The following is a 57,671-nucleotide window of genomic DNA, read 5'->3' as shown; positions in this document are numbered from 1 at the left end:
GGCTGGCTCGGCCATGTCCAGCGAGCGCATTTCCTGGCGCGCCTGCTGGATATGCCCGTCCACCACCCGGCCGTTGCTCTTGGCCAGGCGGCCAAGCAACACAAACAGCAATTCGTCATTGCGCAGCGCTGCCCGACCACCAAGGCGTTCGCGCAGTTGCGCCCAGCTTTGCAGCTCCAGGCGCCGGTCCAGCGCCTGCCCCAGCAGTGCGCCCAATATGGCCCCCGGAATGCTGGCAATGGCAAAGCCCGCCCCGGCTCCAATCAGAGTCCCTGGCCACAACATCCTAGTGCCCCGCTGTCAGCAGGGTTTCGACTTGCGCCAGGCGCTCCAGCGTCCCGACATCGATCCAGCGTCCACTCATGTGCTCCCCCGTCACCAACCCTTTGGCCATGGCGTCACGCAACAGCGGCGCCAGCTTGAAGGCACCCGCGCTGCAACCCGCGAACAACTTCGGGTCAAGCACGGAAATGCCACTGAAGGTCAGGTTATCGGCACCAGGAGCGGCATCATGAAGCGCACCGTCCTTTAGGTAGAAGTCACCGCCGGACGGGTGATGCGCCGGGTTGTCGACCATCACCAGGTGGGCCAGCCCGCCCAGCGGCCGGTCGAGGCTGGCGAAATCGTAGTCGGTCCAGATATCGCCATTGACCACCAGGAACGGTTCGTCCCCCAGCAACGGCAACGCCTTGAAAATCCCGCCGCCGGTTTCCAGCGGCTCGCCTTCGGCCGAGTACTGGATGCGTACACCGAACTGCGAACCGTCACCCAGGTAGCCTTCAATCTGCTGGCCGAGCCAGGCATGGTTGATGACGATATCGCTGAAGCCGGCTTTCGCCAGTGCCTCAAGGTGGTACTCGATCAGGCGCTTGCCGCCCGCCTGGATCAGCGGCTTGGGCGTGTGCAAGGTGAGTGGACGCATCCGCTCACCTTTGCCAGCGGCCAGGATCATGGCCTTCATACGGTCGCCTCGGGGCGCAGGCTCGTCAGCAATTCACCCAGTTCGCGCAACTCTGGCCGGTCTGCGAGTACCGCCTCTATATAAGCAAAGAAGCGCGGCACGTCGGCCAGGTAGCGTGGCTTGCCGTCGCGATGGCAGATGCGCGCGAAAATACCGATCACCTTCAGGTGACGCTGCACGCCCATCAGGTCGCTGGCCCGCAGGAATTCCTCGAAGTCCGCCTGCACCGGGATGCCCAACGCGCCGGCACGCTCCCAATAGCCGCGCTGCCATTCCCGCACACGCGCCTTCGGCCAACTGAGGAACGCATCCTTGAACAAGCAGGTGATGTCGTAGGTCACCGGGCCGTAGACCGCATCCTGAAAGTCCAGCACGCCGGGGTTCGGCTCGCTGATCATCAGGTTGCGCGGCATGTAGTCGCGGTGCACCAATACCTTGGGCTGGGCCAGGGCGCTGTCGATCAGGTGTTCGCTGACGCGCTGCCACAGGGCAAGTTGCCGGGTGTCGAACTCGATGCCCAACTCACGGCGAACGTACCATTCAGGAAACAATTCCAGCTCGCGACGTAACAGCGCGACGTCATAGCTGGGCAACGGCGCCTCCATCGGCAACTGTTGAAAAGCCAGCAACGCGTCGATGGCGTCGGCGAACAATTGATCGGCATTTTGCTCGTCAATCACGTCCAGATAGGTTTTTTTCCCCAGGTCGCTAAGCAAAAGAAAGCCGCGAAGCAGATCTTGCGCATAAATTTTCGGAACATTTATTCCCGATTGATCGAGTAAATGAGCGATATCGACGAAAGGTTTGCAGTTTTCCTGGGGTGGCGGAGCGTCCATTACGACAAAACTGCGACCTCCTCCGTCCCACCGAAAGTAACGCCTGAAACTCGCGTCACTGCTGGCCGCGGTCAACGTGGCCGGGGGTACGACACCCCAGCCCTGGTCGGTAAAAAGGCTGGGCAATTGTTCATCAAGCCAGACTTTCAGCTGTTGCAAACGTAGATCTTGGTCGGGCATTACAAGGGTCTCCGACGGCGCTAGCCGTCAAGCGGGTCATGCTTTATTATCACGCATCTTTTTCAGACCATCGAGAGGCGTGCGGCCCACACCGCGGGCAGATGGCACGCAGGAAGCCCGGACTAATAAGATGGCATTGAAATCCCCCGCGTTTCGTAGAAAATTTCCGTTGCTGGTAACCGGCAGTCTGCTGGCCATGCAACCTTTCGCCACCTCATTCGTGGTCGCCGCGGAACAGTATGACTGCTCAGTCTCTGCTTCGGGTGCCTGGGATTGCGCGCCGAAGACGGCCGCAGCCCCGCTGCCACCGCGCCCGGTGCATGACGGCAGTGCTGTCAGCTCCGCCAGTGGCACGCCGCAAGGCGAGTCTGCCGGCAGTGCCGAGGCCGCGCCGCAGACCGCACTGGTCACCGAAGCCAAGGGCCGGGGCCTGCGTTCGCGCAGCGCCGACTACAGCCACCTGGACTGGGTCCCTCGCGAGAAGCTCACCGCCGCACAACTGGCCGAAACCGGCCCGTATTGCTCCGGCGCGTACATCGAGCCGATCCGTCCTGGCATGAACGACAAGACGAACAAGAGCGACGCGCCGACCTTCATCGGTGCCAAGGCCTCTCGTTACGAGCAGGAACAACAAGTCGCGTCCCTGGCCGGTGACGTCGTCATGCGCCAGGGCAGCATGCAAGTCGAGGCCGACGAGGCCAACCTGTACCAGGCCGAGAACCGTGGCGAGCTGAACGGCAACGTTCGTCTGCGCGACAACGGTGCGCTGCTGGTGGGCGACCACGCTGAAGTCCAACTGGACACCGGCGCCGCCAAGGTCGACAACGCCGAATACGTGATCCACAAATCGCGCATCCGCGGCAACGCGCTGTACGCCAAGCGTGCCGAGAACGCGATCATCCGTCTCAAGGACGGTACGTACACCACCTGTGAGCCGAACAGCAACGCCTGGCAGCTCAAGGGCAACAACATCACGCTCAACCCGGCCACCGGTTTCGGTACCGCGACCAACGTGACGTTGCGAGTGAAGGACATTCCGATCCTTTACACCCCGTACATCTATTTCCCGATCGACAACCGTCGTCAATCCGGCTTCCTGCCGCCGAGCTTCAGCACCGGTGGCGAAACCGGCTTCACCCTGGTTACGCCGTACTACTTCAACCTGGCGCCGAACTACGATGCCACGTTGTACCCGCAATACATGACCAAGCGCGGCATGTTGATGGAAGGCGAATTCCGCTACCTCACCAAGTCCAGCGAAGGCCAGTTTGGCGGCGCGTATCTGAACGACGACAGCAGCGAGCGCAAGCTCCAGACCGATTACGAAAAAACCCGCTACATGCTCAACTGGCAGCACAAGGGCGGCCTGGATTCGCGTGTACTGACCCAGGTCGACTACACCACGATCAGCGATCCTTACTACTTCCAGGACTTGAAGTCCTATCAGGAAGGCGTGAAGAGCAACGACTACGTGAACCAGCAAGGTTCCGTGACGTATCGCGGCGATAGCTACCAGGCGCGGTTGAACCTGCAGGCATACCAGCTGGCGACGATCTCCCAGATCACGCCGTATGACCGTCTGCCGCAGATCACCTTCAATGGTCAGCTGCCGTACCATCCGGGCGGGTTGAATTTCTCTTATGAGACTGAAGCCGTGCGCTTTGATCGGGACTTGGAGAACGGCAACTTCACCGATGAGAACGGTCTGGTATCGCCTCGTCTCGACACCTACGTAACCGGCCTGACCCGTGCCAACGGTACTCGCCTGAACGCCGCGCCAGCCGTCGAATATCCGATGAACTGGACCTACGGCTTCGTTACGCCGAAGTTGAAGTACGTCTATACCAAGTACGATCTTGATTTGGACAGCACCGGCAAGAATCAGATTATCGCAGCGCAAGCAGCGGCAACTGCAGCCAACCCTTATGCCGGTGGCACCTTCAAAAGCTCACAAGACCGCGCAATACCGGTCGCCAGCGTAGACAGCGGCCTGTACTTCGACCGCAACACCAACTTGTTCGGCAAAGACTACCGTCAAACGCTGGAACCTCGTGCCTACTACCTGTATGTGCCGAACAAGGACCAGAGCGATATCCCGGTATTCGACACCAGTGAGTACTCGTTCAGCTATGCGTCGCTGTTCCGCGACAACCGCTTCAGCGGCTCCGACCGTATCGGCGACGAGAACAAACTTTCCCTGGGCGTGACCAGCCGCTGGATCGAAGAAAACGGCTTCGAACGTCAACGCATCAGCGTCGGTGAGGCCGTGTACTTCAAGAATCGCGAAGTTCAACTGCCAGGTATCCTGGCCTCCGACCGTGCTGACGCACAGTCGGATGTTTCGCCGATCGCCCTGGACTACGAGTTCCGCTTCAACCGCGACTGGCGCGCCACTGCCGACTACAACTGGGACCCGGAAAGCCACAGCCCACGCTCCGGCAGCGCGATGTTCCACTACCAGCCGGAAGACAACCCGAACAAGGTTATCAACGTCGGCTACCGCTATCGCAACGACCAGGTGGTCTACAACCAGCTAACCGGCAAATGGCAGTTCGGTGGCGACTATGGCACGCCGGGCACCGACAACTTCGTGAAGGATTACTACAAAATCCAGCAACACGACTTCTCGATGATGTGGCCGATCGTTCCGCAGTGGAACCTGATCACCCGCTGGCAGTATGACTATGCCCGCAACCGTACCCTGGAAGCCTTTGGTGGTTTCGAGTACGACAACTGCTGCTGGAAACTGCGCGTCATCAACCGTTACTGGGTTTCCAACGACGAATACAGCCAGATCGCCCCGCTGAACGAAAAGGGTGACCACGGGCTCTTCCTCCAGATCGTCCTTAAAGGACTCGGCGGCCTGACCGGCGCCAAGGTAGAGAGCTTCCTCGACAAAGGCATTGAAGGTTATCGTGAACGTGAAGACCAAGCTTTCTGATTGTCTGCGCCCGCTGATGCTGGGCGCGCTGTTCCTGGGTACTGCCGCAGCTCACGCTGCGGTTCAACCGCTGGACAAGGTAGTGGCCATCGTCGATAACGACGTGATCATGCAGAGCCAACTGGACCAACGGGTCAAGGAAGTTCAGCAAACCATCGCCAAGCGTGGCGGTGGCGTACCGCCTACCAGCGTGCTGGACCAGCAGGTGCTTGAACGCCTGATCGTTGAAAACCTGCAATTGCAGATCGGCGATCGTTCCGGCATCCGTATCAGCGACGAAGAATTGAACCAGGCTGTCGGCACCATTGCCCAGCGCAACAACATGAGTGTTGATCAGTTCCGCGCCGCCCTGGCTCACGACGGCCTGTCCTATGAGGACGCCCGTGACCAGATTCGCCGTGAAATGATCATCAGCCGTGTGCGCCAGCGCCGTGTGGCCGAGCGGGTTCAGGTGTCCGAGCAGGAAGTGAAGAACTTCCTCGCCTCCGACCTTGGCAAGATGCAGCTTTCCGAAGAACTGCACCTGGCCAATATCCTGATTCCTACGCCAGACAGCGCCAACGCTGAACAGCTCAACGCTGCCGCAGCGAAAACCCAGGCTGTGTATGACCGGCTCAAGCAAGGCGCTGACTTTGCTCAGATGGCCATTGCCCAGTCCGGCAGCGACAACGCCCTCGAAGGTGGTGACATGGGCTGGCGTAAAGCCGCCCAACTGCCACCACCGTTCGACCGCGAGCTGAGCGCCATGGAAGTGGGCGGCATCACCCAGCCGGCCCGTACTCCAGGCGGTTTCATCATTCTCAAGTTGCTCGGCAAGCGCGGCGGCGAAGAAGCTCAGATGAAGGACGAAGTTCACGTTCGTCACATTCTGGTCAAGCCTAGCGAGATCCGTACCGAAGCCCAAACCAAGGAACTGGCGCAGAAGCTCTATGACCGCATCGAGGCGGGCGAAGACTTTGGCGAACTGGCGAAGAGCTATTCCGAAGACCCGGGTTCGGCGCTTAACGGCGGCGATCTGAACTGGATCGACCCGAAAGCACTGGTTCCAGAGTTCCAGGACGTCATGGCCAAGACCCCGCAAGGCGTACTGTCCAAGCCGTTCAAGACCCAATACGGCTGGCATGTGCTGGAAGTCCTTGGCCGTCGTGCCACTGACAACACTGCCCAGGCCCGTGAGCAACAAGCCCTGACCGTACTGCGTAACCGTAAATACGACGAAGAGCTGCAAACCTGGTTGCGTCAGATCCGTGACGAAGCCTACGTAGAGAACAAGCTTCCTGGCGCCGACCAAACAGGCACCGACCAGGCAGCCCAGTGAAACCCAAGCGTTTCGCATTGACACCCGGCGAGCCGGCCGGCATTGGTCCTGACCTGTGCCTGCTACTCGCCTCGCAACCCCAGCCACACCCCCTGATTGCCATTACCAGCCGCGACCTGCTCCTTGAGCGGGCCGCGCAACTGGGTGTGGTTGTCGATCTGCTGTCGGTGGGCCCGGGCAACTGGCCTGATCTGCCAGCACCGGCCAACAGCCTGTACGTGTGGGACACCCCACTGCCGGCCAAGGTCGTTGCAGGGCAACTGAACAAGGCCAATGCAGCCTTCGTCCTGGAAACACTGACGCGGGCCGGCCAAGGCTGCATCGACGGGCATTTCGCCGGGATGATCACCGCGCCCGTGCACAAGGGCGTGATCAACGAATCGGGAATTGCCTTTTCCGGCCATACCGAATTCCTCGCCGAGCTGACCCACACCGCACAAGTGGTCATGATGCTGGCGACAGGTGACCTGCGGGTGGCGCTGGTGACCACTCACCTGCCCCTGCGCGAGATTGCCGACGCCATTACCCCCGAGCGCCTGGAACGTGTAACACGCATCCTGCACGCCGACCTGCAGCAGAAATTCGGCATCGCCCAACCACGCATCCTGGTCTGCGGGCTCAACCCCCACGCCGGTGAAGGTGGCCATTTGGGCCATGAAGAAATCGACATCATCGAACCAACCCTGGAGCGTCTGCGCCTTGAAGGCATGGACCTGCGCGGCCCATTGCCCGCCGACACTCTGTTTACCCCCAAATATCTGGAGCACTGCGACGCAGTGCTGGCGATGTACCATGACCAGGGGCTGCCCGTGCTGAAGTACAAAGGCTTCGGCGCCGCAGTCAACGTGACACTGGGCCTGCCGATCATCCGCACCTCCGTCGACCATGGCACCGCCCTGGACCTCGCCGGCAGCGGCAAGATTGATACCGGCAGCCTGCACGTGGCCCTGGAAACCGCCTATCAGATGGCCGAGACCCGTATATGACTGAGCATTACCAACACCGGGCGCGCAAGCGCTTCGGGCAAAACTTCCTGCACGACGCTGGCGTGATCGATCGCATCCTGCGCTCCATCCATGCCAAATCTTCCGACCGCCTGCTGGAAATCGGCCCGGGCCAGGGCGCACTGACCCAAGGCCTGCTGAACAGCGGCGGCCAACTGGACGTGGTTGAGTTGGACAAGGACCTGATCCCGATCCTCAACCAGCAGTTCGCCGGCATGCCCAACTTCAACCTGCACCAGGGCGATGCGCTGAAGTTCGACTTCACCAGCCTCAATGCAGCGCCCAACAGCCTGCGCGTGGTCGGCAACTTGCCGTACAACATCTCCACGCCGCTGATTTTTCACCTGCTGAACAACGCCGGCATCATCCGCGACATGCACTTCATGCTGCAAAAGGAAGTGGTCGAGCGCCTGGCAGCGGGTCCTGGCGGCGGTGACTGGGGTCGCCTGTCGATCATGGTTCAGTACCATTGCCGGGTTGAGCACCTGTTTAACGTCGGCCCTGGTGCGTTCAACCCACCGCCGAAGGTCGACTCGGCCATCGTGCGCCTGGTGCCGCATGCAGTGTTGCCGCACCCGGCCAAAGATCACAAATTGCTGGAGCGCGTGGTACGCGAAGCGTTCAACCAACGCCGCAAGACCCTGCGAAATACGCTGAAGGCGTTGCTCAGCAATGCTGAAATCGAAGCTGCCGGCGTCGACGGCAGCCTGCGCCCCGAGCAGCTGGACCTGGCTGCCTTTGTGCGCCTGGCTGATCAGCTCGCCATTCAGCCAACGCCTGCGGCCGAATAAAGCGGAGTCGGGCACAGCCAGACAGCATGTCTGGCCTAGTGCCCACCACTTGGCCTAGACTGACCGGCATCCGCTGTTCCCCCGCTTTTGCTTTTAAGGCCTCTTGCATGTCCGATCCTCGTTATCAGATCGACGTCAGCGTCGTCACCCGCTTTCTGGCGGAACAATCGCAACCCGAGCAGAACCGTTTTGCGTTCGCCTACACCATCACTGTGCAAAACAACGGTGAACTGCCTGCCAAGCTGCTGTCGCGCCACTGGGTCATCACCGACGGTGACGGCCAGGTCGAGGAAGTACGTGGCGCCGGCGTGGTCGGCCAACAGCCGCTGATCGCCCCCGGCAAGAGCCACACCTACAGCAGCGGTACCGTCATGACCTCCCGCGTCGGCAACATGCAAGGCAGCTACCAGATGCTCGCCGACGACGGCAAACACTTCGACGCCATCATCGCTCCCTTCCGCCTCGCGGTACCCGGAGCCCTGCACTGATGGCGACGTACGCCGTCGGCGACCTGCAAGGCTGCCTGGAACCGCTCAAGTGCCTGCTCGACCGCGTGGCCTTCGACCCGGTCAAGGATCGCCTGTGGCTGGTAGGCGATCTGGTCAACCGTGGCCCGCAATCCCTGAAAACCCTGCGCTTCCTTTATGGCATGCGCGACTCCCTGGTGTGCGTGCTGGGCAACCATGACCTGCACCTGCTGGCGGCCGGCAATAACATCGAGCGTCTGAAAAAGGGCGATACCCTACGGGAAATCCTCGAGGCGCCAGACCGTGCTGAGCTGCTTGACTGGCTGCGCCGGCAAAAAATCATGCACTACGACGAGAGCCGCGACATCGCGCTGGTGCATGCCGGCATTCCACCCCAGTGGACGCTGAAGAAAGCCCTCAAGTGTGCAAGCGAAGTCGAAGCCGCCCTGGCCGATGACACCCTGTATACCGCCTACCTGGATGGCATGTACGGCAACGAGCCCGTGAAATGGGACAACGAACTCACCGGCGTCGCCCGCTTGCGGGTGATCACCAACTACTTCACCCGCATGCGCTTCTGCACCGCCGAAGGCAAGCTGGACCTCAAGAGCAAGGAAGGCGCCGACACCGCGCTGCCCGGCTACAAGCCCTGGTTCGCCCACAAGGAGCGCAAGACCCGTGAAACGAAGATCATCTTCGGTCACTGGGCAGCCCTGGAAGGCAAATGTGATGAACCGGGTGTGTTCGCCCTCGACACCGGTTGCGTGTGGGGCGGCGCCATGACCCTGATGAACATCGACACCGGCGAGCGCTCGAGCTGCCAGTGCGAGTCGCCCATTCCCGAACAACTGCAGGCCACGGCAAAGCGCTGAGCCGCGCTTTCATACAGGCCAAAGGAGCCCGCCATGACTGAATTCAAACGTATCCCTCCCGAACAAGCCCAGGCCCTGCGCGAGCAAGGCGCCGTGGTTGTCGACATCCGTGACCAGCCGACCTACATCGCCGGCCACATCAGTGGTGCCCAGCATCTGGACAACCACAACATCGCCGATTTCATCCGCGCCGCCGACCTCGACGCACCGGTGATTGTGGCTTGCTACCACGGCAACTCGAGCCAAAGCGCGGCGGCCTATCTGGTGAGCCAGGGCTTCAGCGATGTCTATAGCCTCGACGGTGGCTTTGAGCTATGGCGTACGACGTATCCTGCAGAAATTGCCGCAGGCGACGCGCAATAATTTTTTTCAAACCCCGCTATCCCGCGTGACGCTTGGCCTCGCGCCGTTTCTGACGAACGGCGCAGCCAAACTAATTACGTATCGCGCCTTGACCTCCCTAATTCCGAACTATCCTTAAGCGCAGGCCATCCAAAACAGGGGAGAGCCGGTACACCGGCGTGCGGGTCATCGGTAGCGTTTCAGGGTGTTCTGGGGGGAAAACGGCCATTGGTGTCCACCAATGACTGCCAGCATCGACTGATTGATCCGGCGTCGGCTCCACGTATCGAGCGAGGTGACGACGTCATGAGTATTTTTAGCCACTTCCAACAACGCTTCGAGTCCACCCGCCAGGAAGAGCTCTCGCTTCAGGAGTATCTCGAACTGTGCAAAAAGGACCGCAGCGCCTACGCGTCTGCCGCTGAACGCCTGCTACTGGCGATCGGCGAGCCGGAGCTGGTGGACACTGCAGCCAATTCGCGCTTGTCGCGAATTTTCTCGAACAAGGTGATCCGCCGCTACCCGGCCTTTGAAGACTTCCACGGCATGGAAGAATGCATTGACCAGATCGTCTCGTATTTCCGCCATGCCGCCCAAGGCCTGGAAGAGAAGAAACAAATCCTCTACCTGCTCGGCCCTGTCGGCGGCGGTAAGTCGTCCCTGGCCGAGAAGCTCAAACAGCTGATCGAGAAGGTGCCGTTCTACGCCATCAAGGGCTCGCCGGTGTTCGAGTCGCCCTTGGGGCTGTTCAACGCCACGGAAGATGGCGCGATCCTCGAAGAAGACTTCGGCATTCCACGGCGCTACCTCAACACCATCATGTCGCCTTGGGCGACCAAGCGCCTGGCCGAATTCGGCGGCGACATCAGCCAATTCCGGGTGGTGAAGCTCTATCCGTCGATCCTCAACCAGATCGCCGTGGCCAAGACCGAACCGGGTGACGAGAACAACCAGGACATCTCGGCGTTGGTGGGCAAGGTCGATATCCGCAAACTAGAAGAATTCCCGCAGAACGACGCCGACGCCTACAGCTACTCGGGCGCACTGTGCCGGGCCAACCAGGGCCTGATGGAGTTCGTGGAGATGTTCAAGGCGCCGATCAAGGTGCTGCACCCACTGCTCACTGCGACCCAGGAAGGTAACTACAACAGCACCGAGGGCCTGGGGGCGATTCCGTTCACCGGGATCCTGCTGGCCCACTCCAACGAATCGGAATGGCACACCTTCCGCAACAACAAGAACAATGAAGCCTTCATCGACCGGATCTACATCGTCAAGGTGCCGTACTGCCTGCGGGTCAGCGATGAAATCAAGATTTACGACAAGCTGCTGTTCAACAGCTCCCTGGCCAAGGCCCATTGCGCGCCTGACACCCTGAAGATGCTGGCCCAGTTCACCGTACTGTCGCGTCTCAAGGAGCCGGAGAACTCCAACATCTACTCGAAAATGCGGGTGTATGACGGTGAGAACCTCAAGGACACCGATCCGAAGGCCAAGTCGATCCAGGAGTACCGCGACACGGCGGGCGTGGACGAGGGCATGAACGGCCTGTCGACACGCTTTGCGTTCAAGATCCTGTCCAAAGTCTTCAACTTCGACCCGCACGAAATCGCCGCCAACCCGGTGCACCTGCTCTACGTGCTGGAACAGCAGATCGAACAGGAACAATTCCAGGCCGAAACCCGCGAACGCTACCTGCGCTTCCTCAAGGAATACCTGGCACCGCGCTACATCGAGTTCATCGGCAAGGAAATCCAGACCGCGTACCTGGAGTCCTACAGCGAATACGGCCAGAACATCTTCGACCGCTACGTGCTGTATGCGGACTTCTGGATTCAGGACCAGGAATACCGCGACCCGGAAACCGGCGAGATTCTCAACCGCGTGGCCCTCAACGAGGAACTGGAAAAGATCGAAAAACCCGCCGGCATCAGCAATCCGAAGGATTTCCGCAACGAAATCGTCAACTTCGTACTGCGCGCCCGAGCCAACAACAACGGCAAGAACCCTACCTGGCTCAGCTACGAGAAGCTGCGGGTGGTCATCGAGAAGAAAATGTTCTCCAACACCGAGGACCTGCTGCCGGTCATCAGCTTCAACGCCAAGGCCAGCAAGGAGGATCAGCAAAAACACAACGACTTCGTCACTCGAATGGTCGAGCGTGGCTACACCGACAAACAGGTACGACTGCTCTCCGAGTGGTACCTGCGGGTGCGCAAATCGCAGTAAGGCAGCGACAAGCGTGAAATGCCAGGCTCCCGGTACGCCGGACAGCCTGGCAATCGACCGCTTGTCTTTAAGCTTCCAGCTTGCCGCTTGAAGCTTGTAACTTGAAGCTGCCCGGAGGGCTCCCACATGAGCTATGTGATCGACCGACGTCTCAATGGCAAGAACAAGAGCACGGTAAACCGCCAGCGTTTCCTGCGGCGTTACCGTGACCACATCAAAAAGGCCGTCGAAGAGGCCGTCAGCCGCCGCTCCATCACCGACATGGAGCACGGCGAGCAGATCAGCATTCCCGGACGCGACATCGATGAACCGGTGCTTCACCACGGCCGGGGCGGCAAACAGACCGTCGTGCATCCGGGCAACAAGGAATTCACCAGCGGCGAGCATATCCAGCGCCCTCAAGGCGGCGCGGGCGGCAAAGGCCCGGGCAAGGCCGGCAACTCCGGCGAAGGCATGGATGAGTTCGTGTTCCAGATCACCCAGGAAGAGTTCCTGGAGTTCATGTTCGAAGACCTGGAGCTGCCCAACCTGGTCAAACGCAACCTGACCGGCACCGACACCTTCAAGACCGTGCGCGCCGGGATCAGCAACGAAGGTAATCCGTCACGGATCAACATCATCCGCACCCTGCGTTCAGCCCATGCCCGGCGTATCGCGTTGTCGGGCAGCAGCCGGGCAAAACTGCGGGACGCCAAGGCAGAACTGGAGCGCCTGAAACGCGAAGAGCCAGACAACTTCGGCGATATTCAGGAAATCGAAGCCGAAATCGCCAAACTCAGCGCACGAATTCACCGCGTGCCGTTTCTCGACACCTTCGACCTGAAGTACAACCTGCTGGTCAAGCAACCCAACCCCAGCTCCAAGGCGGTGATGTTCTGCCTGATGGACGTGTCCGGCTCCATGACCCAAGCGACCAAGGATATCGCCAAGCGCTTCTTTATCCTGCTGTACCTGTTTCTCAAGCGTAACTACGACAAGATCGATGTGGTGTTCATCCGCCATCACACCAGCGCCCGGGAAGTCGATGAAGAGGAGTTCTTCTACTCGCGGGAAACCGGCGGCACCATTGTTTCCAGCGCCTTGAAGCTGATGCAGGAAATCATGGCCGAGCGCTATCCGGCCAACGAGTGGAACATCTACGCTGCCCAGGCCTCCGACGGCGACAACTGGAACGACGACTCACCGATCTGTCGCGACATTCTGATCAACCAGATCATGCCGTTCGTGCAGTACTACACCTACGTCGAAATCACCCCGCGCGAACACCAGGCGCTGTGGTTCGAATACGAGCGCATCAGCGAAGCCTTCGCTGACACGTTCGCCCAGCAACAATTGGTCTCGGCCGGCGATATCTATCCGGTCTTCCGTGAACTCTTCCAGCGCAGGTTAGTGACATGACCGCCAAAGAGCATAAGCGCCAACCCATATCCACAGGGTCCGAATGGACCTTCGAACTGATCCAGGCCTATGACCGGGAAATCAGCCGCATCGCGGCGGGTTATGCCCTGGACACCTACCCCAACCAGATCGAAGTGATCACCGCCGAACAGATGATGGACGCCTATGCGTCCGTGGGCATGCCCCTGGGCTATCACCACTGGTCCTACGGCAAACACTTCCTCAGCACTGAAAAGTCCTACACCCGTGGGCAGATGGGTCTTGCCTACGAGATCGTCATCAACTCCGACCCGTGCATCGCCTACCTGATGGAAGAAAACACCATCTGCATGCAGGCGCTGGTGGTGGCTCATGCCTGCTATGGGCATAACAGCTTCTTCAAGGGCAACTACCTGTTTCGCACCTGGACCGATGCCAGCTCGATCATCGATTACCTGGTATTCGCCAAGCAGTACATCATGCAGTGCGAGGAGCGCCACGGCATCGATGCGGTGGAAGACCTGCTCGACTCCTGCCATGCCCTGATGAACTACGGTGTCGACCGCTACAAACGCCCCTATCCGATCTCTGCCGAGGAAGAACGGCTGCGCCAGAAAGACCGTGAAGAGCATCTGCAGAAACAGATCAACGACCTCTGGCGCACCATTCCCAAACGCGCCGGCAAGAACAGCGACAAGGACAATGCGCGCTTCCCCGCCGAACCTCAGGAAAACATCCTGTACTTCATCGAAAAACACGCGCCATTGCTGGAGCCCTGGCAGCGGGAAATCGTGCGGATCGTGCGCAAGATTGCCCAGTACTTCTACCCACAACGCCAGACCCAGGTGATGAACGAGGGCTGGGCTACGTTCTGGCACTACACCCTGATGAACGACCTGTACGACGAAGGCCTGGTGACCGACGGCTTCATGATGGAGTTCCTGACGTCCCACACCAGCGTGGTCTACCAGCCGGGCTTTGACAGCCCGTACTACAGCGGCATCAACCCGTATGCCCTGGGTTTTGCCATGTACCGGGATATCCGGCGCATGTGCGAACACCCCACCGAAGAAGACCGCCGCTGGTTCCCGGACATCGCGGGCAGCGACTGGCTGTCGACCATCAAGTTCGCCATGAGCAGCTTCAAGGATGAAAGCTTCATCTTGCAGTACCTGTCGCCCCAGGTGATCCGTGACCTCAAGCTGTTCAGCATCATGGATGACGACCTCAAGGACGATCTGCTGGTGCCGGCGATTCATGACGAACCAGGTTACCGCACTATCCGTGAAACCCTCGCGGCGCAGTACAACCTGGGCAATCGCGAACCCAACGTACAGATCTACAGCATCGACGTACGCGGCGATCGGTCGCTGACCCTGCGCCACCAGCAGCACGACCGCAAACCGCTGGGAGAGTCCACTGACGAAGTCCTCAAGCACCTGCACCGGTTGTGGGGGTTCGATATTCACCTGGAAACGCTGCAAGGCGACCAGGTGATGAAAACCCACCATGTTCCGCCCCGCAACGAACACAGCGATAACGATTACGGTCGCCTGGACCTGGCCGTCGTGCATCTGTGAAACGGCAAAGCCTCCATTGGCGGGCCGCAGGCGTTATCCTGTGCCGCTAATGGAGGCTTTTTCATGCAAATCTACAAAGTCGGCGGTGCGGTACGTGATCGCCTGCTGGGCATTCCCGTTTCTGATGTCGACCGTGTCGTAGTCGGCGCTACCACTGAAGAAATGCTCGCCCTGGGCTACAAGCCTGTGGGTGCTGACTTCCCGGTATTCCTTGATCCGAAAAACGGCGACGAGTACGCCCTCGCCCGCACGGAGCGCAAGAGCGGCCAGGGTTATGGCGGCTTTGTGTTTCACGCCAGCCCCGACGTCACCCTGGAAGAAGACCTGATACGCCGTGACCTGACCATCAATGCGATGGCCGAAGACGATGACGGCAACCTGACCGATCCGTATCACGGCCAGCAAGATCTGGAAGCACGTATTCTTCGCCACGTTTCCCCCGCATTCGCCGAAGATCCGCTCCGGGTCCTGCGCGTTGCCCGTTTTGCAGCACGCTACGCCAGTCTTGGGTTTACCGTCGCACCAGAAACCCTGGAACTGATGCGCGAACTCAGCGATTCCGGCGAACTGGAAGCCCTGACGCCTGAACGCAGCTGGAAAGAGATCTCCCGCGCCTTGATGGAAAATCAGCCACAGGTGTTCATCCAGGTGCTGCGCGATTGCGGCGCCCTCAAAACCCTGATGCCGGAAATCGACGCACTGTTTGGCGTACCGCAACCCGAAGCCCATCACCCCGAGATTGATACCGGCGTTCACACCCTGAGCGTGCTGGAACAGGCGGCCCTCCACGCCCAACCGCTGACCGTGCGCTGGGCCTGCCTGCTGCATGACTTGGGCAAGGGCGTGACGCCTGTGGATAAGTTGCCGCAGCACATTGCTCATGAGCAACGCGGCTTGACGCTGATCAAGGCGGTGAACGAGCGCTTCAAGGTGCCAAGGGATTGCCAGGAACTGGCGCTGCTGGTGGGCGAATATCACACCCATGGCCATCGCGCGCTGGAGCTGAGGCCCTCGACCTTGCTGGAGTTGCTGCAAAGCTTCGACGCTTACCGTCGCCCGCAGCGGTTCGAGGAGTTTGTGGTGGCATGCGAGATGGACGCCCGCGGCCGCAAAGGCCTTGAGCAGAGAAGTTATCCACAAGCGGATTATTTGCGCGGCGCAGCGCTGGCGGCACGGGGCGTACCGGTAGCACCGCTGCTGGAGCAAGGCTTCAAAGGCCCTGAGCTGGGTGAAGCGCTGAAACGCGAACGGCTCAAGGCGTTGAAAGCCTACAAGAGCGCATCCGGCGTTAACGACTGATCACGCCACACGAATGCGACCGGCGCCAATACCTGATCGATTTGTGCATCCTGCCAAAGCGCGGCAAATGACTTGCCCGCTTCAGGATGCACACGCTCCGGCGCCATCAACGACAGCGGCCACAGTACAAACGCGTTTTTCAGGATTTCAGCCCGGGGCAGAATCAGGCCATCGAAATTACCGACCAGCTCGCCGTACAGCAGCACGTCGATATCCAGCGGCAAGCCCTTGCGATCCGGGGCGTACCGGCCATTGTCGGCCTCGATGAATTTCAGCCGGCGGTCCAGCTCCATCAACGGCAGGTCGGTATAGGCCGACACCACCAGATTGAAGAACGGCCCGCTCTTGATCCCCACTGGCTGGCTTTCAAACACAGCCGAACAGCGCATATCCGTCAGGAAACCCGCCAGCGCATCGAGCCCGGCGCGCAAATGGGCCTCACGTTCGATATTGCTGCCAAGACCAAGGTAAACCTGAGTTAGCGACATCCGCGCTCGATCTCCACGCCCACGCCCTTGGCAGCCGGAACGGCGCCGGGCTTGGTCAGTTTGAGGTGCAGCCAGGGAATCTGGAACTCACTCATCAACACTTCGGCCAGGCGCTCGGCGAAAGTTTCCACCAGCTGGAACTGCGCCTGCTCGGCAAAGGCCTGGATACGTGCGGACACACTGGCGTAATCCAGCGCCAGGCTCAGGTCGTCACCGGCAGCGGCCGGGCGGTTGTCCCAGGCGAAGCTCAGGTCCAGACGCAGGCATTGCCGGATACCGCGCTCCCAGTCGTAGGCCCCGATTACGGTGTCAACTTCCAGGCCTTCGATAAACACTCTGTCCAAGCACTCTTCTCCGCTGCACGACAAGGGCGCGATGCCCCGTTAGAATCAGGGCGTCCTCGCCCGGAATAGTTAGCATGTTTTGGTTACTGGCGACTCTCGCCTACCTGCTCGGCTCGCTGTCCTTCGCCATTTTGCTCAGCCGCCTGACGGGTAATCCCGACCCGCGAATGAGTGGCTCAGGCAATGCCGGCGCCACCAATATGTTGCGCCTGGCCGGCAAAAAACTCGCCGTGCTGACGTTGTTCGGCGACGTCTGCAAGGGCCTGTTGCCCGTGCTGATCGCTGATCTCGCCGGGCTTTCGCTGCAACAGCAAGCCTGGATTGGCGTCTGCGCGGTGCTCGGCCACTTGTTCCCGTTGTACTTCCGCTTTCGCGGCGGCAAGGGTGTTGCGACGGCGGCCGGCATGCTGCTGGGGATTTATCCACCGGCGGCGCTGCTGGCCATCCTGGCCTGGCTGCTGACGTTCTACCTGACCCGTACCAGCTCGCTGGCCGCATTGATCGCCACGCCCCTGACCCTGCCGTTGCTGGCCTGGCAGGAGCCGGCGGCGCTGGTGCCGATGAGCGTGCTTACACTGCTGATCGTCTGGCGCCACCGGGGCAATCTACGCGACCTGTTTGCCGGGCGCGAACGGCATTTTTAAAAATACCCGATGAACCCGGCTCACGTTCGCCGGTTACAGCGGCGGCAGTTGCTCCATCGGCCAGCGCGCCTGCACGCTGATGGCCAGGCTTTCATGCTGACCAGCTTGTAAACGCTGGCAACCGGCATAGGCGATCATCGCGCCGTTGTCGGTGCAAAACTCAGGACGGGCATAAAACACATCGCCCCTCATGTCGCCGAGCATTTTTTCCAGCGACACGCGCAATGCCTTGTTGGCGCTGACGCCACCAGCGATCACCAGGCGCTTCATGCCCGCCTGCTTCAGGGCCCGCTTGCACTTGATGGCCAAAGTCTCCACCACGGCCTGCTGGAACGCCAGAGAGATGTCGCAACGGGCTTGCTCACTGTCGTCTCCGGCGCTGACGCTGTGCTGCCAGGTGTTCAGGGCAGAGGTTTTCAGGCCGCTGAAGCTGAACATCAGGCCAGGGCGATCGCACATCGGACGCGGGAAGGTGAAGCGCCCCGCAACGCCTTTTTCCGCCAGCCGTGCGATTTCCGGGCCACCGGGATAGTTGAGGCCCATCATCTTCGCAGTCTTGTCAAAAGCTTCACCGGCAGCGTCGTCCAGGCTTTCGCCCAGCAGCGTGTATTGGCCGATTCCATCGACCTGAACCAGCTGCGTATGGCCACCTGAAACCAACAAAGCGACGAACGGGAACTGTGGCGGGTTTTCTTCCAGCATCGGGGCCAGTAAATGGCCTTCCATGTGGTGCACGCCGAGGGCCGGAATGCCCCAGGCAAATGCCAGCGCCTGGGCGCAAGAGGCCCCAACCAGCAGGGCTCCGACCAATCCGGGGCCTGCGGTATAGGCAATGGCATCGATCTCGGTCGGCACGCAGCCAGCCTCGTCCAACACCTGGCGAATCAATGGCAGCATGCGTTTGACATGATCACGGCTGGCCAGCTCCGGCACCACGCCACCATAGGCGCGATGCAGGTCGATCTGACTGAACAGTGCGTCGGCCAAAAGCCCGCGTTCACTGTCGTAAAGTGCGACACCGGTTTCGTCGCACGAGGTTTCTAATCCCAGAACTAGCATGGGTTTGCGCCTTGTAGAGGCTGAATTCGAAGGCGCGCATAATAGTCGCCACTCCCCCTCCCGACTAGCGGTTTTCGATCAGAGGCTTTGCATTCCGGGCAATGAGGGGTTAACATCCGCAACCCTTAAAAACCGACGACCTCAGCCGCGAATTTTTTGCGACGAGAACGTTGATTCCCGGTAATGAAAGAAGGTAGCTCTGGATGCCAGCCGTCAAAGTAAAAGAGAACGAACCCTTCGACGTAGCTCTGCGTCGTTTCAAGCGCTCCTGCGAAAAAGCCGGTGTTCTGGCTGAAGTTCGTAGCCGCGAATTTTATGAGAAGCCAACTTCTGAGCGTAAGCGTAAAGCAGCAGCCGCTGTTAAGCGTCACGCCAAGAAAGTTCAGCGCGAGCAGCGCCGCGCCGTTCGTCTGTACTAATACACAGACGTTCGTAGCAAGCTTCTGCCAAGCCCGGCCCTCAGCCGGGCCGTTGGCATTTGCGGATATCGCTTGATGCTTCACCGTTGACGCCGCACACGCGACTGAAACGAACTGCTTCACACGTCAGGACTGGCTCTTTTGCCAGCGGTGCACGTCTCTTCTGACGAGCCTAACAAGGCTACTGACGAGCACACTTATTTTTTAACAGGCGATCAACAGGTCGGCTGCGCCCACCGACGAGCATCCGAGGCCCCCACATGGCCAAGACCGGACTCCCGGGCAACATTTCTACGCCGGGCACTGATCGGAACTAACGTCAGTGAATGTTCGGCAGATACACTTCCTGACAGACCAAGCAGACGACAGTTGATCGAGCCGCACAACACGCGCGCCTTGAGCACTTTGCGGGCCCTCTTTTACACGCAGTGATGACGAGAACGCCATGGCCGGGCTAATTCCCCAGAGCTTTATTGACGACCTTCTGAACCGCACCGACATCGTCGATGTAGTCAGCTCGCGCCTGCAAATGAAAAAGGCCGGCAAGAACTACACTGCCTGCTGCCCGTTTCACAAAGAAAAGACTCCGTCCTTCAGCGTCAGCCCCGACAAGCAGTTCTACTACTGCTTCGGCTGCGGCGCCGGCGGCAATGCCCTCGGCTTCATCATGGACCACGACAACCTGGACTTCCCCCAGGCCGTCGAGGAACTGGCGAAAGCCGCCGGCATGGAAATCCCCCGCGAAGAAAGTGGCCGCCCGCACAAACCGCGGCAACCCACCGATTCGCCGCTGTACCCATTGCTCACAGCTGCCGCCGACTTTTACCGCCAGGCATTGAAAAGCCACCCGCAGCGCAAAGCCGCCGTCGATTACCTCAAGGGCCGCGGCCTGACTGGTGAAATCGCCCGCGACTTCGGCCTCGGGTTCGCCCCGCCCGGCTGGGACAACTTGTACAAGCACCTGAGCAGCGACACCCTGCAGCAAAAAGCCATGATCGACGCCGGCCTGTTGGTGGAAAACGCCGAGACCGGCAAGCGTTATGACCGTTTCCGCGACCGGGTGATGTTCCCGATCCGCGACAGTCGCGGCCGTATCATCGCGTTCGGCGGCCGGGTGTTGGGGGACGACAAGCCAAAATACCTGAACTCACCGGAAACCCCGGTGTTTCACAAAGGCCAGGAACTCTACGGTCTGTTTGAAGCGCGCAAGAACAACCGCAACCTCGATGAAATCATCGTGGTTGAAGGCTATATGGACGTAATCGCCCTGGCCCAGCAAGGTTTGCGCAATGCCGTGGCCACCTTGGGCACCGCGACCAGCGAAGAGCACTTGAAGCGCTTGTTTCGCGTGGTGCCCAACGTACTGTTCTGCTTCGACGGCGACCAGGCCGGCCGCAACGCTGCATGGCGCGCCCTTGAGTCGACCCTGTCGAGCCTGCAGGACGGGCGGCGCGCACGCTTCCTGTTCCTGCCCGAAGGCGAAGACCCGGACACCCTGGTCCGCGCCGAAGGCACCGACGCGTTCCGCGCGCGCATCAACCAACACGCACAACCGCTGGCCGATTATTTTTTCCAGCAACTGACCGAAGAGTCCGACCCGCGCTCCCTCGAAGGCAAGGCCCACATGGTCACCCTCGCGGCACCGCTGATCGACAAGGTTCCGGGCGCCAACCTGCGGACCCTGATGCGCCAGCGCCTGCTGGAAATCACCGGATTGAGTGGCGAGGCCGTCAGCCAGCTGGCGCGCAGCGCGCCGCAAGAGGCGCCGCCGGCCTACGACCCGGGCATGGATTACGACGCCATGCCGGACTACTCCGACTTCCACCAACCGCAGGAGGCCTACACGCCCCAGCAGGAGTGGACACCGAAAAAACCCGGCGCCGGCGGCAAGAAATGGGACAAGAAACCCTGGGATAAAAACGGCAAACGTGGCGGCGACCGTGACGAACCGCGCGGCCCACGCGTCCCAGCAGCAGTAGAGCCGCCCACCATGGCAGCCCTGCGCACGCTTTTGCACCACCCGCAACTGGCACAAAAAGTCGAAGACGCGGGGCACTTTGCGGCCGAAGACCACACCAATACACAACTGCTGGTGGCCCTGCTCGAAGCCGTACAGAAGAATCCTAAGCTAAACTCATTCCAGCTGATTGCACGCTGGCACGGCACTGAACAGGGCCGTTTGCTAAAGGCGTTGGCAGAAAAGGAATGGCTGATTGATGGCGCTAACCTTGAACAACAGTTTTTCGACACCATTACTAGCTTGGTAGCTCGTCAACGCGAGCGAAACCTGGAACAACTTCTTCGAAAAGCGCGTCAGAGTGAATTGACCGCCGAAGAGAAAAATCAACTGCGCGACCTTTTAAGTCGCAATGTTTCCGCATCAAACCCGACCTCAGCTGGCGTGTGAGGTCATAGCTCGGGTATAATCCTCGGCTTGTTTTTTGCCCGCCAAGACCTTCAGTGGATAGGGTGTTATGTCCGGAAAAGCGCAACAGCAGTCTCGTATCAAAGAGTTGATCACCCTTGGTCGTGAGCAGAAGTATCTGACTTACGCAGAGGTCAACGACCACCTGCCTGAGGATATTTCAGATCCAGAGCAGGTGGAAGACATCATCCGCATGATTAATGACATGGGGATCCCCGTACACGAGAGTGCTCCGGATGCGGACGCCCTTATGTTGGCCGACGCCGATACCGACGAGGCAGCCGCTGAAGAAGCAGCTGCCGCGTTGGCAGCGGTCGAGACCGACATCGGTCGCACGACTGACCCTGTGCGCATGTATATGCGCGAAATGGGTACGGTAGAGCTGCTGACACGTGAAGGCGAAATCGAAATCGCCAAGCGTATCGAAGAGGGCATCCGTGAAGTGATGGGCGCAATCGCGCACTTCCCAGGCACGGTTGACCACATTCTCTCCGAGTACACTCGCGTCACCACCGAAGGTGGTCGCCTGTCCGACGTCCTGAGCGGTTATATCGACCCGGACGACGGCATTGCGCCACCTGCGGCTGAAGTTCCGCCACCGATCGATGCCAAGGCTGCGAAAGCAGACGACGACACCGACGATGAAGAAGCTGAAGCCAGCACCGATGACGAAGAAGAAGTCGAAAGCGGTCCGGATCCGATCATCGCAGCCCAGCGCTTTGGCGCGGTCTCCGATCAGATGGAACTGGCTCGCAAGGCCCTGAAGAAGCACGGTCGCGGCAGCAAGCAGGCAACTGCTGAATTGCTGGCCCTGGCTGAACTCTTCATGCCGATCAAACTGGTACCGAAGCAATTCGAAGGCCTGGTTGAGCGGGTTCGTAGCGCCCTTGAGCGTCTGCGTGCACAAGAGCGTGCGATCATGCAGCTCTGTGTCCGTGATGCGCGCATGCCGCGTGCCGATTTCCTGCGCCAGTTCCCGGGCAACGAAGTCGACGAAAGCTGGACCGACGCACTGGCCAAAGGCAAAAGCAAATACGCTGAAGCCATTGGTCGCTTCCAGGCCGACATCGTTCGTTGCCAACAGAAGCTGACTGCATTGCAGACCGAAACCGGTCTGACGATTGCCGAGATCAAGGACATCAACCGTCGCATGTCGATCGGTGAGGCCAAGGCCCGCCGCGCGAAGAAAGAGATGGTTGAAGCGAACTTGCGTCTGGTGATCTCCATCGCCAAGAAGTACACCAACCGTGGCCTGCAATTCCTCGATCTGATCCAGGAAGGCAACATCGGCCTGATGAAAGCGGTGGACAAGTTCGAATACCGTCGCGGCTACAAATTCTCGACTTATGCCACCTGGTGGATCCGTCAGGCGATCACTCGCTCGATCGCCGACCAGGCCCGCACCATCCGTATTCCGGTGCACATGATCGAGACGATCAACAAGCTCAACCGTATTTCCCGGCAGATGTTGCAGGAAATGGGTCGCGAACCGACCCCGGAAGAGCTGGGCGAACGCATGGAAATGCCTGAGGATAAAATCCGCAAGGTATTGAAGATCGCTAAAGAGCCGATCTCCATGGAAACCCCGATCGGTGATGACGAAGACTCCCACCTGGGTGACTTCATCGAAGACTCGACCATGCAGTCGCCAATCGATGTTGCTACCGTTGAGAGCCTTAAAGAAGCGACTCGCGACGTACTGTCCGGCCTCACTGCACGTGAAGCCAAGGTACTGCGCATGCGCTTCGGCATCGACATGAATACCGACCACACCCTTGAGGAAGTCGGTAAGCAGTTCGACGTTACCCGTGAGCGGATTCGTCAGATCGAAGCCAAGGCGCTGCGCAAGCTGCGCCACCCGACGAGAAGCGAGCATTTGCGCTCCTTCCTCGACGAGTGATCACAAAAACCCCGGCCCAGGCCGGGGTTTTTGCTTCTACAGATTAGTCTCTATAGATTAACTGCCCCGCAGTACCCCTCTCCGCAATGCCCGTCTACACTCGAAACATTCCCCGTGCCATAACGAGACCGTTATGCCCAGATTGCCGACCGTGTTACTGCTGTCGCTGCTGACCTGGACCGCAACGGCTGGCGCGTTGACTCTCACCGATGAAGAGCGTGTCTGGCTGGCGGACCACCAAGAGTTGCGCCTGGGCGTCGATGCCTCTTGGCCACCCTTTGAATACCGCGATGAAGATGGTCGCTACCAAGGCTTGGCCGCTGATTACGTGCGGCTGATGCAGGACCGCCTAGGGGTCCGGCTAAAGCTGATCGAGCCGGTGAACTGGAGCGCGGTGCTGGAACAGGCCCGCAACAACCAGCTCGACCTGCTGCCGGGCATTATGTCCACCCCGGAGCGCCAGGATTTCCTGTCGTTTACCCGGCCGTATCTCGACTTCCCCATCGTCATCCTCGCCCATGAAGGCGGCCCGCAGCCGCGCAGCCTCAAAGACCTGTATGGGCTGAAGATCGCCGTGGTGGAGAACTACGCCCCCCACGAACTGCTGCGCACTCACCACCCGGACCTCAACCTGGTGGCCATGCCCAATGTCAGCGCAACGTTGCAGGCCCTGGCCACCGACAAGGTGGACGCCGTAGTCGGCGACCTGGCGTCCAGTGTGTGGAGCCTGCGCCAACTCAAGCTGGAAGGCCTGTACATCAGTGGCGAGACACCCTATCGCTATCAATTGGCCATGGGCGTACCCAAGGACGACAAGATGCTGGTGGGCATCCTCGATAAAGTCCTGGCCGATATCAGCCCGGCCGAGACCGAGGCCATTCAGCAACGCTGGATCGGCAATGTCATCGACCACCGCACCCTCTGGACGGATGTGCTGCTCTACGGGCTGCCCGCCGTACTGCTGCTGAGCATCGTGCTGGCCGTTGTCATCCGGATCAACCGCCGGCTCAGTTCAGAGATTTCCCGTCGGGTTGCCCTCGAACAGGAACTGCGCAGCAGCGAATACCATTACCGTGGCTTGGTGGAGAGCCTTTCCGCGATCGCCTGGGAAGCCAGCATCAGCGATTTCACCTACAGCTACGTGTCGCCCCACGCCGAGGAGCTACTGGGCTACCCACGCGCCCATTGGCTGATCCCGGGCTTCTGGCGCAACATCATCCACCCGGCCGACCTGACCCGCACAGAGGCCTATTGCTACGCCGAAACCCGGGCCAACCGCGACCACAGCGTCGACTACCGGGTAATCACCGCCGATGGCCGCTGCCTGTGGGTGCGGGACATCGTCAGCCTGATCGAACATGGCCACGAGCCGGTGCTGCGCGGCCTGATGATCGACATCAGCGAAGCCAAGCGCACCGAGGAAGCGTTGCAGCTTTCGGAGCAGAAGTTCGCCTCGGTGTTCCAGCAATGCCCGGACATCCTGGTGATCGCCCGGCTGTCCGACGGTTGCCTGATGGAGGTCAATAAGGCGTTCGAAGACCAGATCGGCCTGAGCGCCGAAGAAGTCGTGGGAAAAACCGCCACCGAACTGAATATCTGGGGCATTCAGGGCGTAGGCCCCGGCCTGCTGCAACGGGTGCAGACCACCAGCATCCGCAACCTGGAAATGCCCTTCCTGCGCAGCAACGGCCAGGCCTTCACCGGGCTGATTTCCGCCGAGCCGTTTCAACTCGATACCACTGAAGCCCTGGTGGTGGTGGTGCGCGACATCACCCAACTGAAAGAAACCCAGCAGCGCCTGCAAACCTCCGAAGAGAAATTTGCCAAAGCCTTCCACGCCTCCCCTGATGGCCTGCTGCTGAGCCGCCAAAGTGACGGGCTGCTGATTGAAGTCAACGAAGGATTCAGCCGTATAACCGGCTTCAACAGCGTGATGTCACTGGACCAGTCAACCCTGGACCTCGGCATCTGGGTCGACCTGAACGAACGCAAGGACATGCTGGAACTGCTGCAACGGGACGGATTCGTCCGCGACTTTGTCTGCCATATCCGCCGCAACGACGGCGAGATTCGCCTGTGTGAAGTCTCCAGCCGCTCGCTGCCCATCGGCGATGAAGACTGCATGCTGACCATTGCCCGGGACATCACCGAACGCCAACTGATGCAGGAAAAACTGCAACAGGCCGCCACCGTCTTCGAGAGCACAGCCGAAGGCGTACTGATCACCGACACCCGGCAAAACATCAGCGCCGTGAACCGCGCCTTCAGCGAGATCACCGGCTACGGCGAAGCCGAAGCCCTCGGCCAAACCCCGCGCCTGCTCGCGTCCGGCCTGCACGACAGCGCTTTCTACGCGGCCATGTGGCACCAACTGACGGCCAACGGCCACTGGCAAGGCGAGATCTCCAACCGGCGCAAGAACGGCGAGCTGTACCCCAGCTGGCTGACCATCAGCGCGGTGCGCAACCGCGAGCAGTCGATCACCCACTTTGTTGCCGTGTTTGCCGACATCTCCAGCCTCAAGCACGCCCAGGCGCGCCTCGATTACCAGGCCCACCACGACCCGCTGACCGGCCTGCCCAACCGCACCCTGTTCGAAAGCCGCCTGCAGGCCGCCCTCAACAATCAACAGGAAACCGGCAGCCAGGGCGCGGTGCTGTTCCTCGACCTCGACCGCTTCAAACACATCAACGACAGCCTCGGCCACCCGATTGGCGACCTGTTACTTAAAGACATCGCAGTGCGCCTCAAGGACCAACTGCGCGACGTCGACACCGTCGCGCGCCTGGGCGGTGACGAATTCATCATCCTGCTGCCCGGCCTGCAACAAGCCAGCGACGCCGAACACCTGGCCAATAAACTGCTGGCCTGCTTCACGCCGCCGTTTCAGGCGGGCGAGCATGAGTTCTTCATCAGCGCCAGCATCGGCACCAGCCTGTATCCGCGGGACGGCACCGATGTCGCCACCCTGGTCAAAAATGCCGACGCTGCCATGTACCGCTCCAAGGCCAAAGGCCGCAACCGCGTCGAAAGCTACACCCAGGACCTCACCGCCCAGGCCAACGAACGAGTGGCACTGGAACACGAACTGCGCCGGGCGATCGAGCGCGATGAATTGTTCCTCTACTACCAGCCGAAACTGAGCCTGGATACCCAACAACTGATCGGCGCCGAAGCGCTGATTCGCTGGAGGCACCCCACCTTCGGCGACGTGCCGCCCGAGCACTTCATTGCCCTGGCCGAAGAGAACGGCATGATCCTGCAGATTGGCGACTGGGTGCTGGAACAGGCTTGCCGGCAAATGCGCGACTGGAGAGAGGCCTTTGATGAGTTCGGCACGCTGTCCGTCAACCTCGCCGGCGCACAACTGCGCCACCCCAACCTGCTGGCGCGCATCGAACAATTGCTGCGGGACAACCACCTGGAGCCCGGCTGCCTGCAACTGGAAATCACCGAAAACTTCATCATGAGCCAGGCTGAAGAAGCGCTGGAGGTGCTACACCAACTCAAGCGCCTGGGCGTGCAACTGGCCATTGATGACTTCGGCACCGGGTATTCGTCCCTCAGTTACCTGAAACGCCTGCCGCTGGATTTCCTGAAGATCGACCAGTCCTTCGTGCGCGGCCTGCCAGATGACCCGCATGATGCGGCGATCGTGCGTGCCATTATTGCCCTGGGGCACAGCATGCAATTCACCATCATTGCCGAAGGTGTGGAAACGTCTGCCCAGCAAGCGTTTTTGGCGGCTGAAGGGTGCGAACAGATGCAGGGCTACATCGTCAGCTTGCCGCTGCCGCCGGACCTTTTTGCCGCTACTTTCCTTCGTATGAGTGTTTCGGACTTTTCGGATGGCACAGCGAAGAAACCATCGCTATAATCCGCGGCCTACTGAGGGCCTATAGCTCAGTTGGTTAGAGCAGGGGACTCATAATCCCTTGGTCGTAGGTTCGAGTCCTACTGGGCCCACCATCTTGAAAGCCGCGCATTGCGCGGCTTTGTCGTTTCTGGCGCCTGAGGCGTGCAGCAATGAAACATTAGTTAGTTGTCCCGGACGGCTGCGGCTACGACCATGATTCCCAGTCAACGCCACTCCAGCACGAGGGAAACTTGTTCAATGCATCAGAAGAAACGCTCGCCGCACAACGCAATCCACAGCCTGGGCATGCGTGCCGCAGCCGCCATCGCAATCACCCTCGCCACTTTAAGCTGCGCACAAGCCGCCCCTGCTGCCACTGACACCATCAAGGCATTCAAGCTGTGCACCGGCGCCGACAACGCCTCTCATGTACTGGAAGGCACCATCGACCAGAGCATGCGCAACGACGTGACTGCTATTCACTTCAAGCAAACCCCGGCGCATTCCTCGTACGGCTGGCATAACGACCCGGAGCCTCAGTACGTTATGACGCTGTCCGGCACCCTGGCGTTCGTGACTCGCGGCGGTGAGAAGTTCACGCTGCACCCGGGTGAAGTGCTGATAGCCGAAGACAATACCGGCACAGGGCATCGCTGGAATCTGGTGGACGATCGACCCTGGCGGCGTGGGTATGTGGTGCTCAAGCCTGGCGCGCCGGATTCGTTCATCCCGAACGATCCTGCCGCTGCCAAGGTGTGCAAGGCGTCTTAATCTCGCCGATCACACCAACGCATCAACAATGACTTGCGCCGTGCTCAGCAACGGCGCATCCCCTCTAAACGCCCCAATCACCTGCAACCCCACCGGCAACACCCCTTCCCCACGTGCCACCGGCACGTTCACCTGCGGCAAACCAAACGCGCCCCAGAACTTGATGAAGTCCGATGGACCCGTGGTCTCCAACCCCACCGGCGCCAGCATCCCGCAGGAAACACTCAACATCGCATCAAACGGCTGGCAGATCTGTGCGAGCTGCGGGGCCAGTTGAGCCAAGCGCGCCTTGGCCGCCGACTCCTGTTCCCAATTCGTAGCCTTCGCACGCTCGATCATGGCCAACGTCGAATCACTGAGTAGCTCAGGATGAGACTGAAACTCCTTGGCCAATGAGCGGGCACCTTCGCAATCGTTGATCAACTGGTGATCATCGAAAACACCGTCGAACGCCTCGGGCAACACGACTTCACTGACAAAAGGCCCCAACCGGGATATCGCTCGCTCAATAGCCTGGGCCACCACCGGCTGCACATCAGACCAGCGAGAGGTACGGCAGAAGCCAAGCCGCAAAGGTCGACGCACGGCCTCAACAGCCGGAAACCCCGGAATCAACACCCGCGCCACCCGCTCAAGATCGCGCACCGAACGCCCATACCAACCCACCGTATCGAAGCTCGGCGCCAGCGGTTTCACGCCTTCCAGCGAGACCAGCCCAAACGACGGTTTGAAGGCAAACAACCCGCAATAAGCCGCAGGCTTGAGCAACGACCCAGCCGTCTGGGTACCCAACGCCAACGGGAAAAACCCGGCGGCCATCCCCGCCGCAGAACCCGCACTGGAGCTACCCGGCGTACGAGCCAGATCAAGCGGATTACGCGTCGGCCCCGTGTTCATGTAGGCAAATTCGGTGGTGTGGGTCTTGCCCATGATGATCGCGCCCGCCTGGCGCAGCAGCGTCACTACATGGGCATCCCGCGATGGCCGATTACCCTGGTAAATCGGCGAATAGAACTCCGTTGGATGGTCGGCGGTATCAAAGATGTCCTTGATCCCCACAGGCACGCCCGCCAGCAGGCCGGCACTCCCTTCAAGCTGCCTTGCCTGCTCGCGTACCGCTTCAGGATCGAAGGATACAAATGCCTGGATCTGCGGCTCGTCGACACCTATCCGCGCAAGAAAGTATTCAGCCACCAAAGCAGACGTACCGGCACCAGCACCCACCGCGTCGGCAATGCCCGTTGCGTCGAGATCATTCATCGACGCGCCCTCACTTGGCAAACAACTGCCCAATGTCCTTGAACGCCTTGAACTCCAGCGCATTGCCGCACGGATCAAACAGAAACAACGTCGCCTGCTCACCCACCTGACCTTTGAATCGGATATGCGGCTCCAACACAAACTGGGTGTTGCGCGCCTGTAAACGCTCAGCCAGTGCATGCCAATCGTCCCAACTCAGCACCACGCCAAAATGCGGCACCGGCACATCGTGACCGTCCACCGCATTGGTATGTGCAGCCTCTTGAGAAGCAGTTTTCGGATGTTCATGAATAACCAATTGATGACCGAAGAAGTCGAAATCGACCCAGTGATCACTGGCCCGCCCCTCCTCCAAGCCAAACACCTCACCGTAAAACTGCCGTGCAGCCGCCAAGTCGAATACCGGAATCGCCAGGTGAAAAGGAGCCAGTGCCATCAGGTCAAACCTCTGTGGGTATTAAGTCCTTCCGAGTCTAGCCTTGCCGTCATCGATGGAAAGACGATAGTTTTCGCACCGAGCACAAATTATTTTGATCAGTCGAGACGCCCATGCTGCGCGAACTGAAAACCTTTATCGCCGTCACCCGCCATGGCACGTTCGCGGCGGCGGGCATGCACATCGGGCTGACGCAGTCGGCGGTCAGCGCGCAGATCCGCCAGTTGGAGCAGGTGCTCGGCGTGCAGTTGTTCGACCGCACCGGGCGCCAGGCCACGCTCAACGCGGCGGGCACCCGCGCGCTGCCGCTGGCCAAGGAGATTCTCGAGACGTTCAACCGCATGGCCGTGCCGGTGGACGCCAACGAATACCGTGGCGAGTTGAAAGTTGGCGCCATCACCACCGCCCAGACGGGCCTGCTGCCTCAAGCCCTGGTGCGCTTGCGCCAGGCGGCGCCGACGGTGGAGTGCAAGTTGGTGCCGGGGGTTTCCCTGGAGCTGCTTAGCCAGGTGGATGCGGGCGAACTGGATTCGGCGATCATCATTCGTCCGCCCTTTGATTTGCCCAAGGAGCTGCACGTGCAGGTGCTGCGCAACGAGCCGTTTGTGTTGATCGTGCCGCAAACGGTCAAGGGTGATGACCCGCTGCAACTGCTCGCCGCTCATCCGCACGTGCGCTACGACCGCGCTTCATTCGGCGGCAGGCTGGTCAGTCGTTTTCTGCGGGAGCAGCGGCTGGACGTGCAAGTGGCACTGGAGCTGGACGAGATCGAGGCCCTCGTCAAAATGGTCGAATGCGGCCTGGGTGTTTCGCTGGTTCCCCACGCCGGTCTGTGGCTGGACCGGTCCCCGCAGGTGCGTGTCATCCCGCTGGGCGAGCTGACCTTCTGCCGGGAAATCATCCTGCTGAGCCGCTACAGCCAACTCAACCTGCCCGTGCCGCAACTCTTTGCCCGGTGCCTGCTGGCTGATGCGACGTCTATCGGCGGCGAAAATAAATTCTGACCCTGGCTTGATGTGGAATTTTATTTCCAATAGTGTCTACTTCAGAATCGTTGTCGCACTAAAACAATAAAAAGGAACCTGTCATGAAGCGCCTGCTTGGCTGTGCCTGTGCCCTGCTGCTGTCCACCGCCGCCCACGCTGAATTGCGCATTGGGGTATCGGTCGGACAGTTCGATAACTACGTTTCCTACCTGGTGCAGGCCATGCAAGACCGAGCCAAGGCCTCACCCGATGGCGTCAAATTGCAGGTGGAAGACTCCGCCAGCGACGTAGTCCGTCAGCTGAACCAGGTGGAAAGCTTCATCAGCCAGAAAGTCGACGCGATCATCGTCAACCCGGCCGACACCGCCGCCACCCGCAAAATCACCGAAAAAGCCAACGCCGCCGGTATCCCGCTGGTGTACATGAACAGCCGCCCGGAGGTGGACACCTTCCCGCCAGGTGTAGTTTTCGTCGGCACCGACGAACGTGCGATTGGCAGGATGCAGATGGAATACCTGGCCGAGAAGATGGGCGGCAAAGGCAACCTGGCGATCATCCTCGGGCGCCTCGCCCACAGCGATACCGGCAAGCGCACCAGTGGGGTCAAGGATGTGCTGGCCAAATACCCCGAGATCAAAGTCGTCGAAGAACAGTCCGGCGACTGGCAGCGGGAAAAAGGCATGGACCTGATGAATGACTGGCTGACCAAGGGCCAGACCATCAACGCCGTAGCCTCCAACAATGACGAGATGGGCATCGGCGCCGCCATGGCCCTGCGGCAGACCGGCCGCCAGGACATTTTGGTGGGCGGCATCGACGGCACGCCGGATGGTTTGCAGGCACTGAAAAAAGGCCAACTGGCAGTGACCGTCTTCCGCGACCCGGTGGCCATCGGTGCCGGCTCGGTGGACGCGGCGCTGATGCTGATCAAGCACGCCGCCCTGCAAGGCGATGTATGGATTCCTACGCAACTGGTCACTCCGGAAAACTACCAGCAGTTCCTGCGCAACTAAGCCCGGCGCCGCCGCGAGCATCAAGGGGGACGAGCCTGTAACATGCTCGCCCATTGATGCCCGCGCCGGAGAACACCTTGCCCGCCTCTCACCCTCCCGTCCTCGATGAAATCGACCGCCAGTTGATCGCGGCGTTACAGATCAACGCCCGCGAAAGCGTGGCCATGCTCGCCCGGCAACTGGGCATCGCGCGCACCACCGTCACCTCGCGCCTGGCGCGCCTGGAAAAAACCCAAGTGATTACCGGCTACGGCGTGCGCCTGAGCCAGCGGGTCGTTGACGGCGGTTTGCAGGCCTACGTGGGGATTACTGTGCAACCACGCTCCGGCAAGGAAGTGCTGCGCCGAATCAGCGCCATGGCGCAGGTTCAGCAACTGTGTGCGGTGAGCGGTGAGTTCGATTACGTGGCCTGGCTGCGCACCGACTCGCCGGAGCAGCTGGATCAACTGCTGGACCAGATCGGCAGCGTCGACGGCGTGGAGAAGACCACCACCTCGATCATCCTCAGTAACAAATTGGATCGCGGCCAACCAATCTGACCACCAACCTCGTCACTCTGACTAAAAACAATTCAATACGACGACACATTGCGTCTTATTAACGAACGCTACGCTCCCTAGAATGGCTGCCATCTTTTCCTATACTCAGCGGGTCGCGCCCCGCCGAGTCGCCAGCAAGGTCAGCCATGAGCATTCCTTCCAGCACCATCAGCAAGCCCAACCGCCACCCTGCCAACGGTAAAAAACCGATCACCATCTTTGGTCCGGACTTTCCGTTCGCTTTTGATGACTGGATCGAGCACCCGGCGGGCCTGGGTAGCATTCCGGCGGCCAACCACGGCGCCGAAGTGGCGATCGTCGGCGCCGGGATTGCCGGGCTGGTGGCGGCCTATGAGCTGATGAAACTGGGCCTGAAACCGGTGGTGTACGAGGCCTCGAAAATGGGTGGCCGCCTGCGCTCCCAGACGTTTGAAGGCGCCGAAGGCATCATCGCGGAACTGGGCGGCATGCGCTTCCCGGTGTCCTCCACCGCGTTCTACCACTACGTGGACAAGCTCGGTCTTGAGACCAAACCGTTTCCCAACCCGCTGACGCCTGCCTCCGGCAGCACGGTCATCGACCTCGAAGGCCAGACGCATTACGCACAGAAACTCGCCGACCTGCCTGCACTGTTCCAGGAAGTGGCTGACGCCTGGGCCGACGCCCTGGAAGCCGGTTCGCAGTTCGCCGATATCCAGCAAGCCATCCGTGACCGTGACGTACCACGCCTGAAAGAGCTGTGGAATACGCTGGTTCCGTTGTGGGACGACCGCACCTTCTACGACTTCGTCGCCACCTCCAAAGCGTTCGCCAAGTTGTCGTTCCATCACCGCGAAGTGTTCGGCCAGGTCGGCTTCGGCACCGGCGGCTGGGACTCGGACTTCCCCAACTCGATGCTGGAAATTTTCCGCGTGGTGATGACCAACTGCGACGATCACCAGCACCTGGTGGTCGGCGGCGTGGCCCAAGTGCCCATGGGCATCTGGCGCCATGTGCCAGAGCGTTGCGCCCACTGGCCCGAAGGCACCAGCCTCAGCTCGCTGCACAACGGCGCGCCACGGGCCGGGGTCAAGCGCATTGCCCACGCCCCGGATGGCCGTTTCGCCGTTACCGACAACTACGGCGACACCCGCGAATACGCCGCCGTGCTGACCACCTGCCAGAGCTGGTTGCTGACCACCCAGATCGAGTGCGATGAAAGCCTGTTCTCGCAAAAGATGTGGATGGCTCTGGACCGCACTCGCTACATGCAGTCGTCGAAGACCTTCGTGATGGTCGACCGGCCCTTCTGGAAGGACAAAGACCCGCAAACCGGCCGCGACTTGATGAGCATGACGCTGACCGACCGCCTGACCCGTGGCACCTATCTGTTCGACAATGGCGACAACAAGCCGGGGGTGATTTGTCTGTCCTACTCGTGGATGAGCGACGCCCTGAAAATGCTCCCGCAGCCGATCGAGAAGCGCGTAAAGCTGGCCCTCGACGCGCTGAAAAAGATCTACCCGAAAGTCGACATCGCCGCGCGGATCATCGGCGATCCAATCACCGTTTCGTGGGAAGCCGACCCGCATTTCCTCGGTGCTTTCAAGGGCGCGCTGCCGGGCCATTACCGCTACAACCAACGGATGTACGCACACTTCATGCAAAAGGACATGCCGGCTGAGCAACGCGGCATTTTCATTGCCGGTGACGACGTGTCCTGGACGCCTGCGTGGGTTGAAGGCGCCGTGCAAACCTCGCTGAACGCGGTGTGGGGCATCATGACTCACTTCGGTGGCAGCACTCACCCACAGAACCCGGGACCGGGCGATGTGTTCGACGAGATCGGGCCGATCGCACTGCCCGAGTAAGGAGTTACCCATGCGTGTCGCCCTGTATCAATGCCCGCCTTTGCCACTGGACGTGGCCGGCAATCTCAAGCGCCTGCATCAGTTGGCGCAAGAGGCCAACGACGCCGACCTGCTGGTGCTGCCGGAGATGTTTCTCACCGGCTATAACATCGGCGTAGAAGCCGTCGGCGCCTTGGCTGAAGCTCAGGACGGCCCGTCTGCGCAGTCCATCGCCGGGCTGGCGAAAAACTCGGGTGTGGCGATTCTTTATGGCTACCCGGAACGCGGTGCGGACGGGCAGATCTACAACGCCGTGCAGTTGATCGACGCCAACGGCCAACGCCTGTGCAACTACCGCAAGACGCACTTGTTCGGCGACCTCGACAACTCGATGTTCAGCGCCGGAGATGATGATTTTCCGCTGGTGGAATTGAACGGTTGGAAGCTGGGGTTCCTGATTTGCTATGACCTGGAGTTCCCGGAAAACACTCGGCGACTGGCGCTGGCGGGAGCGGAGTTGATCCTGGTACCGACGGCCAATATGGTGCCCTTCGATTTCGTCGCCGATGTCACCGTGCGGGCGCGGGCGTTTGAAAACCAGTGTTATGTGGCCTACGCCAACTACTGCGGGCAGGAAGGCGAGATCCAGTATTGCGGGCAAAGCAGCATCGCCGCGCCGGATGGCCAGCGGATTGCCCAGGCAGGTTTGGATGAAGCACTGATCGTGGGCACACTTGATAGGCAGTTGATGGTCGACTCGCGCGCGGCCAATCGCTACCTGCTCGACCGTCGCCCGGAGCTTTACGGTGCGTTGCACAAGCACTGATCCGGCAGGTTTGCGCTAGCATAGGCACTTCCTACGTTTCGGAAGTGCTCATGCCTGCGCCGGCCCACCCTCATTACCTTCAATTGACCCTGGCCAACGGCCTGCGGGTTTCCTTGCGTCATGCGCCGCGTTTAAAGCGCTGTGCGGCGGCGTTGCGCGTAGCGGCGGGCAGTCACGATGTGCCCTTGGCGTGGCCGGGACTGGCGCACTTTCTTGAGCATTTGTTGTTCCTGGGCACCGAGCGTTTTCCTGCAAGCGAAGGGCTGATGGCCTACGTGCAGCGCCAGGGTGGGCAGGTCAATGCCAGCACTCGCGAACGCACTACCGACTTTTTCTTTGAGGTGCCTGTTTCGGCATTTGAGGCAGCGTTGGAACGCCTGGGAGATATGCTCGCCCATCCGCGCTTGGCCTTGGAAGACCAGTTACGTGAGCGTGAAGTGTTGCAGGCGGAGTTTATCGCCTGGTCGCAAGATGCCACGGCGCAACAGCAACAGGCGATGCTGGAAGGTGTTGCGGCAGGTCATCCGTTGCGGGCGTTTCATGCGGGCAACCGGGATAGCTTGCCAGTAGAGCGTGAGGATTTTCAGCAAGCGTTGCAGGATTTTTATGAAGGTTTCTATCACACCGGGCAGATGACGTTGAGCCTTGCGGGCCCTCAGCCATTGGCGGAGCTGGAGACTTTGGCGCAACAGTTTGGCGGTGCTTTGAAGACTGCACCGATGCAGCCACAGAAGCCTGCGCCCGCGTTGTTGGCCGGTAATCAACGCACGTATCAGCACGCCGATGAGCACCACTGGCATCAGGTCGTGATGAGCGAAGCATCCCCTGAGGCGCTGGATTTCCTGTGCCTGTGGCTGAACGCTTCGGCGCCGGACGGATTGCTTGCCGAATTGCAGTCGCGGCAGTTGGTCAGCGCCATCAATGCGACTGCGCTGTATCAGTTCGCCGGCCAGGCGCTGTTGGATATCAAGTTCACCCTGGGCACTCACGGTGCGCAGCAGACGACACTGATCGAAGAACTGTTGCACGACTGGCTGAGCTTTTTCGCACACAGTGACTGGACGCTGCTGCGGGAAGAGTACGCCCTGCTGCTTGCACGCATACAGCAGGTCAGCGGCGCACTGGCATTGGCCCGACAGGACCACGAACCAGTCCTGTCCGAGCAAAGCGCCAAATCCCTCAAGGCCCTGCTGGACTCGCTGCAATTGCCGCCGTCCGGGCACGCCTGGCAACTACCACCCACCAATCCGTTCCTGCGTCCGGCGGCCAAGGAGGAACGCCCGGGGCTTATTCGTGGGCAGACCAGCGCCCATCGCGGCTTGCGCACGTTCGCCCAGGATCGCTCCCGGGGACGGCGAGACCTGTCGGCACTGACGTTCAGCCAGGCTATGCCTGACGACACAGACGAGGGTGCGATTTACCTGCGCTGGCATCTGGATTCGCCGCTGCATGCAGAGCTTTTCCCACAATTGCGTGAGAACGCCCGCCAGGCTGGCGTCGAACTGTCCTTCGAGACCATTGGCAATCACTGGCAACTGAAGATGGTCGGGCTTCACGAACCTATGCCGGCGGTATTGACAGAAGTGGCACGCAGCCTGACCCAACTCGATGAAAAAGCTGGAGCACCACGCAGTGCCGCACCACCGATGGCAATCCGGCAGTTGCTCAAAGCATTGCCCGAGTGTTGCGCAGGCATCACGCCCACCAACCCGACAGCTCACCAGGACAGATGGTCAACGGCCCGCTGGCAAGGGCTTGCAGTAGGGCTGCCCGCCAGCTGCGAAGAGGCAATTAAAAGTGCTGCCGGGAAACTCCCCGGCCAACCGGCGACAGCCATCAGCGAATTTCCATCGTTCGGCGGCCAGCATCTTTGGCATGAAGTGAGGACCGATTCCAGCGACGCCGCGTTGCTGCTGTTCTGCCCGACACCCACCCAATCCCTGGCCGACGAGGCATGCTGGCGTTTACTCGCGAGTCTGGTGCAAGCCCCGTTCTACCAACGCCTGCGAGTCGAACTGCAACTGGGCTACGCCGTATTCAGCGGCATCCGCCAGATCAACGGGCAAACCGGCCTTTTGTTCGGGGTACAGTCCCCCACGGCCTCCCTTGCCCAGATCCTCGAGCACCTGCACACGTTCCTGAACCAGCTACCTGCACTGATCAACATCAGCGAACAGCCGGATGATCTGATCAAGCAATTTTCCCTCGACGCACTACCCACCTCCCAAGCCGCCGAACTGCTCTGGCACGCGCACTTGGCAGGCCACCCGTCGGACTACATCCGGCAGTTACAAGATTTCATCCAGACCCGCACCCGCAAGGATTTAATGGACGCCGCACAGCAACTCAATGCTGCTGCAGGCGGCTGGCGCTGTGTGGCCAACGGCGAATGTCTGGCAGCGCCCTGGCAAGTATCTGGCTGATCATTGCCGCTACGGTAAAAGGCTTTTTCCGCCAGGACAGCGCTATCTTTAACAGAAGTAAGTAACATTCATACGCACACCTCTGAACATCTCCGCTTGGAGGTGGACTATATGTATTACTTGGTAGTAAACGTCCCATCCCTTCGTAGGAGTAAGAACATGACCTGGTCCAAACCTGCTTACACTGATCTGCGCATCGGCTTTGAAGTCACCATGTACTTTGCCAGCCGCTGATTGGCTTTGTATTGCAATGCAACGCCTCGGCTCGCCCGGGGCGTTTTTATTTTTGAGTTATGTGTAATGGAGCGGCCATGTTTGTCCAGATTCTAGGTTCCGCAGCCGGCGGTGGTTTCCCGCAATGGAACTGCAACTGCGCGAACTGCGCAGGTTTTCGCGACGGCAGCCTGCGGGCGGAGGCGCGTACCCAATCGTCCATCGCGATTTCCGATGACGGCGTGAACTGGGTCCTGTGCAACGCTTCGCCAGACATCCGCGCCCAGCTTCAAGGGTTCGCCCCGATGCAACCCGGCCGCGCCCTGCGGGACACCGGCATCAGCGCGATCATCCTGATGGACAGCCAGATCGACCACACCACCGGCCTGCTCAGCCTGCGCGAAGGCTGCCCGCACCAGGTGTGGTGCACCGACATGGTCCATGAAGACCTGAGCACCGGCTTCCCGCTGTTCACCATGCTGACCCACTGGAATGGCGGCCTCACCTGGAACCGCATCGAGCTGGACGCCAGCTTCACGATTCCCGCCTGCCCAAACCTGCGTTTTACGCCGTTGCCTCTGCGCAGCGCGGCGCCGCCCTACTCGCCTCACCGATTCGACCCACACCCAGGCGACAACATCGGCCTGATCGTCGAAGACCTGCGCACCGGCGGCAAGCTGTTCTATGCGCCGGGGCTGGGCAAGGTCGACGGGCCGTTACTGGAAATCATGGCCGGCAGCGATTGCCTGCTGGTGGACGGCACGATGTGGGATGACGACGAAATGCAGCGCCGTGGCGTTGGCACCCGTACTGGCCGCGAGATGGGCCACCTGGCACAAAACGGCCCCGGCGGCATGCTGGAAGTGCTGGAGCAGTTGCCCGAGCAACGCAAGGTGCTTATCCACATCAACAACACCAACCCGATCCTGGATGAGGACTCGCCCGAGCGAGCCGAGCTGGTGCGACGCAATGTGGAAGTGGCGTACGACGGCATGAGCATAGAATTGTAGGAGCGAGCCAAATGACTGACACACCGCTGACCACCGCCGAGTTCGAACAGGCCCTGCGGGCCAAGGGCGCCTTCTACCATATCCATCACCCGTATCACGTGGCGATGTATGAAGGGCGCGCGACCCGCGAGCAAATCCAGGGCTGGGTCGCCAACCGCTTTTATTATCAGGTGAACATTCCCCTCAAGGACGCCGCGATCCTGGCCAACTGCCCGGACCGGGAAATCCGCCGCGAGTGGATCCAGCGCCTGCTCGACCATGACGGCGCACCCGGTGAAGACGGCGGTATCGAAGCCTGGTTGCGCCTGGGCCAGGCAGTTGGCCTGGACCCGGATCAACTGCGCTCCCAGGAATTGGTACTGCCCGGCGTACGATTTGCGGTAGACGCCTACGTCAACTTCGCCCGCCGCGCCAGTTGGCAGGAAGCCGCCAGCAGCTCACTGACCGAACTGTTCGCGCCACAGATCCACCAGTCGCGCCTCGACAGCTGGCCCCAGCATTACCCGTGGATAGACCCGGCCGGCTATGAGTATTTCCGCACGCGCCTGGGCCAGGCTCGCCGGGATGTGGAGCACGGTTTGGCGATTACGTTGCAGCACTACACTACCCGCGAAGGCCAGGAGCGCATGCTGGAAATTCTCCAGTTCAAACTGGACATTCTTTGGAGCATGCTCGATGCCATGAGCATGGCTTACGAACTGAAGCGCCCGCCGTATCACAGCGTGACTGATCAGCGTGTATGGCATAAGGGGATCACCCTATGAGCTTTGATCGCAGCAAAAAACCGACTTGGCGCCAGGGCTATCGCTTCCAGTACGAACCGGCGCAAAAAGGCCATGTGCTGCTGTACCCGGAAGGCATGATCAAGCTTAACGACAGCGCCGCGTTGATCGGTGGTTTGATCGATGGCGAGCGCGATGTAAACGCGATAATTGCCGAGCTGGACAAGCAATTCCCGGGCGTGCCCGAGCTCGGTGAAGACATCGAGCAATTCATGGAGGTTGCCCGTGCTCAGCACTGGATCGAACTTGCCTGATCTACCCCCAAAACCAGAGATCGGCCTGCCACTGTGGTTGCTGGCCGAGCTGACCTACCGCTGCCCGCTGCAATGCCCGTATTGCTCCAACCCGCTGGACTTTGCGCAGCAGGGCAAGGAGCTGAGCACCGAGCAGTGGATTAAGGTGTTTCGCGAGGCCCGGGAAATGGGCGCCGCACAACTGGGGTTTTCCGGCGGTGAACCGCTGGTACGCCAGGACCTCGCCGAGCTGATCGCCGAGGCGCGCAAGTTGGGCTTCTACACCAACCTGATCACTTCAGGCATCGGCCTCACCGAGCAAAAGATCAGCGACTTCAAGAAGGCTGGCCTGGACCATATCCAGATCAGCTTCCAGGCCAGCGACGAGCAGGTGAACAACCTGCTGGCCGGCTCAAAAAAAGCCTTCGCACAGAAACTGGAAATGGCTCGGGCGGTGAAAGCCCACGGCTACCCGATGGTGCTGAACTTCGTCACCCATCGGCACAATATCGACAAGATCGACCGCATCATCGAGCTGTGCATTGCCCTGGAAGCGGACTTTGTGGAGCTTGCCACCTGCCAGTTCTACGGCTGGGCCCAGCTTAATCGTGTCGGCCTGTTGCCCACCCAGGAACAGCTGGTGCGCGCCGAACGCATCACCAACGAATACCGCGCCAAGCTGGAAGCCGAAGGCCACCCATGCAAGCTGATCTTTGTCACGCCGGATTACTACGAGGAACGCCCGAAAGCCTGCATGAATGGCTGGGGCAGCATCTTCCTGACAGTGACACCGGACGGTACTGCGCTACCGTGCCACGGTGCCCGACAGATGCCGGTGCAATTTCCCAATGTGCGCGACCACAGCATGCAGCACATCTGGTACGACTCGTTCGGCTTCAACCGCTTTCGCGGCTATGACTGGATGCCCGAGCCATGCCGTTCATGCGATGAAAAGGAAAAGGACTTCGGCGGCTGCCGCTGCCAGGCATTCATGCTGACCGGGGATGCGAGTAATGCCGACCCGGTGTGCAGCAAGTCGGAGCATCACGGGATGATTCTCCAAGCCCGCGAGGAAGCGGAGCATGCGACCCAGACCATCGAGCAACTGGCCTTTCGCAATGAGCGCAACTCACGGCTGATCGCGAAAGGCTGAGGCCTATTAACGTTTGGCGATGATATATACCGCGTGCACGATGCCCGGGATGTAACCGCACAAGGTCAGCAGAATATTCAGCCAGAACGCGCCGGCGAAACCCACTTGCAGGAACACACCCAGTGGCGGCAGCAGAATGGCGATGATGATGCGAATGATATCCATGGGTTCAGCTCCTGAAAATCGGCTCGTGTGAGCCGTACAAGCTAATCGACCTTGGCCGTTCGTAAGGGTTCAGTGGGTTCTGGCACTCAGCCATCGTCTAATTCGCAGACAAAAAAACGCCCCCAGCCAAAAGAATCAGGCTGGAGGCGCCGCGTATACCGCGAGACGGTTCAGGAATTTGGGGTTAAACGGCAATGCCCTTGCGGCATTGCAGCTGTGCGGTGCGCACCCGGGAAAAGGCGCGCGCCAGGCGCAGGAGCATTTCGTCGACGTTGCTTTTGCTTAACGTGAGCGCCGGGGTGAAGCGCAGGCAATCGGCTTGCGGCGCGCTTAGGATCAGCCCTTCACTCAGCGCTGCCTTTACCACCGCATCTGCCGAATCTTCCGACAAGGTCAGTCCCCACAGCAGGCCCTGGCCACGCAGTTCGCCCTGCCCATAACGATGAGCCAGGCGTGCCAACCCTTCGCCAAGGTAAGCGCCGACCTCGCGTACGTGCTCAAGAAATCCGTGATTCAGCACCGTGTCGAGCACCGCCACGCCAGCAGATGCCATCAACGCATTGCCATGGTGGGTGCCTTCCAACTCACCCAGTTCGAAACAACACGCCTTGCCCCGCGCGAGCAACGCCGCCAGCGGCACACCGCCACCCAAACCCTTGCCCAGGGTGATGATGTCGGCGCGTACGCCATAGTGCTGTTCGGCGAGCAAGGTGCCACAGCGGCCAGTTCCGGTTTGCACTTCGTCGAGGATCAACAGGATTCCCAGCTCGCGGCACAGGCGTTCGACGCCTTTGAGGTAGTGCTCGGTCGCGGGGATGACGCCGGCGTCGTTCTGGATCGGCTCCAGCATGATCGCCACGGTTTGCGCGTCGACTGCGGCATGCAATGCAGGCAGATCGTTAAACGGCACATGACTGAAACCCGGCAATTGCGGCTCGAAACGGTTTTCACTGGCGGCGGCCGAGGCCGACATCGCGGCAAAGCTGCGGCCATGGCAACCGTTGCTGGCGGTGATGATGCGATAGGCGCCACCACGGTGCAGTTGGCCCCATTTACGCGCCAGCTTGATCGCCGCTTCGCAGGCTTCGGCACCGCTGTTGAGCAGGTAAGCCTGGTCGCTGCCGGTGCGATGGCAAAGGCGATCGGCGAGGTTCAGTTGAACGCGGTTGTGCAGGCCGTTGCCGGGGTTGATCAACGACTGGGCCTGATCGGCCAATGCCTTGGTCAATACCTGCGGGCTGTGGCCCAGGCTGTTGGCGCCGCCGCCTTGATTGAAGTCGAGATAGGCGCGGTCTTCGCTGTCCCACAGCCAGGAACCCTGGCCGCGCACAAACACCTGCGGCGGGCGAGCAACACTGGGCATCAGGCAGTCGCTGGAAAGATCGTCTCGCAGTGTCGGGGTTTTCGCGTCGAGGATCAGATCATCCAGACTGGGGACCGGGCGACGCAGGTTGAACAGGTTCATGGATGAACCCCTCTGGCAATCGCACCTTGGTCGGTACTACCGATCAACCCATGGCAGAGGTTTTTTGCCTTGCCTATGCAAACACCGTCAACATAAACACTATTCATCGCACTTTCCGGCCCTGTAAGCCCTGTGAATAGGCGCTAGACTAGGCGTCTCGGGGGCACTCGGCCATTTCGATTTTCCAGCATTTTCGATAAGCATTACTTATGGATTTCAAGCAACTGCGTTATTTCGTCGCGGTGTATGAAGAAGGCCACGTGGGGCGGGCTGCAGAGCGCCTGTCGATCTCCCAGCCGGCCTTGTCGCAACAGATTCGCCAACTCGAACAGAACCTCGATGTGAGCCTGTTCGAACGCAGCAGCAAGCGCCTGCTGCCGACCCTCGCCGCCCACACCTTGTACAACCACGCCCTGCCGTTGCTTGATGGCATGCAGCAGGCGGTGGAAGCGCTGCGCAACTTCAAGGGCCAGGCGTTGCGCACCTTGGCCATCGGGGTGCTGCAAACCGTGCACACCAGCCTGGTGCCGCAGATGCTGGAACGGGTACGCAAGGCCCAGCCGCACCTGGTGGTACAGATCTATGAATTGACCGGTATGGAAATCGAACGCCGGCTGCTCAACGGCTCGCTCGACATCGGCATCAGCTACCTGCCGCCGCGCCAGCCGGGGCTGCACGGTGTGCTGCTGTATGAAGATGAACTGAAGGTGGTAATCCCATCCGACCACCCATTGCGGGAATTCAAGAAAGTCTCCTTGAAGCAGGCCGCCGAGTTGCCGATGTTGCTGCTGGGGGAAGAGTTTCAGGTACGCCAGATCTGGCAGGGTCAACTGACCAACCTGGGCCGACGCCCGCAAGTGCAGGCAGAGTTGAATACGATGGTGGGGATTCTCGACAGCCTGCCCCACACCAAACTGGCCACGGTGCTGCCCGGACGCTCTCAGGACGAACACAACAGCAAGGCGTTGCTGTGGAAGCCGCTGAGCGAACCACGGGTGCCATTGAAGGTAGGGTTGGTGTGCCGGGATGTGCAGCGTCAGCAGGCGACGCTGGAATTGTTGCGCACGCTGCTGGAAGACGTGATGAACGCGCCTGTCTGACTTTTTCGCAGGCAAAAGAAAACCCCGCCGAAGCGGGGCTTTGCAGACTGTTTCCCTGACATCCATTTCACTCCGCCTTCCTGGCAGAATCCTACGTGTCCGTGTTGTTTCTTTGCGCTTCCTGCGCGACGTCCATGTGAAGTAGATTATCCGTGGATCCAATTTGGCGATAGAGGACGAATAGCAGCACGTCATGTAAGAGAATGCTTACAAACCCTCCAAGCCCTTAGAACAGTGCTTCATCCAGCAAAAACAGCGATTCGCTACCGGCTTTTACCGAGGCGCTGAGAGACGCGATCCTCGGCAACAAGCGGGCAAAATAGAAACGCGCGGTGCCCAGTTTGCTGGCGTAGAAGTCTTCCTGAGCCTCTTTACCCAAGGCAGCCTTGGCCATCAGGGCCCACATGTAGGCATAGGCCATGTAGCCGAACGCATGCAGGTACTCCACCGACGCCGCGCCGATTTCATTCGGGTTGGACTTGGCGCGATCCAGCAGCCAGGCGGTCAGTTCATCCAGGTCATCCACCGCCGCGTTCAATGGCTTGGTGAACTCGGCCAGTTCGGCGCCGGCCGTGGCGGTGAAATGGCGGATCTCGTCGGCGAACAGCTTGTAGAACGCGCCGCCGCTGCCGACGACCTTGCGTCCCACCAGGTCCAGGGCCTGAATGCCGTTGGTGCCTTCGTAGATCTGGGTAATGCGCACATCACGCACCAGTTGCTCCTGGCCCCATTCGCGAATGTAGCCGTGGCCGCCGAAAATCTGCTGGCCGTGCACGGTGGTTTCCAGGCCCAGGTCGGTCAGGAACGCCTTGGCCACCGGGGTCAGCAAGGCAACCAGGTCGTCCGCGCGTTTGCGGGTGGTGGCATCTTCGCTGAACTTGGCGGTGTCGAGTTGCATCGCCACGTAGGTGGAGAACGCACGGCCACCTTCGTTCGAGGCTTTCATGGTCAGCAGCATGCGCCGTACGTCCGGGTGGACGATGATCGGGTCAGCGACCTTGTCCTTGGCTTTCGGACCGGTTGGCGAACGGCTTTGCAGGCGGTCGCGCGCATATTCGATAGCGTTCTGATAAGAGCGCTCGCCGGAGGCCAGGCCTTGAATACCGACGCCCAGGCGCTCGTAGTTCATCATGGTGAACATCGCGGCCAGGCCACGGTTCGGCTCGCCCACCAGGTAACCCACGGCTTCGTCGAAGTTCATCACGCAAGTCGCGGAAGCCTGGATGCCCATCTTGTGTTCGATGGAGCCACAGGTCACCGGGTTGCGCGCGCCCAGGCTGCCATCGGCATTGACCATGAACTTGGGCACCAGGAACAGCGAGATGCCCTTGGGGCCCGCCGGTGCGTCCGGCAGCTTGGCCAGCACCAGGTGGATAATGTTGTCGGTGAGGTCGTGCTCGCCGCCGGTGATGAAGATCTTGGTACCACTGACCTTGTAGGAACCGTCTGCCTGAGGCTCGGCCTTGGTCCGAATAATCCCCAAGTCAGTGCCCGCATGCGGCTCGGTCAGGCACATGGAACCGGCCCACACGCCCGAGTACATATTCGGCAGGTAAGTGGCTTTGAGTTCTTCACTGGCGTGGGTGTTGATCGACACGCAGGCACCAGAGGTCAGCATCGGGTACAGGCCGAACGCCAGGCCCGAGGAGTTGATCATCTCTTCAACCTGGGCCGAAACGGCCTTGGGCATGCCCATGCCACCGTAGGCCGGGTCGCCACCGACACCTACCCAGCCGCCTTCGGCGTAGGTTGTGTAGGCGTCCTTGAAGCCGGCCGGGGTGAAAACCGCGCCATTCTCCCAGCGGCAACCTTCTTCGTCGCCGCCACGGCTCAGCGGGGCGACGGTCTTGGAGGTGACTTTGCCGGCTTCTTCGAGGATTGCCTCAACGGTCTCGGCGTCGACGGTATCCGCCAGCGCTGGCAACTGAGCCCAGAGTTTGGCGACTTCGAAAACTTCGTTGAGGACGAAGCGCATATCGCGCAGCGGCGCTTTGTAGTCAGCCATGGCAAACCTCGTGAGAACTTTAAAGTGATTCGGGTAGTGTCGGTTTTACAGACCCCGAGTGTACCCGAACAACTTTTGAGACACATAGGGTCTGATCATGACCAATAGGTATTTTACAGTCATTAAAGCGCAAACAGCTCTGCCGGCAGACTCATCAGGCACTCACTGCCCGCCTCTACTGCCGCCCGATGGGCTGCCGTGCGTGGCAACAGGCGCTTGAAATAGAACTCGCAGGTGGCCAACTTGCCTCGGGCGTAATCGGCATCACCGCTGCCGCCGTCCAACTGCTCTTGTGCCACCAGCGCCATGCGCAGCCACAGGTAGGCGAGGATGATGTAGCCGCTGTACATCAGGTAATCCAGGGCTGCGGCGCCGACTTCATCGGGGTTTTTCATGGCCGCCATGCCAACCTTGACCGTCAGCTCGCCCCACTGCTGATTCAGCTCGTTGAGCTGCGCCACATGGGCCTTGAGTTGCGGATGCTCGGCATTGGCCGCGCAGAACTTGTGGACGATCCTGGTAAAGCCCCGCAGCAGCTTGCCCTGGCTGCCGAGCACCTTGCGCCCGAGTAAATCCAGAGCCTGAATACCGTTGGTGCCTTCATAAATCGGCGCAATCCGGCAATCGCGAACCAACTGCTCCATGCCCCACTCACGAATAAAGCCATGGCCGCCGAACACCTGCATGCCGTGGTTGGTCACCTCCAGCCCGGTTTCGGTCATGAACGCTTTGCAGATCGGCGTGAGGAATGCCAACAGGTCTTCGGCTTCCTGACGCTGACCCTCATCAGCACTCAGGTGCGCCGTATCGAGTAACTGAGCAGTGAAGTAGGTCAGCGCCCGATTGCCTTCGTTGAAGGCTTTCATGGTCAACAACATACGCCGCACATCCGGGTGGACGATGATCGGGTCTGCCGCCTTTTCGGGCGCCTTGGCACCGGTCAGCGAGCGCATCTGCAAGCGATCGTTGGCGTACTTGACTGCGCCCTGGAAGCTCGCTTCACCCAGGCAAAGGCCCTGCATGCCGGTGCCCAGGCGCGCATGGTTCATCATGGTGAACATGCAGTTGAGGCCCTTGTTCGCCTCACCGATCAGGAAGCCCCGGGCGCCATCGAAGTTCAGCACACAGGTGGCAGAAGCCTTGATGCCCATCTTGTGCTCGATGGAGCCGCAACTCACCGCGTTGCGCTCGCCCGAGTCGGCGTGGAATTTAGGCACGATAAACAGGGAAATACCCTTGGTCCCGGCCGGCGCTTCCGGCAGCTTGGCCAGCACCAGGTGGATGATGTTTTCACTCATGTCGTGCTCGCCGGCCGAGATGAAAATCTTGCTGCCGGTGACTGCGTAGCTGCCGTCTGCCTGAGGCACGGCGCGGGTCTTGATCAGCCCCAAGTCGGTGCCGCAATGGGCTTCGGTCAGGCACATGGTGCCGGTCCACTGGCCCGCGGTGAGTTTGCTCAGGTAGGTGTTTTTCTGTTCTTCAGTGCCGTGGGCATGGATCGCCGACATCGCACCGTGGGTCAGGCCGGGGTACATGCCCCAGGACGTGTTGCTGGAGGCTATCATCTCGGCGAGCACCAGGCCCAGGGACAGCGGCAAGCCTTGCCCGCCGTAGGCTGGGTCTGCTGCCAAGCCGTGCCAGCCGCCTTCCACGTACTGGGCGAAGGCTTCCTTGAAACCCTTGGGCGTGGTCACCACACCGTTGTCGAAATGGCAGCCTTCTTCATCACCGGAGCGGTTCAGCGGTGACAGGACGTTTTCGCAGAACTTGGCGCCTTCTTCGAGGATCGCACCGACCATGTCCGGGCTGGCATCGTTCGCACCCAGCGCCGCGTAGTGGCCGTGGAAATCAAAGACGTGATCGATCAGAAAGCGCATGTCGCGCAGGGGAGCTTTATAGTCAGGCATGGCAATGTCTCCGGCAGCAGATGCCTTCAACCTACTGCCGCCCGGCCCACCGGACAATCACTGTAGCGCCGCTGAATACAGCGACATCACTCAACCGGCAGCACTGTCCATGCGCACCGCGCCCCGGCGGCTTTGCCCCCAAGCGACCACACAATTACGCCCGGCACCCTTGGCGCTGTACAGCGCCTGGTCGGCAGACTTGAGCACTTCTTCAGGCGTACGCTGCTCGGCCTGACGCTCGGCCACGCCAATGCTGACCGTCACCGACACGCTGGAAGCGCCACTGCCTGCACGACGTTGCCGGCCTTGCTGGTCGTCGTTGGGGCGATCGGAGTTACGCAACTTGATGTCGTAGTTGGCGATGATTTCTCGAATCTCTTCCAGGTGCGGCAGGCACTCATCCAGGGTCTTGCCGGCGAACACCACGGCAAACTCTTCACCGCCGTACCGGTAAGCCCGGCCGCCGCCATTGACCTTGGACAGCTTACTGGCCACCAGGCGCAATACCTGGTCCCCCACGTCGTGGCCGTGGGTGTCGTTGAAACGTTTGAAGTGATCGACATCGCCCATGGCCAGCACATAGTTGCGCCCCAGGCGCTGCATACGCTCATTGAGCGCGCGGCGGCCCGGCAGGCCCGTCAGCTCGTCACGGAAGGCCATTTGATAAGCCTCGTGCGCCACGCCCGCAGCGATCATCAGCATCACCTGGCTGCACATGATGTTCAGGGTGAACGGCAGGATGAAAGTCTGCGGCAACATCCAGAACAACCCCAGCAACCCCACCAGCTGCGCGGCGTGCAGCGGCCTTGGCTGGTACCAGTACTGCGCGGCCAGGGTGACAAAAGCAATCAGGAACATCGGATACGACAGCTGGATCAGGCTCATCCAGCGGCCATGCAAGGCGGGCCAGCGAATCTCGGCCAACCAGCTCAACAAGGCCTGGGGGAAACTTTGCTCAAGGGCCAACGCCACGCTACCGACCGCAAACAGCACCGCGCAGCGTGCGACGAAGTCGCGAAACAGATGGGTTTTTTCCTGCCAGACCGCATAGATGCCGAACAGCAGCGGCAACAACAGGCAACACAGATGGAAGACCACGGCCGCGTCTTCACGCACACGGCCGTGGTCGCGGTAGTAATCGGTCTGGGTGTCCAGCAGGAAATAGATGACGTACACCGTGATCATCAGGAACAGCTCGCGCTGCCTGCGGTAGACGGCGCAGTACGAGCCGCCCAGCAGCAACACCAGGGTCGGCAGCACGTTGAACAGTGAAGTGAAGAACACGTTGAGATCCTTCACGTACGCAGCCGAGAGCCCCGCCAGGAGCAATAGCAGTGAAGGTAGAAAATGACTGAACCGTACAGCAGACGCGCGCGACAAGGGTAAAGCTCCGACCCACTAAAAAAGATGGCACAGTGCCTTCACTGAGCACAGTTAAGCACATTCGCTGCGATGCGTATCACATTGCCATCACTTTAACGGCCGCGCGGCGCAATCCCTGAGTGCTGCGCTGTGGTTTTTTATCGCGCAAAAAAAAACCGCCGCTCCCGAAGGAGCGGCGGCTTTTGAAATGAACCCGCTAAGGCTTAGTAGCCCAGGTCGAAGTTCTCTTCTTTCATGTCCATCAGGTTGTTGGCGCCCGACAGCATGGTTGCAACGTGGGTGCGGGTACGCGGCAGGATGCGCTGGAAGTAGAAGCGCGCCGTCTGCAGCTTGGCGGTGTAGAAGCCTTCTTCGGTGGTGCCGGCAGCCAGTTTCTCGGCGGCCAGGCGGGCCATGTCGGCCCAGAAGTAAGCCAGGCAGGCGTAGCCGGAGTACATCAGGTAATCCACCGAAGCGGCGCCGACTTCTTCACGGTCCTTCATGGCAGCCATGCCGACCTTCATGGTCAACTCGCCCCATTCTTTGTTCAGTGCAGCCAGCGGTGCAACGAATTCCTGTACCGCTTCGTTGCCTTCGTTGGCCTGGCAGAACTTGTGGACGATCTTGGTGAAGCCCTTCAGCGCTTCGCCTTGGGTCATCAGCACTTTACGGCCCAGCAGGTCGAGGGCCTGGATGCCGGTGGTGCCTTCGTACAGCATCGAAATGCGACTGTCGCGAACGTTCTGCTCCATGCCCCATTCGGCGATGAAGCCGTGGCCGCCGTAAATTTGCACGCCGTGGTTGGCGGCTTCAAAACCGACTTCGGTCATGAACGCCTTGGCGATCGGGGTCATGAACGCCAGCAGTGCGTCAGCCTGTTTCTTGGCTTCGTCGTCGGTGCCGTACTTGACCACGTCAACCTGCTTGGCGGTGAAGTACACCATCGCGCGGTTGCCTTCGGCGAAGGCTTTCATGGTCAGCAGCATGCGGCGCACGTCGGGGTGCACGATGATCGGGTCGGCAGCCTTGTCTGGCGCTTTCGGGCCAGTGAGGGAGCGCATTTGCAGGCGGTCGCGGGCATATTTCAGGCCGCCCTGGAAGCCGATTTCAGCGTGGGACAGGCCTTGCAGCGCGGTACCCAGGCGAGCGGTGTTCATAAAGGTGAACATGCAGTTCAGGCCTTTGTTCGCCGGGCCGATCAGGAAGCCGGTGGCCGCGTCAAAGTTCATCACGCAGGTGGCGTTACCGTGGATGCCCATTTTGTGTTCCAGGGAGCCACAGGACACCGCGTTGCGCTCGCCAATCGAACCGTCTGCGTTCGGTACGAACTTGGGCACGATGAACAGCGAAATGCCTTTGGTGCCAGCCGGTGCGTCCGGGAGGCGGGCCAGCACGATGTGGACGATGTTGTCGGCCATGTCGTGTTCACCGGCCGAGATGAAGATCTTGGTGCCGGAAACCTTGTAGGAGCCATCAGCCTGAGGTTCAGCCTTGGTGCGCAGCATGCCCAGGTCGGTGCCGCAGTGCGGTTCGGTCAGGCACATGGTGCCGGTCCACTCGCCCGACACCAGCTTGGTCAGGTAAGCCTCTTGCTGTTCCGGGGTGCCGTGTTCCGAAATGGTGTTCATCGCGCCATGGGACAGGCCCGGGTACATGCCCCACGACCAGTTGGCTTCGCCGACCATTTCGCTGACTGCCAGGCCCAACGACTCCGGCAGGCCTTGGCCACCGTGCGCCACGTCGTGGGCCAGGCTTGGCCAGCCGCCTTCAACGAATTGTTTGTAGGCTTCTTTGAAACCGGTAGGGGTCTTAACGCCTGACTCGCTCCAGGTGCAACCTTCGATGTCACCCACGCGGTTCAGCGGTGCCAGTACCTGCTCACAGAACTTGGCGCCTTCTTCGAGAATGGCGTCAACCATGTCCGGGGTAGCGTCCTGGCAAGCCGGCAGGCTCTGATAGTGCGCTTCATAGCCAAGCAGTTCGTCACGAACGAAGCGAATATCACGCAAGGGGGCCTTGTAGTCAGGCATAGCGATAAACCTCTGCTGATGTATCTGGGATGAACAACCGCGTGGATGTGTTGTGGCGGTCAAACAGTTGTTTGAAACATACGTTTACGACCAATCCTTGTCAAGCGTCGCGCAAATGCCGTTTGTCCTGACGTGGGTCAACGTCAGGCACGGCGAGGCCTGCAGCGAAATGCCGCATGAAGATTCAGCGTGAAGAAAGATTATTGAGCGGCGAAGACCAATGTGGGAGCTGGCTTGCCTGCGATGCAGGCGCCGCGGTGTATCAGGAGGACCGAGGTGACGCTATCGCAGGCAAGCCAGCTCCCACAGAGAAGCCAGCTCGCACGATAAACAAGAGGGGGTTATGCGTAAGTGTCGATCAACGTGCCGAGCATTTCGTCGGAAGCCTTGGCGACTTTGACGCCCAGTTCGACCTGGAACTTGCCTTGGGCCATCTCGACCATATTGCTGGCCGAATTGGTTGCCTGATTGGCATCTACCGAGCGCAAACGATCATTTTGCGCGTCCGAAGGCTGGTTAGTGGCGGCGCTGGCGATCTTGCCCGCGGCCTGGTCGACACGGTTCTGCCCGGTCTGAATCGCGCTCAGCCCCGAGTAAAACGCACTGCTACCAGAGATTTCCATGGCGTGAACCTGCCTAAAAGAGAATCGTGAACCGTTATTGAAGCAGACATACCGGCAAAACGCCCGTCAAAAACACTAATGGCATAATGCCTTAGCGATAGGCAAAACTAGTCAAGCAGGTCCAGTTGCAAGTACTCGGCAACCGCTTCGGCGCCGGGATGCTTGAGCTTTGGCACCCTGCCCAGGCATGGCGCAGGCAGTCGTTCAGCCAGGGTTGCGAGGTTTTCTTCCAGACGAGAGGTCTTGGGATCGATGATATTGGCCACCCAGCCCGCCAGCGGCAAACCGTCCCGGGCGATGGCTTCGGCGGTCAGCAGCGCATGGCTGATACAGCCCAGCCGCACGCCCACCACCAGAATCACCGGCAGCTTCAGCGCCTGGGCCAGGTCTGACAAATTGTCCTGATCGGCCAATGGCACACGCCAACCACCCGCGCCTTCGATCAAGGTGAAGTCCGCCTGCTTGGCCAGAATATGCTGCATGGGTTTGAGCAACGACTGCACCGTGAGTGCCACACCGGCTTCACGGGCCGCCAGGTGCGGTGCGATGGCCGGCTCGAACGCCACCGGGTTGACCTCGGCATAGGTCAAGGGCAATGAGCATTCAGCCAGCAGCGCCAGGGCGTCCGAATTGCGCAGGCCCTTGGGCGTCACCTGGCAGCCCGAGGCCACCGGCTTGCCAGCAGCGGTGCTTTTACCGGCTTGCCGCGCAGCATGCAGCAGGCCGGCGGCGATGGTGGTCTTGCCGACGTCGGTGTCGGTCCCCGTGATGAAGTAAGCGGCACTCATAGAGGTTTCTCCAGGACGGCGTACACCACTTGATAAGTCGCCGGCAGGCCCTGGGCCTGGCGGAACTGCTCGTAGGCTTGCACCAGTGCAACAATCCGCGCCCGGCCCGTCAAGCCTCCGGGGCGCCCCGGGTTCAGATTGTGCGCACCCAACGCTTTCAATTCGTGAGTCAGGCTGCGCACATCCGGGTAATGCAGCACATGGGGACGCAGCTCCAGGCTACGCACTCGCAAGCCACTGGCCGCGCACAACTGTTCATAAGCACTGAACGGCCGGAAGCGATTGACGTGAACCATGCCATCCGCCGCACGCCAACTCTCGCGCAACTCATCCAGTGTACCCACGCACAGGCTGGCAAACGCCAGCATGCCGCCGGGTTGCAACACCCGCCGTGCTTCGCTGAGCACTGCCGCAAAATCCGAGCACCACTGCACCGCCAAGCTGGAGTAGATCAGCCCGCAACTGGCGTCCTGCAACGGCAAACGCTCGGCATCGCCAGCGATAAAATGCTGCGCACCGCCCAAGGGCCGGGCGTGGTTGAGCATGCCCTCGGCGATATCGACAGCCAAACCTTGGCTATCCGGAAATGACTGGTGAAGCACGCGGCTGAAATAGCCCGTACCGCAGCCCAGGTCCAGCCAGCGTTGTGGAGAAATACCGTCGGGCACACGCCGCAGCAACTCGCTACCCACCGCACGCTGCAACTCGGCAACGCTGTCGTAACTGGCGGCTGCGCGAGAAAAGGAAGCCGCTACCTGGCGCTTGTCTGGCAAGCCGCCCGGCAGCGCAGGATGGGATAAATCAGTCATCACCGCACTCATGCAAAAAAGCCTGGATGGCCCCCGCTACACCGTGGGGGTCCTCCAGTAGAAAAGCGTGACCGGCCTGTTCAATCAGGCCGATTTCAACATCGGGCAACAACGTCAGCAGGTCGCTGGCCGCCTCAGCGGGCACCAGGCCGTCCATGCCGGCAAACAGGTGCAATTGCGGGCCGCGAAAGGCCAGTAATGCCTCACGGGTATCCAGTTGAGCCAGTAACTCAAGGCCGGTCATCAGCACAGAGGAGGACGTATTCGGCGCCCCGCTGACCAACAAGCGCGCCAGCCCGCGAGGATCTTCGGCGCCCTTGGCACACAGCAAACCGAAGCGCTTGAGCGTGACCTGGGAATCGGCATTGCACCCGGCGAGAAACGCATCGAAGGTTTCGGCGGGCATCGCGCTCGGCCAGCCGTCATGGGCGACAAAACAAGGGTTGCTGGCCAGGGTCACCAGGCCGCAGCAACGATCGCCCCGACGCGCGGCCAGCTCCGTTGCCAGCATCCCGCCGAGGGACCAGCCGCCCAGCCAGGCGTTGTCCGGCAGGCTGGCGTCCAACTCGTCGAGCCATTCGTCGAGGTCGCTGGAAGCCAGCACCGGCAAGGGTTCGATATGCACCCGCAAGTGCTCATCCAGGCCCTGCAACGCCGCCGCCAACGGTTCCAGCGGCGAAATACCGAGGCCCCAGCCGGGCAGCAATATCAGTCGATCACGCATGGCCGGGCTCCTGGCCTAACAAGCGGAAACACTCTTCCAATGCGCTTAACAATAGCTGCACCTGGGCTTCACTGTGGGCTGCCGTCAGGGTTACCCGCAGGCGGGCGCTGCCGGCGGGCACGGTTGGCGGCCGGATCGCGGTCACCATCAGCCCACGCTCGCGCAACATCTGCGACAAACGCACGGCACGGGCACTGTCGCCAATCATGATCGGCTGGATCGGCGTGAAACTGTCCATCAGTTCCAGGCCGATCTGCTCGGCGCCCTGGCGGAACTGGCGGATCAGCCCGTTGAGATGCTCACGTCGCCAATGCTCGGTGCGCAGCAGCTCCAGGCTTTTCAACGTGGCACAGGCCAACGCTGGCGGTTGGCTGGTGGTGTAGATGTATGGGCGGGCGAACTGGATCAGGCTTTCGATCAGCTCTTCGCTGCCTGCCACAAATGCCCCGGCAGTACCGAAGGCCTTGCCGAGCGTGCCCACCAATACCGGCACGTCCTCCTGGCTCAAGCCAAAATGCTCGACGATCCCGCCACCGTTGGCGCCCAAAGGCCCGAAGCCATGGGCGTCATCCACCATCAGCCACGCGCCCTTGGCCCGGGTTTCACGGGCCAGCGCCGGCAGGTCGGCCAGGTCGCCGTCCATGCTGAACACGCCGTCGGTCACCACCAGCGTATTGCCGGTGGCTTTCTCCAGGCGCTTGGCCAGGCTGGCCGCATCGTTGTGCAGGTAACGATTGAAGCGCGCATCCGAGAGTAAACCGGCATCCAGCAACGAGGCGTGGTTAAGACGGTCTTCGAGCACCGTATCGCCCTGCCCTACCAACGCCGTGACCGCGCCGAGGTTGGCCATGTAACCGGTGGTGAACAGCAGCGCCCGCGGTCGACCGGTCAGGTCGGCCAGGGCTTCTTCCAGTTCATGGTGCGGCGTGCTGTGCCCGACCACCAGATGCGAAGCGCCACCGCCCACACCCCAGCGCGCCGCGCCCGCACGCCAGGCTTCAATCACGTGCGGGTGATTGGCCAGGCCCAGGTAATCGTTATTGCAGAACGCCAGCAACGGCTGGCCATCGACCACCACTTCAGGGCCTTGAGGGCTCTGCAGCAGCGGACGTTGGCGATACAGATGTTCGGCACGACGGGCCGCAAGACGCGCGGCGAGATCGAAAGACATGAGACCTCGGTAGATCAGGTTGAACGCGGTCAAAAATGTGGGAGCGGGCTTGCTCGCGAATGCGGTGTGTCAGTCAGTACAGGCATCAACCGAAAGACCGCTTTCGCGAGCAAGCCCGCTCCCACATTTGGATTGCATTCCAAAGTGGAATTATCAAACAGCCGCGTTGTAGAACTGCTCGCTGCTCTTTTGCTCCACCAACGCCTGCTCGATCGCCGCCTGGTGCACTTCATCGGCGTGCTCCTCACGGGCTTCCGGCAAGATCCCCAGGCGCGAGAACAGCTGCATATCTTTATCCGCCTGCGGGTTGGCGGTGGTCAGCAGCTTGTCGCCGTAGAAAATCGAGTTGGCACCGGCAAAAAACGCCAGGGCCTGCATCTGCTCGTTCATCGCCTCACGCCCGGCCGACAGCCGCACATGGGACTGCGGCATCAGGATGCGAGCCACCGCCAGCATGCGGATGAAGTCGAACGGGTCGATGTCGTCGGCGTTTTCCAGCGGTGTGCCGGCAACTTTCACCAGCATGTTGATCGGCACCGATTCCGGATGCTCCGGCAGGTTGGCCAGCTGGATCAGCAGGTTGGCGCGGTCGTCCAGCGACTCGCCCATGCCGAGGATGCCGCCCGAGCAGATCTTCATCCCCGAATCACGCACGTACGCCAGGGTTTGCAGGCGCTCGCCGTAGGTGCGGGTGGTGATGATCGAGCCGTAGAACTCCGGCGACGTGTCGAGGTTGTGGTTGTAGTAATCGAGGCCGGCCTGGGCCAGGGCTTCGGTCTGGTCCTGGTCGAGGCGGCCGAGGGTCATGCAGGTTTCCAGGCCCATGGCCTTTACGCCTTTGACCATCTCCAGCACGTAGGGCATGTCTTTGGCCGACGGATGCTTCCAAGCGGCGCCCATGCAGAAGCGGGTCGAACCGATGGCCTTGGCGCGGGCGGCCTCTTCGAGGACCTTCTGCACTTCCATCAGCTTCTCTTTTTCCAGGCCAGTGTTGTAGTGGCCCGACTGCGGACAATATTTGCAATCTTCCGGGCAAGCGCCGGTCTTGATCGACAGCAGCGTGGAAACCTGGACGCGGTTGGCGTCGAAATGCGCGCGGTGCACGGTCTGCGCCTGGAACAACAGGTCATTGAAGGGCTGCACGAACAGCGCTTTGACTTCGGCTAGAGACCAATCGTGACGCAGGTTGGCAGTGATGCTGGCGCTCATGGGCGATTCCTTGATTATGCTTTGGCAAGCCCTGCGGGAAGTAATACCCACAGGCACGACACGGATGCTCGGCATATTTAAGGAAGATTCATGCACTGTCAACTTGATAACAAACACGAGGTTTACATCTGGTTAAAAAACAACCAAATCTGTTTAGTCTGCGATGAAAGCAGCGAAACAGCCCATTCCATCTGCAACGTCTGCGAAACCGAGCTGCCCTGGCTGATGGATCAGTGCGAGGTGTGTGCACTGCCGTTGCCCATGACCGGCCTGGTATGCGGCCAATGCCTGAAGCAACCGCCGGCGTTTAACCAGGTGGTTGCACCCTGGACCTTCAGCTTTCCCGTCGACAGCCTGATCAGCCGTTTCAAGCATCAAGCCCGCTGGCCGCTGGGCCATTTGCTCGCGCACCTGCTGGGGCAATTCCTGCAACACCATTATGAAGATACCGGGCTGGCGCGCCCCGACTGCCTGCTGCCCGTGCCCCTGGCCCGCAAGCGCCTGCGGGAACGGGGGTTTAACCAAGCGGCAATGCTCGCGCGCTGGCTGAGCAAGGACCTGAACATCCCTTACGATGAGCACCTGCTGTTACGGCCTCATGAAACCGTGGCGCAGCAGGCCCTGGACGCCAAGACCCGCAAGCGCAACCTGCTCCAGGCCTTTGCCTTGGCGGACGGTGCCCAGGTTAAAGGCCGGCACCTGGCGCTGATCGACGACGTACTCACCACCGGCGCCACCGCCAACAGCCTGGCCCGGCTCTTGATGGACGCCGGTGCCCGACAGGTCGATGTGTATTGCCTGGCGCGCACGCCCAAGCCGGGCACATGACTTGACTCCGAGGCGCCCTGCCCGCAACGTCTGCCCATTCCATCGAAGCGTGTCCCCATGTCCCTGCCAACCCTCTTGAGCCAACACATCGTCCGTCGCCCCCAGCGTATCGCGCTGCTGCAACACATTGCCGAACAGGGCTCCATCACCCGCGCCGCCAAGAGCGCGGGCCTGAGCTACAAGGCAGCCTGGGACGCCATCGACGAGTTGAACAACCTGGCGCAAAAGCCTCTGGTGGAACGCAGCGTCGGCGGCAAAGGCGGTGGCGGCGCCAAGCTGACGGCCGAAGGCGAACGGGTATTGCGCCTCTACCAGCGCCTGCAAGTGTTGCAAGCCCAGGTGCTGGACTCCGCCGAAGACGCCAGCGACTTCAACCTGCTGGGCCGCCTGATGCTGCGCACCAGCGCACGCAACCAGTTGCACGGCAGAGTCATGGCCATCGACAGCCACGGCCGCAACGACCTGATTCGCCTGGAGCTGGCCGGCGGGCTTGGCCTGGATGCGCAAATCACCCATGACAGCACCTTGCACCTGGAGTTGGAGACCGGCACCGAAGTCGTCGCCCTGATCAAGGCCGGCTGGCTTGACGTGCTGGCCGTCGAGCAAACCGCAACACCTGGACACAATTGCCTGGAAGGAAAAATCGAGGCCATTCTCGACGCCGGTGACGGCCCCAGCG

General features: G+C 60.5%; 51 protein-coding genes and 1 tRNA gene (2 of these 52 cut by a window edge). 32 read left to right on the top strand and 20 right to left on the bottom strand.

The annotated features are described in order from the left end of the window. The 3 genes in view from CEC48_RS08715 to CEC48_RS08705 are tightly spaced (at most 1 nt apart) and all read right to left on the bottom strand, a layout consistent with a single transcriptional unit that may run on beyond the window. A protein-coding gene (locus CEC48_RS08715) for a TerB family tellurite resistance protein (RefSeq protein ID WP_088423366.1) crosses the window boundary here: on the bottom strand, positions 1-285 show its 5' end (the start). 483 nt of this gene lie to the left of the window's left edge; the window shows 285 of its 768 coding nt (coding positions 1-285); its start codon is at positions 283-285; the stop codon falls past the left edge of the window. 1 nt (position 286) lies between these two features. Then, positions 287-961, bottom strand: coding sequence for an N-acetylmuramate alpha-1-phosphate uridylyltransferase MurU (murU, locus tag CEC48_RS08710; RefSeq protein ID WP_088423365.1), 675 nt, complete (start codon positions 959-961; stop codon positions 287-289). Beyond that, positions 958-1,977, bottom strand: a complete 1,020-nt coding sequence (locus CEC48_RS08705) for an aminoglycoside phosphotransferase family protein (protein ID WP_088423364.1) — start codon at positions 1,975-1,977, stop codon at positions 958-960. The genes murU and CEC48_RS08705 overlap by 4 nt, the downstream gene beginning before the upstream one ends. A 130-nt stretch (positions 1,978-2,107) precedes the next feature. Here CEC48_RS08705 and CEC48_RS08700 point away from each other — a divergent pair, with 130 nt between their 5' ends. The 11 genes from CEC48_RS08700 to CEC48_RS08650 all read left to right on the top strand — a co-directional run bounded on the left by CEC48_RS08700 (position 2,108) and on the right by CEC48_RS08650 (position 16,197). Continuing rightward, positions 2,108-4,918 carry an LPS-assembly protein LptD gene (locus CEC48_RS08700; protein ID WP_088423363.1) on the top strand — a complete coding sequence of 937 codons (2,811 nt, stop codon included), beginning with the start codon at positions 2,108-2,110 and terminating at the stop codon, positions 4,916-4,918. Next, positions 4,899-6,236 carry a peptidylprolyl isomerase gene (locus tag CEC48_RS08695; RefSeq protein ID WP_371917750.1) on the top strand — a complete coding sequence of 446 codons (1,338 nt, stop codon included), beginning with the start codon at positions 4,899-4,901 and terminating at the stop codon, positions 6,234-6,236. Before CEC48_RS08700 ends, CEC48_RS08695 begins: the two co-directional genes overlap by 20 nt. Beyond that, positions 6,233-7,222, top strand: coding sequence for a 4-hydroxythreonine-4-phosphate dehydrogenase PdxA (pdxA, locus tag CEC48_RS08690; protein ID WP_088423361.1), 990 nt, complete (start codon positions 6,233-6,235; stop codon positions 7,220-7,222). The genes CEC48_RS08695 and pdxA overlap by 4 nt, the downstream gene beginning before the upstream one ends. After that, positions 7,219-8,031, top strand: a complete 813-nt coding sequence (gene rsmA, locus CEC48_RS08685) for a 16S rRNA (adenine(1518)-N(6)/adenine(1519)-N(6))-dimethyltransferase RsmA (protein ID WP_088423360.1) — start codon at positions 7,219-7,221, stop codon at positions 8,029-8,031. Before pdxA ends, rsmA begins: the two co-directional genes overlap by 4 nt. 107 nt (positions 8,032-8,138) lie before the next feature. Next, complete coding sequence (apaG, locus tag CEC48_RS08680; RefSeq protein ID WP_003210996.1) at positions 8,139-8,519, top strand: Co2+/Mg2+ efflux protein ApaG; 381 nt, start codon at positions 8,139-8,141, stop codon at positions 8,517-8,519. Further along, entirely contained in the window at positions 8,519-9,370 is an 852-nt protein-coding gene (locus CEC48_RS08675; protein ID WP_088423359.1) for a symmetrical bis(5'-nucleosyl)-tetraphosphatase, read from the top strand. The genes apaG and CEC48_RS08675 overlap by 1 nt, the downstream gene beginning before the upstream one ends. Before the next feature lie 33 nt (positions 9,371-9,403). Next, a complete protein-coding gene (gene glpE, locus CEC48_RS08670; protein ID WP_088423358.1) occupies positions 9,404-9,733 on the top strand; it encodes a thiosulfate sulfurtransferase GlpE in 330 nt (109 codons plus the stop codon). 285 nt (positions 9,734-10,018) lie between these two features. Further along, positions 10,019-11,941 (top strand): PrkA family serine protein kinase, encoded by a 1,923-nt coding sequence (locus tag CEC48_RS08665; protein WP_003210999.1) that lies wholly within the window; start codon positions 10,019-10,021, stop codon positions 11,939-11,941. Between the two features lie 126 nt (positions 11,942-12,067). Beyond that, positions 12,068-13,339, top strand: a complete 1,272-nt coding sequence (locus CEC48_RS08660; protein ID WP_003211000.1) for a YeaH/YhbH family protein — start codon at positions 12,068-12,070, stop codon at positions 13,337-13,339. Beyond that, on the top strand, positions 13,336-14,898 hold the full coding sequence (locus CEC48_RS08655; RefSeq protein WP_088423357.1) for a SpoVR family protein: 1,563 nt from the start codon (positions 13,336-13,338) through the stop codon (positions 14,896-14,898). Before CEC48_RS08660 ends, CEC48_RS08655 begins: the two co-directional genes overlap by 4 nt. A 63-nt stretch (positions 14,899-14,961) precedes the next feature. Continuing rightward, complete coding sequence (locus CEC48_RS08650; protein ID WP_088423356.1) at positions 14,962-16,197, top strand: multifunctional CCA addition/repair protein; 1,236 nt, start codon at positions 14,962-14,964, stop codon at positions 16,195-16,197. Here the strand turns inward: CEC48_RS08650 and folK are convergent. Together folK and folB are read right to left on the bottom strand one after the other, a co-directional pair. Then, on the bottom strand, positions 16,167-16,685 hold the full coding sequence (gene folK, locus CEC48_RS08645) for a 2-amino-4-hydroxy-6-hydroxymethyldihydropteridine diphosphokinase (protein WP_088423355.1): 519 nt from the start codon (positions 16,683-16,685) through the stop codon (positions 16,167-16,169). The two genes, CEC48_RS08650 and folK, sit on opposite strands and share 31 nt — an antisense overlap. Continuing rightward, positions 16,676-17,029 carry a dihydroneopterin aldolase gene (gene folB / locus CEC48_RS08640; RefSeq protein ID WP_088423354.1) on the bottom strand — a complete coding sequence of 118 codons (354 nt, stop codon included), beginning with the start codon at positions 17,027-17,029 and terminating at the stop codon, positions 16,676-16,678. Before folB ends, folK begins: the two co-directional genes overlap by 10 nt. A gap of 74 nt (positions 17,030-17,103) precedes the next feature. On the opposite strand from folB, the gene plsY reads away from it, so the two are divergent. Beyond that, positions 17,104-17,673: a glycerol-3-phosphate 1-O-acyltransferase PlsY gene (gene plsY / locus CEC48_RS08635; RefSeq protein ID WP_088423353.1), complete on the top strand. Its 570-nt coding sequence runs from the start codon at positions 17,104-17,106 to the stop codon at positions 17,671-17,673. Between the two features lie 33 nt (positions 17,674-17,706). Here plsY and tsaD read toward each other — a convergent pair whose 3' ends face one another. Next, positions 17,707-18,732, bottom strand: coding sequence for a tRNA (adenosine(37)-N6)-threonylcarbamoyltransferase complex transferase subunit TsaD (gene tsaD / locus CEC48_RS08630; RefSeq protein ID WP_088423352.1), 1,026 nt, complete (start codon positions 18,730-18,732; stop codon positions 17,707-17,709). 203 nt (positions 18,733-18,935) lie between these two features. On the opposite strand from tsaD, the gene rpsU reads away from it, so the two are divergent. The 6 genes from rpsU (at position 18,936) to CEC48_RS08600 (ending at position 28,103) form a co-directional block, all read left to right on the top strand. Next, entirely contained in the window at positions 18,936-19,151 is a 216-nt protein-coding gene (gene rpsU / locus CEC48_RS08625) for a 30S ribosomal protein S21 (protein ID WP_002551877.1), read from the top strand. A gap of 445 nt (positions 19,152-19,596) precedes the next feature. Further along, positions 19,597-21,558, top strand: coding sequence for a DNA primase (gene dnaG / locus CEC48_RS08620; protein WP_088423351.1), 1,962 nt, complete (start codon positions 19,597-19,599; stop codon positions 21,556-21,558). A 67-nt stretch (positions 21,559-21,625) separates the two neighbouring features. Further along, a complete protein-coding gene (rpoD, locus tag CEC48_RS08615; RefSeq protein ID WP_063026748.1) occupies positions 21,626-23,476 on the top strand; it encodes an RNA polymerase sigma factor RpoD in 1,851 nt (616 codons plus the stop codon). 133 nt (positions 23,477-23,609) lie between these two features. After that, positions 23,610-27,353, top strand: a complete 3,744-nt coding sequence (locus CEC48_RS08610) for a bifunctional diguanylate cyclase/phosphodiesterase (protein ID WP_088423350.1) — start codon at positions 23,610-23,612, stop codon at positions 27,351-27,353. A gap of 15 nt (positions 27,354-27,368) precedes the next feature. Beyond that, positions 27,369-27,445 (top strand) — tRNA-Ile (locus CEC48_RS08605). Positions 27,446-27,590: 145 nt separating this feature from the next. Next, positions 27,591-28,103, top strand: coding sequence for a cupin domain-containing protein (locus tag CEC48_RS08600; protein WP_088423349.1), 513 nt, complete (start codon positions 27,591-27,593; stop codon positions 28,101-28,103). A 9-nt stretch (positions 28,104-28,112) separates the two neighbouring features. Here CEC48_RS08600 and CEC48_RS08595 read toward each other — a convergent pair whose 3' ends face one another. Further along, positions 28,113-29,363 (bottom strand): amidase, encoded by a 1,251-nt coding sequence (locus CEC48_RS08595; RefSeq protein ID WP_088423348.1) that lies wholly within the window; start codon positions 29,361-29,363, stop codon positions 28,113-28,115. A gap of 10 nt (positions 29,364-29,373) precedes the next feature. Continuing rightward, on the bottom strand, positions 29,374-29,799 hold the full coding sequence (locus tag CEC48_RS08590) for a VOC family protein (RefSeq protein ID WP_003211024.1): 426 nt from the start codon (positions 29,797-29,799) through the stop codon (positions 29,374-29,376). Positions 29,800-29,912: 113 nt separating this feature from the next. On the opposite strand from CEC48_RS08590, the gene CEC48_RS08585 reads away from it, so the two are divergent. The 11 genes from CEC48_RS08585 to pqqE all read left to right on the top strand — a co-directional run bounded on the left by CEC48_RS08585 (position 29,913) and on the right by pqqE (position 40,806). Then, positions 29,913-30,803, top strand: coding sequence for a LysR family transcriptional regulator (locus CEC48_RS08585; protein WP_088423347.1), 891 nt, complete (start codon positions 29,913-29,915; stop codon positions 30,801-30,803). A gap of 83 nt (positions 30,804-30,886) precedes the next feature. After that, on the top strand, positions 30,887-31,798 hold the full coding sequence (locus tag CEC48_RS08580; protein ID WP_088423346.1) for a sugar ABC transporter substrate-binding protein: 912 nt from the start codon (positions 30,887-30,889) through the stop codon (positions 31,796-31,798). A 56-nt stretch (positions 31,799-31,854) separates the two neighbouring features. Further along, positions 31,855-32,337: an Lrp/AsnC family transcriptional regulator gene (locus CEC48_RS08575; RefSeq protein ID WP_050543199.1), complete on the top strand. Its 483-nt coding sequence runs from the start codon at positions 31,855-31,857 to the stop codon at positions 32,335-32,337. 167 nt (positions 32,338-32,504) lie between these two features. Then, positions 32,505-34,187, top strand: coding sequence for an NAD(P)/FAD-dependent oxidoreductase (locus CEC48_RS08570; RefSeq protein ID WP_088423391.1), 1,683 nt, complete (start codon positions 32,505-32,507; stop codon positions 34,185-34,187). A 10-nt stretch (positions 34,188-34,197) separates the two neighbouring features. Beyond that, complete coding sequence (locus CEC48_RS08565) at positions 34,198-34,992, top strand: carbon-nitrogen hydrolase family protein (RefSeq protein ID WP_088423345.1); 795 nt, start codon at positions 34,198-34,200, stop codon at positions 34,990-34,992. 50 nt (positions 34,993-35,042) lie between these two features. Further along, positions 35,043-37,415, top strand: coding sequence for a pyrroloquinoline quinone biosynthesis protein PqqF (gene pqqF / locus CEC48_RS08560; RefSeq protein WP_088423344.1), 2,373 nt, complete (start codon positions 35,043-35,045; stop codon positions 37,413-37,415). Between the two features lie 159 nt (positions 37,416-37,574). Beyond that, on the top strand, positions 37,575-37,649 hold the full coding sequence (gene pqqA, locus CEC48_RS08555) for a pyrroloquinoline quinone precursor peptide PqqA (protein ID WP_003194766.1): 75 nt from the start codon (positions 37,575-37,577) through the stop codon (positions 37,647-37,649). Between the two features lie 77 nt (positions 37,650-37,726). Further along, the gene (gene pqqB / locus CEC48_RS08550; protein WP_088423343.1) at positions 37,727-38,638 is read left to right on the top strand and encodes a pyrroloquinoline quinone biosynthesis protein PqqB; all 912 of its coding nucleotides are present in this window, start codon (positions 37,727-37,729) and stop codon (positions 38,636-38,638) included. Positions 38,639-38,649: 11 nt separating this feature from the next. After that, a complete protein-coding gene (gene pqqC / locus CEC48_RS08545) occupies positions 38,650-39,402 on the top strand; it encodes a pyrroloquinoline-quinone synthase PqqC (RefSeq protein ID WP_003211042.1) in 753 nt (250 codons plus the stop codon). Then, positions 39,399-39,674, top strand: coding sequence for a pyrroloquinoline quinone biosynthesis peptide chaperone PqqD (pqqD, locus tag CEC48_RS08540; protein ID WP_088423342.1), 276 nt, complete (start codon positions 39,399-39,401; stop codon positions 39,672-39,674). Before pqqC ends, pqqD begins: the two co-directional genes overlap by 4 nt. Next, complete coding sequence (pqqE, locus tag CEC48_RS08535; RefSeq protein WP_176438691.1) at positions 39,667-40,806, top strand: pyrroloquinoline quinone biosynthesis protein PqqE; 1,140 nt, start codon at positions 39,667-39,669, stop codon at positions 40,804-40,806. The genes pqqD and pqqE overlap by 8 nt, the downstream gene beginning before the upstream one ends. 6 nt (positions 40,807-40,812) lie before the next feature. Here the strand turns inward: pqqE and CEC48_RS08530 are convergent, their stop codons facing one another. Together CEC48_RS08530 and CEC48_RS08525 are read right to left on the bottom strand one after the other, a co-directional pair. Beyond that, entirely contained in the window at positions 40,813-40,971 is a 159-nt protein-coding gene (locus CEC48_RS08530; protein ID WP_003211049.1) for a YqaE/Pmp3 family membrane protein, read from the bottom strand. 184 nt (positions 40,972-41,155) lie between these two features. Continuing rightward, positions 41,156-42,436 carry an aspartate aminotransferase family protein gene (locus CEC48_RS08525; protein WP_088423340.1) on the bottom strand — a complete coding sequence of 427 codons (1,281 nt, stop codon included), beginning with the start codon at positions 42,434-42,436 and terminating at the stop codon, positions 41,156-41,158. 209 nt (positions 42,437-42,645) lie between these two features. Here CEC48_RS08525 and CEC48_RS08520 point away from each other — a divergent pair, with 209 nt between their 5' ends. Beyond that, on the top strand, positions 42,646-43,536 hold the full coding sequence (locus tag CEC48_RS08520; RefSeq protein WP_088423339.1) for a LysR family transcriptional regulator: 891 nt from the start codon (positions 42,646-42,648) through the stop codon (positions 43,534-43,536). A 226-nt stretch (positions 43,537-43,762) separates the two neighbouring features. Here CEC48_RS08520 and CEC48_RS08515 read toward each other — a convergent pair whose 3' ends face one another. From CEC48_RS08515 to bioB, 10 genes are all read right to left on the bottom strand, one after another. Then, the gene (locus CEC48_RS08515) at positions 43,763-45,541 is read right to left on the bottom strand and encodes an acyl-CoA dehydrogenase C-terminal domain-containing protein (RefSeq protein ID WP_088423338.1); all 1,779 of its coding nucleotides are present in this window, start codon (positions 45,539-45,541) and stop codon (positions 43,763-43,765) included. Between the two features lie 122 nt (positions 45,542-45,663). Then, a complete protein-coding gene (locus tag CEC48_RS08510; RefSeq protein ID WP_088423337.1) occupies positions 45,664-47,448 on the bottom strand; it encodes an acyl-CoA dehydrogenase C-terminal domain-containing protein in 1,785 nt (594 codons plus the stop codon). A gap of 90 nt (positions 47,449-47,538) precedes the next feature. Then, positions 47,539-48,828: a diguanylate cyclase gene (locus tag CEC48_RS08505; RefSeq protein ID WP_088423336.1), complete on the bottom strand. Its 1,290-nt coding sequence runs from the start codon at positions 48,826-48,828 to the stop codon at positions 47,539-47,541. Positions 48,829-49,034: 206 nt separating this feature from the next. Next, positions 49,035-50,840, bottom strand: a complete 1,806-nt coding sequence (locus CEC48_RS08500; RefSeq protein WP_008434376.1) for a phenylacyl-CoA dehydrogenase — start codon at positions 50,838-50,840, stop codon at positions 49,035-49,037. A 341-nt stretch (positions 50,841-51,181) separates the two neighbouring features. Beyond that, complete coding sequence (locus CEC48_RS08495) at positions 51,182-51,463, bottom strand: pyrroloquinoline quinone biosynthesis protein PqqE (protein WP_088423335.1); 282 nt, start codon at positions 51,461-51,463, stop codon at positions 51,182-51,184. 107 nt (positions 51,464-51,570) lie between these two features. After that, positions 51,571-52,251 carry a dethiobiotin synthase gene (gene bioD, locus CEC48_RS08490; RefSeq protein WP_088423334.1) on the bottom strand — a complete coding sequence of 227 codons (681 nt, stop codon included), beginning with the start codon at positions 52,249-52,251 and terminating at the stop codon, positions 51,571-51,573. Beyond that, a complete protein-coding gene (gene bioC, locus CEC48_RS08485) occupies positions 52,248-53,060 on the bottom strand; it encodes a malonyl-ACP O-methyltransferase BioC (RefSeq protein ID WP_088423333.1) in 813 nt (270 codons plus the stop codon). The genes bioD and bioC overlap by 4 nt, the downstream gene beginning before the upstream one ends. After that, positions 53,053-53,784 carry an alpha/beta fold hydrolase gene (locus tag CEC48_RS08480; protein ID WP_088423332.1) on the bottom strand — a complete coding sequence of 244 codons (732 nt, stop codon included), beginning with the start codon at positions 53,782-53,784 and terminating at the stop codon, positions 53,053-53,055. Before CEC48_RS08480 ends, bioC begins: the two co-directional genes overlap by 8 nt. Next, positions 53,777-54,955 (bottom strand): 8-amino-7-oxononanoate synthase, encoded by a 1,179-nt coding sequence (bioF, locus tag CEC48_RS08475; protein WP_088423331.1) that lies wholly within the window; start codon positions 54,953-54,955, stop codon positions 53,777-53,779. Before bioF ends, CEC48_RS08480 begins: the two co-directional genes overlap by 8 nt. Before the next feature lie 153 nt (positions 54,956-55,108). Then, positions 55,109-56,164 carry a biotin synthase BioB gene (gene bioB / locus CEC48_RS08470; protein ID WP_003211072.1) on the bottom strand — a complete coding sequence of 352 codons (1,056 nt, stop codon included), beginning with the start codon at positions 56,162-56,164 and terminating at the stop codon, positions 55,109-55,111. Between the two features lie 90 nt (positions 56,165-56,254). On the opposite strand from bioB, the gene CEC48_RS08465 reads away from it, so the two are divergent. Then, positions 56,255-56,992 carry a ComF family protein gene (locus CEC48_RS08465; RefSeq protein WP_088423330.1) on the top strand — a complete coding sequence of 246 codons (738 nt, stop codon included), beginning with the start codon at positions 56,255-56,257 and terminating at the stop codon, positions 56,990-56,992. A 57-nt stretch (positions 56,993-57,049) separates the two neighbouring features. Further along, positions 57,050-57,671, top strand: partial view of a TOBE domain-containing protein gene (locus CEC48_RS08460; protein WP_088423329.1) — the 5' portion only. The gene runs 143 nt beyond the window's last position; 622 of the gene's 765 nt are visible here — the first part of the coding sequence; its start codon is at positions 57,050-57,052; its stop codon lies off the right edge, out of view.

This window comes from Pseudomonas sp. K2I15, assembly GCF_002204795.1.
Classification (GTDB): domain Bacteria; phylum Pseudomonadota; class Gammaproteobacteria; order Pseudomonadales; family Pseudomonadaceae; genus Aquipseudomonas.
This window is presented reverse-complemented; position numbering and strand designations above follow the sequence as displayed.

Coding starts and splice junctions, on each gene's coding strand:
- rsmA (WP_088423360.1), top strand. CDS start 7,219: ATGACTGAGCATTACCAACACCGGGCGCGCAAGCGCTTCGGGCAAAAC.
- CEC48_RS08580 (WP_088423346.1), top strand. CDS start 30,887: ATGAAGCGCCTGCTTGGCTGTGCCTGTGCCCTGCTGCTGTCCACCGCC.
- bioB (WP_003211072.1), bottom strand. CDS start 56,164: ATGAGCGCCAGCATCACTGCCAACCTGCGTCACGATTGGTCTCTAGCC.
- CEC48_RS08575 (WP_050543199.1), top strand. CDS start 31,855: ATGCCCGCGCCGGAGAACACCTTGCCCGCCTCTCACCCTCCCGTCCTC.
- pqqB (WP_088423343.1), top strand. CDS start 37,727: ATGTTTGTCCAGATTCTAGGTTCCGCAGCCGGCGGTGGTTTCCCGCAA.
- CEC48_RS08600 (WP_088423349.1), top strand. CDS start 27,591: ATGCATCAGAAGAAACGCTCGCCGCACAACGCAATCCACAGCCTGGGC.
- bioC (WP_088423333.1), bottom strand. CDS start 53,060: ATGACTGATTTATCCCATCCTGCGCTGCCGGGCGGCTTGCCAGACAAG.
- CEC48_RS08595 (WP_088423348.1), bottom strand. CDS start 29,363: ATGAATGATCTCGACGCAACGGGCATTGCCGACGCGGTGGGTGCTGGT.
- CEC48_RS08525 (WP_088423340.1), bottom strand. CDS start 42,436: ATGAACCTGTTCAACCTGCGTCGCCCGGTCCCCAGTCTGGATGATCTG.
- CEC48_RS08590 (WP_003211024.1), bottom strand. CDS start 29,799: ATGGCACTGGCTCCTTTTCACCTGGCGATTCCGGTATTCGACTTGGCG.
- pqqD (WP_088423342.1), top strand. CDS start 39,399: ATGAGCTTTGATCGCAGCAAAAAACCGACTTGGCGCCAGGGCTATCGC.
- murU (WP_088423365.1), bottom strand. CDS start 961: ATGAAGGCCATGATCCTGGCCGCTGGCAAAGGTGAGCGGATGCGTCCA.
- rpoD (WP_063026748.1), top strand. CDS start 21,626: ATGTCCGGAAAAGCGCAACAGCAGTCTCGTATCAAAGAGTTGATCACC.
- CEC48_RS08495 (WP_088423335.1), bottom strand. CDS start 51,463: ATGGAAATCTCTGGTAGCAGTGCGTTTTACTCGGGGCTGAGCGCGATT.
- CEC48_RS08675 (WP_088423359.1), top strand. CDS start 8,519: ATGGCGACGTACGCCGTCGGCGACCTGCAAGGCTGCCTGGAACCGCTC.
- bioF (WP_088423331.1), bottom strand. CDS start 54,955: ATGTCTTTCGATCTCGCCGCGCGTCTTGCGGCCCGTCGTGCCGAACAT.
- CEC48_RS08650 (WP_088423356.1), top strand. CDS start 14,962: ATGCAAATCTACAAAGTCGGCGGTGCGGTACGTGATCGCCTGCTGGGC.
- CEC48_RS08465 (WP_088423330.1), top strand. CDS start 56,255: ATGCACTGTCAACTTGATAACAAACACGAGGTTTACATCTGGTTAAAA.
- tsaD (WP_088423352.1), bottom strand. CDS start 18,732: ATGCTAGTTCTGGGATTAGAAACCTCGTGCGACGAAACCGGTGTCGCA.
- plsY (WP_088423353.1), top strand. CDS start 17,104: ATGTTTTGGTTACTGGCGACTCTCGCCTACCTGCTCGGCTCGCTGTCC.
- CEC48_RS08530 (WP_003211049.1), bottom strand. CDS start 40,971: ATGGATATCATTCGCATCATCATCGCCATTCTGCTGCCGCCACTGGGT.
- CEC48_RS08515 (WP_088423338.1), bottom strand. CDS start 45,541: ATGGCTGACTACAAAGCGCCGCTGCGCGATATGCGCTTCGTCCTCAAC.
- CEC48_RS08520 (WP_088423339.1), top strand. CDS start 42,646: ATGGATTTCAAGCAACTGCGTTATTTCGTCGCGGTGTATGAAGAAGGC.
- CEC48_RS08510 (WP_088423337.1), bottom strand. CDS start 47,448: ATGCCTGACTATAAAGCTCCCCTGCGCGACATGCGCTTTCTGATCGAT.
- CEC48_RS08655 (WP_088423357.1), top strand. CDS start 13,336: ATGACCGCCAAAGAGCATAAGCGCCAACCCATATCCACAGGGTCCGAA.
- rpsU (WP_002551877.1), top strand. CDS start 18,936: ATGCCAGCCGTCAAAGTAAAAGAGAACGAACCCTTCGACGTAGCTCTG.
- CEC48_RS08660 (WP_003211000.1), top strand. CDS start 12,068: ATGAGCTATGTGATCGACCGACGTCTCAATGGCAAGAACAAGAGCACG.
- CEC48_RS08705 (WP_088423364.1), bottom strand. CDS start 1,977: ATGCCCGACCAAGATCTACGTTTGCAACAGCTGAAAGTCTGGCTTGAT.
- CEC48_RS08565 (WP_088423345.1), top strand. CDS start 34,198: ATGCGTGTCGCCCTGTATCAATGCCCGCCTTTGCCACTGGACGTGGCC.
- CEC48_RS08480 (WP_088423332.1), bottom strand. CDS start 53,784: ATGCGTGATCGACTGATATTGCTGCCCGGCTGGGGCCTCGGTATTTCG.
- dnaG (WP_088423351.1), top strand. CDS start 19,597: ATGGCCGGGCTAATTCCCCAGAGCTTTATTGACGACCTTCTGAACCGC.
- apaG (WP_003210996.1), top strand. CDS start 8,139: ATGTCCGATCCTCGTTATCAGATCGACGTCAGCGTCGTCACCCGCTTT.
- CEC48_RS08585 (WP_088423347.1), top strand. CDS start 29,913: ATGCTGCGCGAACTGAAAACCTTTATCGCCGTCACCCGCCATGGCACG.
- bioD (WP_088423334.1), bottom strand. CDS start 52,251: ATGAGTGCCGCTTACTTCATCACGGGGACCGACACCGACGTCGGCAAG.
- pqqF (WP_088423344.1), top strand. CDS start 35,043: ATGCCTGCGCCGGCCCACCCTCATTACCTTCAATTGACCCTGGCCAAC.
- CEC48_RS08500 (WP_008434376.1), bottom strand. CDS start 50,840: ATGCCTGACTACAAGGCCCCCTTGCGTGATATTCGCTTCGTTCGTGAC.
- CEC48_RS08700 (WP_088423363.1), top strand. CDS start 2,108: ATGGCATTGAAATCCCCCGCGTTTCGTAGAAAATTTCCGTTGCTGGTA.
- folK (WP_088423355.1), bottom strand. CDS start 16,685: ATGTCGCTAACTCAGGTTTACCTTGGTCTTGGCAGCAATATCGAACGT.
- CEC48_RS08610 (WP_088423350.1), top strand. CDS start 23,610: ATGCCCAGATTGCCGACCGTGTTACTGCTGTCGCTGCTGACCTGGACC.
- CEC48_RS08665 (WP_003210999.1), top strand. CDS start 10,019: ATGAGTATTTTTAGCCACTTCCAACAACGCTTCGAGTCCACCCGCCAG.
- pqqC (WP_003211042.1), top strand. CDS start 38,650: ATGACTGACACACCGCTGACCACCGCCGAGTTCGAACAGGCCCTGCGG.
- glpE (WP_088423358.1), top strand. CDS start 9,404: ATGACTGAATTCAAACGTATCCCTCCCGAACAAGCCCAGGCCCTGCGC.